The sequence below is a fragment of the Nocardioides cremeus genome (genome assembly GCF_030518195.1).
In the GTDB taxonomy this organism is placed as follows: domain Bacteria; phylum Actinomycetota; class Actinomycetes; order Propionibacteriales; family Nocardioidaceae; genus Nocardioides; species Nocardioides cremeus.
Map to the genome: position 1 here is coordinate 1 of NZ_JAULSC010000016.1, position 52,721 is coordinate 52,721.

Below are 52,721 nucleotides of genomic sequence, written 5' to 3' on the forward strand. Positions count from 1 at the left end.
GGAAACACCCGGTCCCATCCCGAACCCGGAAGTTAAGCCTTTCAGCGCCGATGGTACTGCAACCGAGAGGTTGTGGGAGAGTAGGACGCCGCCGGACAATTCTTCGCAGCAGCCCCACCGCCCCGCGGTGGGGCTGCTGTCATTTCCAGACAGTATCCGTGTCTCCTCCAGCCCACCGAGGACGTCTGCGGGACACACTGTCGGCATCCGGACGCGGTCGTGATCCGAGCCTGGAAGGCTGCCGGACTCCCGACGGAGCAGTAGCTGCGGTCGTATCCCGGGGTGCCCGGACGGCAGTACGACTGCTCGGCGGCCCAGGTCGAGCCGGCGAAGACCAGCACGGATGTCGCCAACAGGGCCACGCCCGCGACCGCGAGAGTGCCGGGGCGTTCGCGGAGGCGCCGTCGCAGCAGGGCTGCGACACCGGCGCCGACCAGCACCCACTGGGTGAGGCCGCCGACGTTGATCCAGCGACCGCTCGTGGCGCACGGTGCGCAGCCCGTGGGGGAGCAGCTGTAGTCGTTGGTGCAGGCGGTCATGGTCCCGAACCCCACCGCGAACCACCCCAGCGAGCCCAGGAGCAGGGACGTGGCGATGGCGACCGAGACCAGGAGCATGCCGGCGACGGTGGGCTTCGAGGTCATCACCGCAGTCTCGTCGGCCGGCCCTGCCGAGGGATGCGTACGGATGCTCAGGTCCTCCCAGCGAGCGTCCGGCCCGGTCGGTGCGCACAGGAGGGTCGCCGGCGCTGCTTCTCCACAGGGTCTGGGTCGGGGCTCCCATGCCGGGCGGGTGCTCGTCAGCCTGGGGACCAGGAGGTGGTGCGGATGCCCACGACGGAGCAGGCAGAGGATCGCGAGGCGATCAACGAGGTGCGGCTGCAGGGCCGGCTCGCGCAGGACCCGCAGCTGCGCGAGCTGCCCAGCGGCGACGAGCTGTGGACCTTCCGGGTCGTCGTCGGTCGCCCACCTCGGCCGGCGCAGACCGACGGTCGCGGTCCGCGAGGCACCGTGGACGCGATCGAGTGCGCGGTGTGGGACGCACGGGTGCGTCGCAGCGTGGAGCGCTGGCACGCCGGTGACGTGGTGGCGGTCGAGGGATCGGTGCGCCGACGGTTCTTCCGCAGCGGCGCCGGCACCGCCTCCAGGGTGGAGATCGAGGTCAGGTCCGGTCGTCGACTCCGTCGTGCACCGGGCGCATGAGCACGCCCACGCTGGGCTTGGGCTGGAACGACGTGGCCTTCTCGGGCAGCAACCGGCCGGTGCGCAGCACGCGCATCACCTCGTCGAGCTCGAGTGCCGGCAGCAGGACGGCCGTCCCGACGCCGTTGTCGGCCCCTGACAGCGCCTGGTCGGCGGTGTGCAGGTGGTCGATGCCCGGGCCGGGCAGCCCGGCGCCGGCCAGTGCCGGCACCAGGTCGTGGTGCAGCAGCTCGACGGGCAACCGGTCGTCCGGCACCTGGATCCAGGCGGCGTCGCGCTGGTCGGCCACCACGAGCACCTGCCGGTCGAGCGCCTCGAGCGCCTGGGCGCGACTGCCGGTGCGCACCTCGAGCCCGACGGCGCGGGCTCGTTCCACCACGCTCGCGACCCGGGCGCCGCGCAGCAGCCGGTGGATGGCACCCAGGAACAACGGGGTGTCGTCGTGGTCGATGAGCATCGCCAGCCCCCGGCCCCACGGCCCGTCCGCCCCGTGCTCGGCGCACAGCCGCAGGTAGGCGGCGTAGCGGTGGTGCCCGTCGGCGATCAGCGCCTGGGTGCCGGACAGACGCTCGGCGAGCTCCGCGGCGGTGTCGGGGTCGGTCACCGCCCAGGCCCGGTGCTGCTGGCCGCTGGGGTCGTCGACCTCGAGGTCCGGCTCGCCCGCGACGACCCGGTCGACCAGGGAGCGCAGCTGCGGGCTGGCCCGGTGCGCCAGCAGGATCGCCGCCGGCTGCAGCTGCATCTGGTGTATCCGCCGCTCCAGCTCGTCGACCTGCGCAGGGAGCACCCGCTCGTGGGGCAGCACGGCACGCGTCGTGCCCGGGCCCGCGGGGTGCGACAGGTCGAGCGCACCCACCACGCCCCGCACGGTCATCCCGCGCGCCGTGTACTCGTGCACCCAGACCGCGGGCACGTCCTCCTGGACCGCAAGGCCCTCGCGCAGCCAGCCGGCCAGGCGCCGCGGCACCCGCTCGTGCGGCGACGCGAAGGCCCGGGCCCCCGCCGCGCTGCCGACCCGGTCGGCCGCCAGGTGCAGCGCCCGGAAGGGGTGCAGCACCACGGGTCCGGCGAGGGCGGGCGGGCAGACCACAGCGCTCTCGTCCATCGGTGCATCGTAGGGTGCGGTCCGAACCACGACGGGGAGGGGACACGCGTGCTGCGTGGGACGAGCCAGGCACTGACCGATCACCACGACCTGGCGATGCTCGACCTCGACGGCGTCGTGTACGTCGACGGCGAGGCCGTGCCGCGTGCCGCCGAGGCGATCTCGAGCGCCCGTGAGGCGGGGTTGCGGGTCGCCTTCATCACCAACAACGCCTCGCGCACGCCCACGACCGTGGCCGAGCACCTCTGCCGGCTCGGGGTGCAGGCCGACGCCGCCGACGTCGTCACCTCGGCACAGGCCGCCGCCCGGGTCCTCATCAAGGAGCTCGGGGAGGGCGCCCGGGTCGTGCTCCTCGGCGCCGAGGGACTCCTGGAGGCAGTGCGCTCGGTGGGCCTCGAACCGGTCGGGGTCGAGGACGAGGCCGAGGCCGTCGTCACCGGCTACGGCCCCGACGTGCTGTGGCGCGACGTGATGCGCGCCGCCGTGCGGATCCGCGAGGGCCTGTGGTGGGTGGCCAGCAACACCGACCAGTCCATCCCCACGTCGTACGGCGTCGCGCCGGGGCACGGTGTGCTCGTCGAGACGCTGCAGCGCTTCAGCGGCGTGGACCCGGTCGTCGCCGGCAAGCCGGCCCGGCCGCTGCTCGACGAGACCGTGCGCCGGGTCGGGGGAGAGCGCCCGCTGATGGTGGGCGACCGGCTCGACACCGACATCGAGGGAGCCGTCGTCTCGGACATCGCGGCGCTGCTGGTGCTCACGGGCGTCACCGACCTCGCAGCCCTGCTGGCGGCGCGCCCGCAGGAGCGGCCGACGTACCTGCACCTCGATCTGCGCGGGCTCCTCGAGGCGCACCCCGAGGTGGTCGCCGACGGTGCCGGCGCGACCTGCGGAGGCTGGACCGCCCGGGTCGACGACGGCCTGCTGTCGGTGCACGGGGAGGGTGACGAGACCGACTGGTGGCGCGCCGTCGCCGTCGCCGGCTGGGCCCACCTCGACGCCACCGGTGACGCCGCGTCGACCGGCGACCTCGTCGGGCCGCCGACCCCGGTCGCGCGGTAGCCTCGCCGCCATGGACGAGCAGCACCCCGCGGCCCCCGAGGGGCCCCGCACCGGCGTCGCCACCGTCGACGCGGTGACGGCCTCGATCGAGGCACTGCACGACCGCCCGGTCGCCGAGCACGCGGCGGTCTTCGAGGCCGCCCACGACGCGCTGCGCCGGGCCCTCGACAGCGATCCCGACGCGGGTGCGACCACCCCGCTCGAGGACTGAGCCGGTGCCGCCTCGTCGCCTGCGCCTCGACGCCGAGCTGGTCCGCCGCGGTCTGGCGCGCTCGCGCGAGCACGCCTCCGAGCTGGTCGCCCAGGGCCGGGTGAAGGTCTCCGGCGCCGTGGCCTCCAAGCCCGCGACCGGCGTGACCACCGACGTGGCCATCCTGGTCACCGAGGTCGACGGGGTGCCCGACTTCGTCTCCCGCGGCGGGCACAAGCTCAGCGGGGCGCTGGCCGCCTTCGGCCCGCACGGCTTCTCGGTCTCCGGTCGGCGCTGCCTCGATGCCGGGGCGTCCACCGGCGGCTTCACCGACGTGCTGCTGCGCGCCGGTGCCGCGGAGGTGGTGGCCGTCGACGTCGGCTACGGCCAGCTGGCCTGGTCGCTGCGCCAGGACGAGCGGGTGCGCGTGCACGACCGGACGAACATCCGCGAGCTGACCCCGGAGCTGGTCGGTGGCCCGGTCGAGGTGGTGGTCGGCGACCTCTCCTTCATCTCCCTGGTGCTCGTGCTCGACGCGGTGCTCTCGGTCTGCGCCGACGACGCCGACCTGGCGCTGATGGTCAAGCCGCAGTTCGAGGTCGGCAAGGACCGTGTCGGCAAGGGCGGGGTGGTGCGCGACCTCGACCTGCGCGCCGAGGCGGTGACCACCGTGGCCGCCGCCGCCGCGCAGCGCGGCTGGGGAGCGGTGATGGCGACCACCAGCCCGCTGCCCGGCCCCTCGGGCAACGTGGAGTTCTTCCTGTGGCTGCGGCGCGGCCCCGCGCACATCGACGCCGACGACCTCGCCCGCCTCGTGCGGGGCGAGGACCCGGTGGGGGAGCCGGGTGAGAGGGTGGAGCGGTGATCCAGACCAGCCCCCCACCGTCGCCCGACGCCACTGCCGCCACCGACGGTGCCCGGCCGGTGCGCCGGGTGCTGATGCTGACCCACACCGGTCGCGAGGAGGCCCGCAGCGCCGCCCGCGAGGTCGCCGCCGCGCTGGCCGGGCACGGGATGGTCGTGCGGATGATCGCCCGCGAGGCCCTCGACCTGGCCATGACCGTCGACGTCGAGACCACCGAGGACGAGTCGGGCGCCAGCGCCGGCTGCGAGCTCACGCTGGTCATCGGTGGCGACGGCACCATCCTGCGCGCCGCCGAGATCACCCGCGACTCCGGCACCCCGGTGCTGGGCGTCAACCTCGGCCACGTCGGCTTCCTCGCCGAGGCCGAGCACGACGACCTCGCCTCGGTCATCGACGCGGTGGTCGCCCGCCGCTACACCGTCGAGGACCGGATGAGCATCGACGTGCGGGTGCTGCGCGACGGTGAGGTCGTCACCTCGACCTTCGCGCTCAACGAGGCGAGCGTCGAGAAGGCGGCCCGCGAGCGGATGCTCGAGGTCGTCGTCGAGGTCGACGGCCGCCCGCTCTCGCGCTGGGGCTGCGACGGCGTGGTCTGCGCCACCCCGACCGGTTCGACCGCCTACAACTTCTCCGCCGGCGGTCCCGTGGTCTGGCCCGGCGTCGAGGCGCTGCTGATGGTCCCCATCAGCGCCCACGCCCTCTTCGCACGCCCCCTGGTGGTGGCGCCCACCTCGGTGCTGGCCGTCGAGGTGCTGGCCCGCACCGACTCCGCCGGTGTGCTGTGGTGCGACGGCCGGCGCGCCGTCGACCTGCCGCCCGGCGCACGGATCGAGGTGCGCCGCGGCGAACGACCGGTCCGGCTGGCCCGGTTGCACGAGGCACCCTTCACCGACCGGCTGGTGGCCAAGTTCGGGCTGCCCGTCGAGGGCTGGCGCGGCTCGGCGGAACGACGACGCCGGGGGCAGCACGCATGATCGAGGAGATCCGCATCAGCTCGCTCGGCGTCATCGACGCCTCCACGCTCGAGCTGGGGCCTGGGCTGACGGTCATCACCGGCGAGACGGGCGCGGGCAAGACCATGATCGTCACCGCCCTGGGCCTGCTGCTCGGTGGGCGCAGCGACAGCGGCGCCGTGCGCGTGGGCGCCCGTGCCGCGCGGGTCGAGGGCGTGGTCGCCACCGGCGACCTCCCGGCCCTGGTCGCCGCGGTCGAGGAGGCCGGTGGGGAGGTCGAGGACCACCGCGTGGTGCTGGCCCGCAACGTCTCGGCCGAGGGCCGCTCCCGTGCCTTCGTCGGAGGCGCGGGCGTGCCGGTCTCGGCGCTGGCCGCGGTCGCCGAGCCCCTGGTCGCCGTGCACGGCCAGTCCGACCAGCACCGGCTGCTGCAGCCGCGGGCCCAGCGCTCCGCGCTCGACCGCTTCGGGGGCGCGCCGCTGGCCGCCCTGACCGAGTCGTGGACCGGCCTCTTCGACCGGCTGCGCGCCGTGGAGACCGAGCTCGAGGACGTCGTCACGCACGCCCGGGAGCGGGCGCGCGAGGCCGACCTGCTGCGCTTCGGGCTCGGGGAGGTCGAGGCGGTCTCGCCCGAGCCGGGCGAGGAGGAGCAGCTGGGCGCCGAGGAGACCCGGCTGGGCTTCGCCGACACCCTGCGCACCGCGGCCGAGCAGGCCCGCGAGGCGCTCTCCAGCGAGGACGGCGCTCCCGACGCGCTGGCCACCACCTCGGCCGCCCGCACCGCCCTGGAGGCGGTGCGCGAGCACGACCCCGAGGCCGGTGCGCTCGCCGACCGCCTCGCCGAGGTGACCTACCTGCTCTCCGACGTCGCCGCCGACGTCGCCGGCTACGCCAGCCGCATCGACGTCGACCCCGCCCGGCTCGCCGGCGTCTCCGAGCGACGTGCCGCCCTGACCGCGCTGACCCGCAAGTACGGCGACACCGTCGAGGAGGTGCTGGCCTGGGCCGAGCGTTCGGCCGCCCGCCTGCTCGAGCTCGACGGCACCGACGAGCGCATCGAGCAGCTGCGCGGCGAGCAGGCCGGGCTGCGCGAGCAGCTCTCCGAGGCCGCCGAGCGGCTCACCGCCGCCCGCAGGGCCGCCGCCGAGCAGCTGGCCGAGGAGGTCACCGCCGAGCTGGGGCTGCTCGCCATGCCGCATGCCCGGCTGGCCATCAGCGTCCACCAGCACGAGACAGGCGCCCCCGCCGAGGGAGACCCGCAGCCCGGGGCCCCGCTGCACGTCGGTGGCCGCTGGCTGCGCTACGCCCGCTCGGGCGTCGACGAGGTCGAGATGCTGCTGGCCGCCAACACCGGCAGCGAGCCCCGCCCCCTGCACAAGGGCGCCTCGGGCGGCGAGCTGTCGCGGGTGATGCTGGCCCTCGAGGTCGCCCTGGCCGGCACCAGCCCGGTGCCTACCTTCGTCTTCGACGAGGTCGACGCCGGCGTCGGTGGCGCCGCCGCCGTCGAGGTCGGGCGCCGCCTGGCCCAGCTGGCCCGCAACGCGCAGGTGCTGGTGGTGACCCACCTGCCCCAGGTGGCGGCGTACGCCGACCGGCACGTGGTGGTGCGCAAGTCGCAGGACGGCACCGTCACCAGCTCGGGGCTCACGCTCCTCGACGAGGCGGCCCGCGAGGTCGAGCTGTCGCGGATGATGGCGGGGATGGCCGGCTCCGACACGGCCGTCGCGCACGCCCGCGAGCTGCTCGAGGTGGCCCAGCCCGCGCGCGCCCTGGGGTAGCGACAGCGACCCGTGCCGGGTGTGCGCGGTCAGCGAGTGGTGACGACGACGGTGCCGACGGCCTTGTCGTGCCACCCCTGCCGGTGGGGGTCCTGGGCGAGAAGGACGGCGTTGATGATCTGCGGCACGTAGCAGAAGAGGTTGAAGACCCACAGCAGGCCCTGGCGCCCCAGCGCCCTGCTCCAGCCGGGGACCTCGGAGTCGTCGATGCGGACGACCTTGGTGCCGAGGAGCCGCTTGGCGAGGGTCTGCCCGGCGAGGGCTGTGGGGGCCACGTAGTAGGCAGCCCAGACGGTGAGGCCGAGCAGGGTCGCGACGACGAACGTGTCGGCCGGGAAGGTCACGACGAGGGCGAGGATGCCCACGACCACGGCGTCGATGACGAACCCGGCGATGCGGACCCCGGTGGAGGCGACCTCGTGGCTCGTCCCGGTCGGGGACCGGGGTGGGCCGACGGGGCCGCCGTAGCCCTGGAAGGGCTGGTTGAGCCTGGGCGGGTAGCCCTGGTCCCGGTAGCCGTCGGGGTCCTGGGGGAAGTGGTCAGAAGGATGGCTCACGGGCTCTTCCGTCGGTGGGGGCAGGACTGGTGGGCGGGACTGGGCGGGGTGACGACGAGGTGGACGCTAACGCAGGTCGGGACCACGACCTCTGAGACTCGGGTCACAGAGGTCGGCGACGACACGGCGCACACCTTCCATGGAGCGCCCTGGGGCGGTGCGACAGTGGAGGGACATGAAGCTCTCGACCCGCCGCCGTCCCGCCCCCGCGCTGCCCGGCCTGACCGCCACCGCACGCGTGGAGCGCCGCCCCCGCACCCTGCTGTCCCGCCTGCGCCCCGGCGACGTGGCGGTCGTCGACCACAGCGACCTGGACCGCGCGACCGCCCAGTCGCTCGTCGACGCCGGGGTCGTCGCGGTCGTCAACGCCGCCCCGATGCTCTCGGGCCGCTACCCCGCCCAGGGCCCCGGGCTGCTGGCCAGCCACGGCGTGCTGCTGCTCGACCGGGTCGGCGCAGCGGCCGGCGGGGTCGAGGACGGCAGCAGCGTGCGCCTCCACGACGGCGTGCTGCACCTCGACGACGGGCGTGCCCTCGAGGGGCGCCTGCTCGAGGCGGCCGACCTCGAGGAGGAGACCACCCGCGCCCGGCTGGGCCTGGCCTCCCAGCTCGAGACGCTGACCCACAACGCCGCCGAGCTGCTGCGCCGCGAGGAGGAGCTGCTGCTGCACGGGCGCGGCCTGCCCACGCTGGCGACCAGCTTCGAGGGACGCGCCGCGGTCGTCGCGGTCGAGGGCCCCGAGCTGGCTGCCGAGCTGGCGCTGGTGACGCCCTACGTGCGCGAGCAGCACCCCGTCGTGATCGCCGTGCACCACGCCGCCGACCGGCTCGTGGCCGCCGGCCTGCGCCCCGACGTCGTGGTCGTCGACGGGCGCAGCGACCTCGAGCCGCCGCGCGCCGCGACGCTCAACGCGGCCGCCGACGTCGTGGTGGTCGTGGCCCCCGGCGCGGGGCACGGCCTGACCGCGGCGGTCGAGCGGACGGGGGTGCGGGCCGCGACGCTGAGCACCACCGCCACCGCCGAGGACGCCGCCCTGCTGCTGGCCAAGGCGGGGGAGTCCACCCCGGTCATCGGGGTGGGGCTGCACGCCGACCTCGAGGACTTCCTCGACCGCGACCGCGGCGGCGTGGCCAGCACCTACCTGACCCGGCTGGCCCTGGGCCCGCGCCTGGTCGACGCCACGGCCGTGCCGTTGCTCTACACCGGGCGGGTCCGGCCCCGTCACCTCTACGTCGTGATGCTCGCCGGCCTGGTGGCGCTGCTCTGCGCCCTGGCCGTCACCCCCGTGGGCCAGGAGTGGGCCACGCTGTGGGGCGAGCGCCTCAGCGGCTGGGTCGACGCCCTGACCGACCGACTCCCTGAACTCTCGAGGTAGCCCCGTGATCACCTACCGCCACCACGTCGTCTCGCTCGTCGCCGTCTTCCTGGCCCTCGCGGTCGGGGTCGTGCTCGGCGGGGGGCCACTGGCCGACGCCGACGAGGGTGCCGGCGAGCAGGCCCCCACGGCCTCCGCCGACGCCGCCCAGGACGCCCGGGGCCAGTACGCCGACGCCTTCGCCGCCGCGAGCTCCTCCCGGCTGCTCGAGGACGGCCTGGAGGGCCGCTCGGTGGCGCTCGTCGGCGTCGGCGGCCCCGACGACGAGGTCCTCGGCGCGCTGACCGCCCACGTGGAGGAGGCCGGGGGCGAGGTGGCCGCGCGCTACGAGCTGCTCGACCGGCTGGTCGGCGGCTCGTCGACCTCGCTGGTCGACACCCTGGGCCAGCGCCTGGCCGAGGAGGTCGACGACGGGGCGATCGACCCCGACGCGCCGGCGTACGACCGGCTGGGCCAGCTGCTGGGGCTCGCGCTCGCCACCTCGGCCCCCGACGGCACCCCGGCGGGCGGCAACGCCCGCACGGTGCGCCAGGGCCTCGCCGGGGCCGACCTGCTGGCCACCAGCGACGCCGACGCCGCCCGGGCGCCGCTGGTGCTGCTGGTGCTGGGCGAGGACACCGACCCCGACGTGCTGACCGGGCTGGCCTCCGGGCTGGCCACCGTCGCCGGCGGCACCGTGCTGGCCGCAGGCTCGGAGTCGGCCCAGGACGGCACCCTGGGCGCGGTCCGCGAGGCCGGCACCCCCGGCGGCGTGGTCACCGTCGACGGGGTCGAGAGCCCCGCGGGCCAGGTCACCGCCGCGCTCGCGCTGCTGGTCGCCGGCAGCGGTGCCGGGGGCGACTACGGGCCCGCGGGCCCCGACGGCGCCGTCCCGCTCACCTGACCCAGGCACCTGACCCGCGCGTCGGTTCGAGGTCACCGGGCCGCTGGGATAGCATGGAGTTCCGTGAGGAACTCAGGCCCGACCAAGCACGTGTTCGTGACCGGAGGCGTCGCCTCCTCGCTCGGGAAGGGACTCACGGCCTCCAGCCTGGGTCGGCTGCTGCGCTCGCGCGGCCTCCGGGTGACGATGCAGAAGCTCGATCCGTACCTCAACGTCGACCCCGGGACGATGAACCCGTTCCAGCACGGCGAGGTCTTCGTGACCGACGACGGCGCCGAGACCGACCTCGACATCGGGCACTACGAGCGCTTCCTCGACACCGACCTGTCGCAGATCGCCAACGTCACCACCGGGCAGGTCTACTCGCAGGTCATCGCCAAGGAGCGCCGCGGCGACTACCTCGGTGACACGGTGCAGGTGATCCCGCACATCACCAACGAGATCAAGGACCGCGTGCTCGCCATGGGCGGCGAGGACATCGACGTGGTGATCACCGAGGTCGGCGGCACCGTCGGCGACATCGAGTCGCTGCCCTTCCTCGAGGCCGCCCGCCAGGTGCGCCACGACGTGGGCCGCGACAACTGCTTCTTCATCCACGTCTCGCTGGTGCCCTACATCGGGCCCTCCGGCGAGCTGAAGACCAAGCCCACCCAGCACTCGGTGGCCGCGCTGCGCCAGGTCGGCATCCAGCCCGACGCGATCGTGTGCCGCGCCGACCGCGAGCTGCCGGCCTCGATCAAGAGCAAGATCGCGCTGATGTGCGACGTCGACGACGAGGCCGTCGTCACCGCCGCCGACGCGCCGTCGATCTACGACATCCCCAAGGTGCTGCACCGCGAGGGCCTCGACGCCTACCTGGTGCGCCGCCTCGACCTGCCCTTCCGAGACGTCGACTGGACCCTGTGGGACGACCTTCTCGAGCGGGTGCACCACCCCGAGGAGGAGGTCACCGTCGGCCTCGTCGGCAAGTACGTCGACCTGCCCGACGCCTACCTCTCGGTCGCCGAGGCCCTGCGCGCCGGCGGCTTCGCCCACAGCGCCAAGGTCCACCTGCGCTGGATCCCCTCCGACGAGTGCCAGACCCCGGCCGGGGCCGCCAAGCACCTCAGCGACGTCGACGCCGTCTGCGTGCCCGGCGGCTTCGGCATCCGTGGCCTCGACGGCAAGCTCGGCGCCCTGACCTACACCCGCACCCACGGCATCCCCACCCTCGGGCTGTGCCTGGGCCTGCAGTGCATGGTCATCGAGTACTCCCGCGAGGTGCTGGGGCTGGAGAAGGCCGGCTCGACCGAGTTCGACCCGCACACCCCCGAGCCGGTCATCGCGACGATGGCCGAGCAGGTCGCGATCGTCGACGGCGAGGGCGACCTCGGCGGCACGATGCGCCTGGGGCTCTACCCGGCCGCGCTCAAGGAGGGCTCCGTGGTGCGCGCGGCGTACGGCGAGGCGCAGGTCCACGAGCGGCACCGCCACCGCTACGAGGTCAACAACGCCTACCGCGAGGACCTCGAGGCGGCCGGCCTGGTCTTCTCGGGCACCTCGCCCGACAACAACCTGGTCGAGTTCGTCGAGCTGCCCCGCGAGGTGCACCCCTACTACGTCTCCACCCAGGCGCACCCCGAGTACCGCTCGCGCCCGACCCGCCCGCACCCGCTCTTCGCGGGGCTGGTGGGCGCCGCGATCACCCGCCAGCGCGAGCTGCGCTTCCCGATCGACGAGAAGGGCCTGCGCCGCAAGCCCGCCGACGACTGAGACGCGTGCTGCCCGGTAGCGTCGAGACCATGGACCACCCGCCGCTGCGAGACGAGCCCACGACCTGGCCGGTGGCCGAGTCCGCCGACCTGCACCGCGACGGCTGGGTGGTGGCGCTGCGCGAGGACCGGATCCGTCGTCCGGGCCACCCCGACGAGGAGCCCTTCCGACGGGTGGTGCTCGAGCACCCCGGCGCGGCCGTGGTGCTCGCGGTCGACGAGCAGGAGCGCGTGCTGTGCCTGTGGCAGTACCGCCACGCCGCCGAGCACCGCTTCGTGGAGATCCCCGCCGGGCTGATGGACGGCGACGACGAGGACCCGCTCGACGTCGCGCGCCGCGAGCTGGCCGAGGAGGCCGGGCTGGCCGCGGGGGAGTGGACGCACCTGGTCTCGACGTACGCCTCGCCCGGCATCTCCGCCGAGCTGGCGCACATCTACCTGGCGCGCGACCTGAGCGACGTGGGCCGCGGCGACTTCGAGCCCCAGCACGAGGAGGCCGAGATGGAGGCCGCCTGGGTGCCCTTCGACGACCTGCGCGCCGGCGTGCTGGAGGGGCGGTTGTGTGACGCACCTCTCGTGATCGCGATACTGGTCGCGCACGCTCGCGGACTCGCGGGAGCCGCCCGGCACGACGGGGTGCCGGCGGGAGTGCAGGAAGAAGGTGCAGCCACGTGAAGGTCGGCGTCCCCAAGGAAGTCAAGAACCACGAGTACCGGGTGGCGATCACGCCCCTGGGGGTCAACGAGCTGGTCGCGGCCGGCCACCAGGTCGTCATCGAGGCCGGTGCCGGGCTGGGCTCGCAGGTCACCGACGAGGAGTACGTCGCCGCGGGCGCCGAGATGCTCCCCGACGCCGACGCGGTGTGGGGCAGCGCCGACATGATCCTGAAGGTCAAGGAGCCCGTCGCCGAGGAGTACCACCGGATGCGCGAGGGGCAGGTCCTCTTCACCTACCTGCACCTGGCGGCCGACAAGGCGCTGACCGAGGAGCTGCTCTCGCGCAAGGTCACCGCGATCGCCTACGAGACCGTGCAGCAGGACAACGGCGCGCTGCCGCTGCTCTACCCGATGTCGGAGGTCGCCGGCTGCCTGGCGCCCCAGGTCGGCGCCCACTCGCTGCTCAAGGCCCAGGGCGGGCGCGGCGTGCTGCTCGGCGGCGTCGGTGGCGTGGCCAACGCCAAGGTCGTCATCATCGGAGCCGGCGTCTCGGGCCAGAACGCCGCCAACATCGCGCTGGGCATGGGCGCCGACGTCACCCTGCTCGACACCGACCTCGAGAAGCTGCGGATGTCGTTCTGGCGCTACAACAACAAGGTGCACGGGCTGGCCTCCTCCAAGCTGGCCATCGAGCAGCACGTGACCGAGGCCGACATGGTCATCGGCGCGGTGCTGATCCCCGGCGCGGCCGCGCCCAAGCTGGTCAGCAACGAGCTGGTCTCGCGGATGAAGCCCGGCTCGGTGCTCGTCGACATCGCCGTCGACCAGGGCGGCTGCTTCGAGGACACCCGGGCCACCACCCACGCCGACCCGACGTTCATGGTCCACGACTCGGTCTTCTACTGCGTGGCCAACATGCCCGGCGCGGTGCCGACCACGTCGACGTACGCCCTGACCAACGCCACCATGCCGTACGCCGTCGCGCTGGCCGCCAAGGGCTGGCGACAGGCGCTGCGCGACGACCGGTGCCTGGCCAAGGGGCTCAACACCCACGACGGCCAGCTCACCAACGAGCCCGTCGGCGCGGCGACCGGCATCGAGTCCGTGACCCTGGAGCAGGTGCTCTCCTGAGCGTGCCCGCCCTCGACGCGCCCACCGCGGCCGCCACCGACCAGCCGGCGGCCGCGGTGCGCACCTACCTCGACCACCTCTCGGTGGAGCGGGGCCTGGCGGCGAACACGCTCGCCTCCTACCGCCGCGACCTGCGCCGCTACCTGGCGCACCTCGCGGCGACGGGGGTCGAGCGGCTCGACGACGTCACCGAGGCCGGCGTGAGCACGTTTCTGGTGCACCTGCGCGAGGGCGACGCCGACCACCCGCCGCTGAGCGCGACCTCGGCGGCGCGCACCGTGGTGGCGGTGCGCGGCTTCCACCGCTTCGCCCTGGCCGACGGGCTGGCCGCCCACGACCCGGCCAGCGGGGTCAAGCCCCCGACGCCGGCCAAGCGGCTGCCCAAGGCGCTGCCGCTGGCCGACGTCGAGGCGATCCTCGAGGCGGCCGGAGCGCCGGGCACGTCGCTGGCGCTGCGCGACCGGGCGCTGCTCGAGCTGCTCTACGGCACGGGTGCCCGGATCTCCGAGGCGGTCGGCCTCGACGTCGACGACCTCGACCTGGCTCCGCACGAGGGGGACCCGCACGACGGGGGACAGCAGGAGGCAGCGGGCGACGCCTTCGAGGGCACCGTCCTGCTGCGCGGCAAGGGCGGCAAGCAGCGCGTGGTGCCGGTCGGCTCCTACGCCATCGAGGCGGTGCGCGCCTACCTGGTGCGCGCGCGCCCCGAGCTGGCCGGTCTCGGCGGCCCCGCCGGCACCGGCGGTGCGCTCTTCCTCAACGCCCGCGGCGGCCGGCTCTCGCGCCAGTCGGCCTGGACCGTGCTGACCCGCGCGGCCGAGCGTGCCGGCGTCACCCGCGACGTCTCCCCGCACACGCTGCGCCACTCCTTCGCCACCCACCTGCTCGACGGCGGCGCCGACGTGCGCGTCGTCCAGGAGCTGCTGGGCCACGCGTCGGTGACCACCACCCAGGTCTACACCCTGGTGACCGTCGACAACCTGCGTGAGGTCTTCGCGACCGCGCACCCGAGAGCCCGAGGCTGATGACCCAGCAGGACACCCGCCCGACCGACCACCTGCAGGGCTTCGACTGGCCGGGGGCCGGCTCCGACGCCGACGCGGTCTACGAGGCCGTGGCGGCGTACGCCGCGAGCAAGGGCCTCGACCTCTACCCGCACCAGGACGAGGCGGTGCTCGAGCTGCTGGCCGGCACCAACGTGGTGCTCGCGACCCCGACCGGCTCGGGCAAGTCGCTGGTGGCCCTGGCCGCCCACGCGACCGCGCTCGCCGACGACCGGGTGTCCTTCTACACCGCACCGATCAAAGCGCTGGTCAGCGAGAAGTTCTTCGACCTGTGCACGGTCTTCGGCGCCGACAACGTCGGGATGCTGACCGGTGACGCCGCGGTCAACGCCGACGCGCCGATCATCTGCTGCACCGCCGAGGTCCTGGCCAACCTGGCGCTGCGCGAGGGTCGCGCCACCGACGTCGGGCTGGTGGTGATGGACGAGTTCCACTACTACGGCGAGGCCGACCGCGGCTGGGCCTGGCAGGTGCCGCTGCTCGAGCTGCCCCAGGCCCAGTTCCTGCTGATGTCGGCCACGCTGGGCGACGTCAGCGCGCTGGCCACTGACCTGACGCGGCGCAACGGGCGCGAGACCGCGGTCGTCGACGACGCCGAGCGCCCGGTGCCGCTGTCGTTCACCTGGTCGCTCGACCCGCTGCCCGAGCGGCTCGAGGAGATCGTGACCACGGGCCAGGCGCCGGTCTACGTCGTGCACTTCACCCAGGCGGCGGCCGTCGAGCACGCCACCTCGCTGCTCAACGCCGGCTGGATCCCCAAGCCCGAGGGGATGACCGAGCGGCTGGCCGGCACCCGCTTCGGCGCCGGCTTCGGCAAGACCCTGGCCAAGCTGCTCAAGCGCGGCGTCGGCGTGCACCACGCCGGCATGCTCCCGCGCTACCGCCGCCTGGTCGAGCAGTTGGCCCAGGCCGGCGAGCTGTCGGTCATCTGCGGCACCGACACCCTGGGGGTCGGCATCAACGTGCCGATCCGCACCGTGCTCTTCACCGGCCTGGCGAAGTTCGACGGCACCCGCCAGCGGGTGCTGCGCACCCGCGAGTTCCTGCAGATCGCCGGTCGCGCCGGCCGGGCCGGCTTCGACACCGCCGGCTACGTGGTGGTCCAGGCGCCCGAGCACACCATCGAGAACGAGAAGGCCAAGGCCAAGGCGGCGGCCAAGAACGCCACGATGAGCGCCGAGAAGCAGGCCAAGCGCAAGTCGAAGGCACAGCTGAGGAAGCCGCCCGAGGGCACCGTGGTGTGGACCGAGCAGACCTTCGACAAGCTCGTGGCCGGCGAGCCCGAGCCGCTAACCTCGCGGATGAAGGTCGACAACTCGATGCTCCTCAACGTGGTCTCCCGCGAGGAGGACGCCTTCCCGGTGCTGCGCAGGCTGCTCACCGACAACCACGAGGACCCGCGCCAGCAGCGCCGGCTGGCGCGTCGCGCGCTGCGCCTGGCCCGCTCGCTCGTGGCCTCCGGGGTGCTGGTGCGCCTCGAGGAGCCCGACGAGCACGGGCGCCGCTACCGGCTCACCCACGACCTGCCGCCCGACTTCGCGCTCAACCAGCCGCTGGCCCACTTCGCGCTCGAGGCGTTCGACGTGCTCACCCCCGCCGAGGAGTCCGGCGACCCGCTCACCCATGCCCTCGACGTCGTCTCGGTCGTCGAGTCGGTCCTCGACTCGCCGCGCCAGGTGCTGATGGCCCAGCAGTGGGCCGCGCGGGGGGAGGCCGTCAACGAGATGAAGGCCGACGGCATCGATTACGAGGAGCGGATGGCGCTGCTCGAGGAGATCACCTGGCCGCAGCCGCTCGCCGAGCTGCTCGGGGCGGCGTACGAGGTCTACCGCGGGGCGCACCCGTGGCTGCCCGAGGACGCCCTGGACCCCAAGTCGGTGGTGCGGCAGATGTACGAGCAGGGGATGAGCTTCACCGACCTGGTCGGGCGCTACCAGCTCGCGCGCTCCGAGGGCCTGGTGCTGCGCTACCTCACCGACGCCTACCGCACGCTGCGCCAGAGCGTGCCCGAGCAGCACCGCTCCGAGGAGCTGGAGGGGCTCGTGGAGTGGCTGGGCGAGACGGTGCGCCAGACCGACTCCTCGCTGCTCGACGAGTGGGAGGCCCTCACCGACCCGGCCGCCGCGCTGGCGCGCCTGGGCGACGAGCTGACCCACCACGCGCCGCCGCCGCCCCCGCGGCCGCTGTCGCAGCAGGGTCGTCCCTTCGACGTGATGGTGCGCAACGCGATGTTCCGCCGCGTCGAGCTCGTCGCCCGCGACGACCTCGACGGCCTGATGGCCCTGGAGCGTGCCGCCGCCGACCGCACCGAGCCCGCCCGCGAGGTGGTGATGGGCCGCTCGGCCTGGGACGCGGCGATCGAGGACTACTACGCCGAGCACGACAGCGTCGACCTCGGTCCCGACGCGCGGGGGCCGCGCCTGCTGGTCACCACCGCCACCACCGGCGTGCCGCCCGGCCTCGACGGCGACGCGCAGCCGGCCCGGCTCCTCGAGGTCCGCCAGACGGTGCACGACCCCGCGGGCCACCACGACTGGGTGGTCGACGCGGTGGTCGACCTCGACGCCACCGACGAGCTGGGCGAGCTGGTGATGCCGACCGTGGCCTTCCACCGGCTCGGCTGAGGGGGCCGCGTGAGCCGCCTGATCAGGCCGCCCAGCTCGGTCCTGCTCCTGGTGGGGCGCGAGGACTTCACCCCGCCGACCTCCTTCGGCGGGGCGCCCTGCGTGGCGACCCCCGACTGCCTCGCGGTCGCGGTGCGCGACGTCGACGACGGCCCGACCCTGGCCGAGCTCACCGACGATCCGCGGGCCACGGGCCTGCAGGACCTGATGACGCTCGGTGACGTCGAGCTCGAGTCGGAGGGGCTGCTGGTGCTGCGCGACGTCTACAGCCGCGAGTACGGCACGGTCGGGGTCGAGGTCGGCTCCGTCCGGGTGCGCGTGCTGGCCGACGACGACTTCGAGCCCGGCCACGTGGTGTTCCTGGTCGGCGCGACGCCACAGGGGTGAGCGGCCCCGACCTAGCATCGGGCGCATGAGCGACGTCACCGTGACCGACCAGTCCGAGCAGCAGCGCTACGTGGCCCACGTCGACGGCGTCGAGGCCGGGGCGGCGCAGTACGAGCTCGCCGAGGACCCGGCCCGCATCGTCTTCACCCACACGGCGGTCGGCGACGATTTCGAGGGCGAGGGGGTCGGCTCCGCGCTGGCGCGCACCGCCCTCGACGACGTGCGCGCGGCGGGGGAGCGCAGCGTCGTGGCCCGGTGCTCCTTCATCGCCGGCTGGATCGACAAGCACCCCGACTACCAGGACCTGCTGGCCGGCTGACGCCGCGAGATTCATCCACAGATTTCTCCACAGGTGGGGGATCACCTGTGCAGCCCCACCGGGGGCTCCTGCACAGATCGCGGCACCGGACCGGACCTCGACGGCGAACCTCGCCAGATGCTTGTGGGCGGCCCGGCCCGGTCCTAGGCTCGCCCGCAACCCGGGCCCGGCCGACCGGGTCGACAAGTCGTCGTGCCGTCGTGGACGGGGCCGGTGGAGGAGCAGCAGATGAGCGATGGTGGGATGTCCCCGGGGACCGGAGCAGGTCACGCCGGCGCCAGCGCACCCGAGGTGCCACCACTGGTCCGGGCCCCTGCCCAGCCGTCCGCCCCCGATCTCGGAGACGATCTGTCCGTGAGCGACCCCCTGCCCTTCGAGCGCCCGGCGCGCCGTGACGCCGGCACCCCGGCCCTCGGCCCCACCGGCCGGCCGATGCCGGACTTCCCCGAGCCCGGCCCCGTCGCCGAGCACGGCAAGGCCCGGGTCGTGGCGATGTGCAACCAGAAGGGCGGCGTCGGCAAGACGACCACCACCATCAACCTGGGCGCGTCGCTGGCCGAGTACGGCCGCAAGGTGCTGCTGGTCGACTTCGACCCGCAGGGCTCGCTGTCGGTCGGTCTCGGCCTCAACCCGCACGAGATGGACCTGTCGGTCTACAACCTGCTGATGGAGCGCGACGTCACCCTCGACGACGTCGTCGTGCCCTCCGGCGTGCCCGGCATGGACCTGCTGCCCTCCAACATCGACCTCTCGGCCGCCGAGGTGCAGCTGGTCCACGAGGTCGCCCGCGAGCAGACCCTGCAGCGCGTGCTCGCCCCGGCGCTCGACCAGTACGACGTCGTGCTCATCGACTGCCAGCCCTCGCTGGGCCTGCTCACCGTCAACGCGCTGACCGCCTCCCACGGCGTGGTCGTGCCCCTGGAGTGCGAGTACTTCGCGCTGCGCGGAGTGGCGCTGCTCAAGACGACCATCGACAAGGTCCGTGAGCGGCTCAACCCGGGCCTCGAGATCGACGGTGTGCTCGGCACCATGTTCGACGGTCGCACCCTGCACTCGCGCGAGGTCATGGACCGCCTGGTGCAGGCCTGGGGCGACAAGGTCTTCCACACCGTCATCCGCCGGACCGTGAAGTTCTCCGACTCCACCGTCGCCGGCGAGCCGATCACCAGCTACGCCTCGTCCTCCGCGGGCGCGGAGTCCTACCGGCAGCTGTCGCGGGAGGTGCTGGCCCGTTGGCTCGACGGGTGAGCATGCCGGCCGCCGACGACCTGTTCCGCCCCACGGCCCCGAAGCAGGCCGAGCGGCGGGAGGAGCCGCAGCCCGAGCAGGCCAAGCCTGCCCGGCGGTCCCGCCCTAGCGGGCGGGTGCGCCACGACGAGAAGATGACGGTCTACATCACCTCCGAGGAGCTGCTGGCCGTCGAGCAGGCGCGCCTGGCGCTGCGCAGCGCGCACGGCCTGGCCGTCGACCGCGGCCGGCTGGTGCGTGAGGCGCTGGCCATGACGCTGGCCGACTTCGATGCCCATGGCGAGGACAGTGCGCTGGTGCGCCGCCTCGCCGAGGAGTGAGCGGCACCATGAGCACCGGGGTGAGCACCGGGGTGGGCGCCGTCGAGACCGACGGTGACGCCGCGAGCCCCGCGTTCGCCGTGCACCTCGAGAACTTCGAGGGCCCCTTCGACCTGCTGCTCAACCTGATCGCCAAGCACAAGCTCGACATCACCGAGGTGTCGCTCTCGAAGGTCACCGACGAGTTCATCGCCCACGTCAAGGCGCTGCGCACTGCGCCGGCCACGGCGTCGTCGACCGGGCGCGACGCCGCCCTCGACCTGGAGCAGACCACGTCGTTCCTGCTGGTCGCCTCCACCCTGCTCGACCTCAAGGCGGCCCGGCTTCTGCCGCAGGGCGACGTCGAGGACGAGGAGGACCTGGCCCTGCTCGAGGCCCGTGACCTGCTCTTCGCCCGCCTGATCCAGTACCGCGCCTACAAGCTGGTCGCCGGCGTCGTCGAGCGCCGGCTGCTCGACGAGGCGCGCCGCTACCCCCGCGCCGTCGGCCTCGAGGACCGCTTCGCCGCGCTGCTGCCCGAGGTCCTCATCGGGATCGGCCTCGAGCAGTTCGCGGCGCTGGCCGCGAAGGCGATGGCGCCCAAGCCGGTCGTCGAGGTCTCGCTGCAGCACATCCACGCCGCCCGGGTCTCGGTGCGCGAGCAGGCCGCGATCGTGGTCGAGCGGCTGCGTCGCGCCGGCACCACCACCTTCGCCGCGCTGTGCCGCGACTCCCCGGACACCCTGACCACCGTGGCCCGCTTCCTCTCGCTGCTCGAGCTCTTCCGCGAGGGCGTCGTGGTCTTCGACCAGGTGACACCGCTGGGCGTGCTCACGCTGCGCTGGACCGGCGACGACGACGTCGACGCCGACACCCTGGTCACCGACGAGTTCGAGGGCGCCCCGCCCGCTCCCACCGACACCCCCGAGGAGGGCCTCGCGTGAGCGACCCCCTGATCGAGACCCCCCAGCCGCTGGCACTGCGCCCCGCGCTGGAGGCGGTGCTGATGGTCGCCGACCAGCCGCTCGACACCGTCACCCTGGCCACGGCCGTGGGGCACCCCGTCGAGGACGTCGTCGGCGCCCTGCAGACGCTCGCCGAGCAGTACGACGAGCAGGACCGCGGCTTCGAGCTGCGCCACGTGGCCGGCGGCTGGCGCTACTACACCCGCGAGGCATACGCCCCCGCGGTGGAGCGCTTCGTGCTCGAGGGCCAGCAGGCCCGGCTGACCCAAGCCGCGCTCGAGACGCTCGCGGTGGTGGCCTACCAGCAGCCGGTCTCCCGGGCCCGGGTCTCGGCGGTGCGTGGCGTCAACGTCGACGGCGTCATGCGCACCCTCCTGACGCGTGGCCTGGTCGAGGAGGTCGGTCAGGACGCCGGCACCGGGGCCCACCTCTACCGCACCACCGGCTACTTCCTCGAGCGGATCGGGATCAGCTCGCTCGACGAGCTTCCCGAGCTGGCGCCGTACCTGCCCGAGATGGCCGACCTCGAGGACGAGCTCGAGCGCGTGGGAGGGTTCACCGCAGCGCCCGACGACCACGTCGCCGCCCCGACCGAGGAGACCCCGTGACCCGCCCGCCGCACGACCGCCCCGCCCCGCTCGGCGAGGACGACGGTCGCGAGATCCCGCTCGACGACGACGGACAGGTCCGGCTGCAGAAGCTGCTGGCCCAGTCGGGCGTGGCCTCGCGGCGCAAGTGCGAGGAGCTGATGCTCGCCGGGCTCGTCGAGGTCGACGGCGAGGTGGTCACCAGGCTGGGCACCAAGGTCGACCCGCGCACCGCGGTGGTGCGCGTCGAGGGCCACCGGCTGCCGCCGATGAGCCCCCACGTCTACCTGGTGCTCAACAAGCCGCGCGGGGTGGTCTCGACGATGTCGGACCCCGAGGGTCGCCGCACCCTGGGCGACGTCGTGGCCGACCGGCCCGAGCGGCTCTTCCACGTCGGGCGGCTCGACACCGACACCTCCGGGCTGATCCTGCTCACCAACGACGGCGACTTCGCCCACCGCATGGCCCACCCGTCGTACGAGGTGGACAAGACCTACGTCGCCGAGGTCGAGGGCCAGGTGCACCGCGGCACCATCAAGAAGCTGCTGGCGGGGGTGGAGCTCGAGGACGGCCCGGTGACGGTGAGCCGCGCGCGGTTGGTCGAGGGCAGCCACGGCCGCACCGACCGTGAGCGCAGCATCGTCGAGCTGGTCATCCACGAGGGCCGCAACCGCATCGTGCGCCGCCTGCTCGACCACGTCGGTCACCCGGTGCTGCGACTGACCCGCACCGAGCTGGGCCCGGTGCGCCTGGGCGGCCTGCAGCCGGGCGAGATGCGCGAGCTGACCCGCACCGAGCTGGGCAGCCTGCTGGACCGCGCGCAGCTGTGAGCCCCCGGCCCCGATAGCCTGGGGCCTCGACAGGTTGGCTGGACGAGGCAGGACGAGGAGCAGACGTGGCGGTGCGAGCGGTCCGGGGCGCGACCCAGCTCGAGGAGGACACGCGCGAGCACATGCTCGAGCGGGTCGCGGAGATGGTGCTCGACGTGATGGCCTCCAACGGCCTCGAGGTCGACGACTTCATCTCGGTGATCTTCACCGCCACCTCCGACCTGGTCGCGGAGTTCCCGGCGTACGCCGCCCGGCGCCTCGGCTTCGGCGAGGTGCCGCTCATCTGTGCCCGTGAGCTCGAGATCGAGCGGTCGATGCCCCGCGTGGTGCGGATGATGGCGCACGTCGAGACCGACCTGCCGCGCGCCGAGATCACGCACAGCTACCTGCACGGCGCCGCGGCGCTGCGCAGCGACCTGACCCGCGTGCGCTCGGTGCCCGACACCGATGGCTGAGACCGGACGGCTCGTCGGCCCGGTCGAGGTCGTCGGCACCGGTCTGGTCGGCACGTCCGTGGCGCTGGCCTGCCGCCGCGCCGGACTCGAGGTGCTGCTCAGCGACCGCAGCGACGAGCACGTGCGCACCGCGAGCGGGCTGGGCGCCGGCCGCGCCCGCCGACCCGACGACCGGCCCCAGCTCGTGGTCGTCGCGGTGCCGCCCGACGCGCTCGGGCCCGTGATCACGGCGGCGCTCCAGGCCTCCGAGGCCGTCGTCACCGACGTCGGCAGCATCAAGGCACGACCGCTGGCGCACGTGCTCGCGGACCCCTCGGCGGCCGGGCACGCCGCTCGCTACGTCGGCAGCCACCCGATGGCCGGCAGCGAGCACTCCGGCCCGCTGGCCGCGACCGCGACCCTCTTCGAGGGCCGGCCCTGGGCGATCACCCCGCACCCGGGCGCCGACGTGGCCGCCGTCGAGCTGGTCGAGGACCTGGTGCGCGTCGTGGGCGCCGTGGTCGCGTGGCTGACCCCGGAGGAGCACGACCGGGCGGTCGCCCGGATCTCGCACGTGCCGCACCTGGTGTCCTCGCTGGTGGCCGCCCGGCTCGCCGGTGCCCCCGACAACCACCTCTCGCTGTCGGGGCAGGGCGTGCGCGACGTGACCCGGGTCGCCGCCGGCGACCCACGGCTCTACGGCCAGATCGTGTCCGGCAACGCCGCGGCCGTCGGCGAGCTACTCGTCGAGCTGCGCCGCGACCTCGACGCGATGATCGAGGCCATCGGCGCCGACCAGCGCGGCGACCTCGAGCAGCTGCTCGAGGTCGGCGTGGCCGGCACCCGCGCCATCCCGGGCAAGCACGGCGCGCCCGCGACGGCCACGGTCTCGGTCTTCGTCACCGTGCCCGACCACCCCGGCGAGCTGGCCCGGCTGCTGGCCGACGCGGTGGCCAGCGAGGTCAACGTCGAGGACATCCGCATCGACCACGACACCAGCCGACCCACCGGCCTGGTCGAGCTGGTCGTCGACGAGCGCAGCGGCGAGCGGCTCCTGGTGTCGCTGGAATCCCGCGGCTGGGTGACGCACCGGTAGGCTGCGGGCCCGTGATCACCAAGCCGACCGACCCCGACCCGACGCACGGGACCGGCATCGTGGTGGCCGTCGACGGCACCTCGGGCTCCGGCAAGTCCAGCACGTGCCGCGGCGTCGCCTCCCGACTGGGCCTGCGCTACCTCGACACCGGTGCGATGTACCGCGCGATGACCTGGTGGATGCTCGAGCACGGCGTCGACGTGCACGACGCCGAGGCCGTGGCCGCCCGTTGCGCCGAGCCCGTCATCGACTCCGGCACCGATCCCTCCGGTCCCACGATCCACGTCGACGGCTACGACGTGGGCGTCGCGATCCGCACCGAGCAGGTCACCGGCTCGGTCTCGCCCGTCTCCACCGTGCCTGCAGTGCGCACCCGGCTGGTCGAGCTGCAGCGCGCCGAGATCGCGACCGCCGCCGAGGGACGCGGCATCGTGGTCGAGGGCCGCGACATCGGCTCGGTCGTCGCCCCCGACGCGCCTGTCAAGCTCTACCTCACCGCCGACCCGGCGGCGCGTGCCGCCCGACGGGCCGCCGAGGAGGGTGGTTCCGACGTCGCCGCGGTGGAGAAGTCGCTGCGCGGTCGCGACGAGATCGACTCCGGGCGCGCGGTCTCGCCGCTGACGATGGTCGAGGGCGCCGTGCACCTCGACACCACGGCGTACACGCTCGAGGAGGTCGTGGACCTGGTCGTCGGCCTCGTCGAGGCGGTGGAGACCCCCGCGTGAGCGCCGCGCCGCCGCCGCGGCTGCGCACCACGCACGCCGACCTGCCCCGCACGACGGGGGAGCCGCACCCGCCGCGCTTCCTGCTGCACTCGCTGCGACCGCTGTCGCGCTGGCTGGTCAGGCGCCGCTACCGCGTCGAGGTGCTGGGCGTCGAGAACGTGCCGGCGAGCGGGCCCGTGGTGCTGGCGGCCAACCACACCGGGGTGATCGACGGGCCGTTGCTCGCGATCTTCTCGCCGCGCCCCGTGCACGCGCTGACCAAGCGCGAGATGTTCAGCGGGCGGCTCGGGCGCTTCCTGCACCTGTCGGGGCAGGTGCCGCTCGACCGGTTCCGCACCGACGTGGCCGCGGCGCGCAGCTGCCTGCGGGTGCTGCGCGACGACGGCGTGATCGGGATCTTCCCCGAGGGCCGGCGCGGGCCGGGCGACCTGCAGCGCTTCCACCGGGGGGCGGCCTACTTCGCCCTGGCCGCGGGTGCGACGGTGGTGCCGGTCTCCTTCTTCGGCACCCGCGAGCCGGGTGGGCGCAGCAGCTCGCTGCCGCGCCGGGGCGCGCCGATGCACGTCGTCTTCGGTCGACCCGTCACCATCGACGCAGTGGCCTTCCCGCGCACGAAGGAACAAGTGGAGACCACCTCGCAGTTGTTGTGGACGCACATGACGCGCGAGCTGGACGCTGCGCGGGCCCGTACGGGCCGCGAGCTGCCGGGCCCCCTGCCCACAGGAGACCTCGAACCCGACCCCGCCACCGGGGTCACCGATCTAGGAGCACCATGACCGAGCACGCCGACGGCATCCCCACCGAGGGGCCGCTCGTCGACGGCCCCCTGCCCGTCCTGGCCATCATCGGCCGGCCCAACGTGGGCAAGTCGACGCTGGTGAACCGCTTCATCGGCCGTCGCGAGGCGGTCGTCGAGGACGTCCCGGGCGTCACCCGCGACCGGGTGTCGTACGACGCGCACTGGAACGGGCGCGCCTTCACCGTCGTCGACACCGGCGGCTGGGACCCCGACGCGCGCGGCCTCGCCGAGCGGATCGCCGCCCAGGCCGAGATCGCGATCTCCCTGGCCGACGCGGTGCTCTTCGTGGTCGACGCGACCGTGGGCATCACCGACGCCGACGAGGCCGTGGTGCGGATCCTGCGCAAGGCCGGCAAGCCGGTCGTGCTGGCGGCCAACAAGGTCGACGACGAGCGCACCGAGGCCGAGGCGTACGGGCTGTGGAACCTGGGTCTCGGCGAGCCGTTCCCGGTCTCGGCGCTGCACGGACGAGGATCGGGCGACCTGCTCGACGCCGTGCTGGCCGCCCTGCCCGAGCCGCCGCCCGAGCGCGACGCCGAGGTGGGCGGGCCGCGGCGGATCGCGATCGTCGGCAAGCCCAACGTCGGCAAGTCCTCGCTGCTCAACCGGCTGGCGGGGGAGGAGCGGGTGGTCGTCGACAACGTCGCCGGCACCACCGTCGACCCGGTGGACGAGCTGGTCTCTCTGGGTGGGCGCGAGTGGCGCTTCATCGACACCGCAGGCATCCGCAAGCGGGTCAAGGAGGTCTCGGGCCACGAGTACTACGCCTCGCTGCGCACCTCGATCGCCATCGACCGCGCCGAGGTCGCCGTGCTGGTGCTCGACGGCGGGCTGTCGATCTCCGAGCAGGACGTGCGGATCCTCCAGACCGTCCGCGAGGCCGGCCGGGCGCTGGTCATCGCGTTCAACAAGTGGGACCTCGTCGACGAGGAGCGCCGCTACTACCTCGAGCGCGAGATCGAGCGCGAGCTCGTGCAGGTGCAGTGGGCCCCGCGCATCAACGTCACCGCCCGCACCGGCTGGCACGTCGACCGGCTCGTGCCGGCGCTCGACAAGGCGCTGGAGGGGTGGGAGACCCGGGTGTCGACCGGTGCGCTCAACGCGTTCCTGGGCCGCCTGGTCGCCGAGCACCCGCACCCGGTGCGCAGCGGCAAGCAGCCCAAGATCATGTTCGGCACCCAGCCCTCGACCGCGCCGCCGACCTTCGTCCTGTTCACCTCCGGCAAGCTCGACGACGGCTACGAGCGCTACATCGAGCGGCGCCTGCGCGAGGAGTTCGGCTTCGTCGGCACGCCCATCGTGATCAACCAGCGGGTGCGCGAGAAGCGCAAGCGCTGAGCCCCGGTCCCGCCCGGGGTGCCGATGTCGGACCTCGGGTGGGGCTGTTGTAGTGTTCACGCGTCGCGAGGCGCTGCTGTGCAGCGGATCGCGCAGTTCGGGCTGTGGCGCAGCTTGGTAGCGCACTTGACTGGGGGTCAAGGGGTCGCAGGTTCAAATCCTGTCAGCCCGACCGAAGTAACAGCAGGTCAGAGGCGGTTCCCGCGAAGAGCGGGGACCGCCTCTTCCTCATTCTCACCCCCTTGTGCGTGCACTGTGCGTGCACGGACCCGCCGAGCCGGCACCAGCGAGGCCGCTGCGTTGGCCGCCTCGTGCTCGGTGGACTCGAGCAGGTGGCTGTAGATGTCGGCCGTCACGGACACGCTCGAGTGGCCCAGTCGCTTCGAGACGACGGCCAGGGGAGTGCCGGCCGCGAGCTGTAGCGACGCCTGCTGGTGGCGCAGCCCGTGGAACGTCATCGGCGGGAGCCCGGCGCCGGCCCGGAGCCGGTCGAAGAGCCGGGTCACGTACTGCAGCTTGAGCGGGCGTCCGTCCTCCATGGTGAACACTCGGCCGCTGTCGGCGTACGCCGCCGCCCACGCGGCGCTCTCTGCGCCCTGGGCGATCTGCCAGGCCACCAGGGCCCCGATCGCCCGGTCATCCAGTGCCACGCGGCGGCGGCCGGCGTCCGTCTTCGTGGTGTCGCGGCGCACGCGCAGCTCACGGCGGGCCAGGTCGACGTCGGTCCAGGCGAGGGCCACGAGCTCGGCGCGACGCAGGCCCGTGAAGACGGCGACCTCGAAGAGCGCGCCGAGGCGGTGCTCGGCGGCGTGGTCGAGGAAGGCGCCGACCTGCTCGGCTTCCCAGGGCGTGAAGTCCTTGCCGCCGGCTGCCGGCAGCTCGAGGAGTCGCGCAGGGGTCTCGTCGATGATCTCGTCACGCACGGCTGAGGTGAGGCAGCCCTGGATGACGGCGACGATCCTGCGCACCGTCACCGCACCGCGGCCGGCGGCCGTCAGGTCGTCGATGAAGGCCTGCACGTGGCCGCGGCGGATGTCGCGCAGGCGCATGCTCCCGAGTCGCGACGGCGTGATGTCCTGCTCGGCGTACCGGCGGTAGTTCTCGAGCGTCGTGGGGGCCAGGGGCTTGCCACCCTTGGCGCCGACCCGGGACCGGCGCTCCAGCCACTTCTCGAGGTACTCGGCGAGGGTGTCGCGGTTCGGTGCCAGCCACTTGCCCTGGTCGAGCTTCACCGCGGCGGCGTTGCGGGCTTGCTGGGCCTCGCGCTTCGTCGGGTAGGTGCCGCCGTTGACCTGGCGGCGCTTCTTCGTCATCGGGTCGAAGCCGGCGGAGAGCCGGAAGGACCAGCGCCCGTGCTTCGGGTCCTCGAGCATCGACGGGCAGGCACGTGCACGCTGGGCGTCGGTCGCCTGGTCAGGCAGCGTGCCGTACGTCTTGCCGGCGTCGTCTCGACAGCCGCAGCGGCGGAACATAGTGCTCACAAGTCGTCCTCTCTGGCCGGGACCAAGTTCTGCTCGCGGCAGTTGTCGAGCCATCGGTAGGCGGTGGGTCTGCTCATGTGCACCCGGGCGGCGGTACGGTTCACGACGCCCGCTGAGTCCTGCATGAGCTCTTCGAGGTAGATGCGGGCGAAGGTACGGAGGTCCTCCTCGGTGGCGGACCGGGCGCCCCGCCCGCGGGACTGCTGCTCCAGGTCGCTGCTGGCTCCCTCGACAGCCTCCAGCCACTCGCGGAGGTTCAACGCGGCAGCGCCTTCCTCCGCAAGTTCGAGGGCCGCCGTCGGATCGCCCCTGGCGTCGTAGAGCGGACCAGTGTGGGATCGCAGCCACACGGCCTCATCAGCTGTCGACTCGAGTTCCTCGGCTAGCTTCGCGACCTTCTCGAGGACGGCGCGCGCGATCGCGGGCAGACGCAGCGACCGCAGGTGCCGGCTGGTGACCTCGCGATGGTCGTCGATGCGGATCGCGAAGACTGCCGGCCGGTCTGGACCGAGCATGCGGACCTTCACTTCGATGTCGTGCTCGAGGTTGGCGCCGCGGACGGTGAACCAAGAGTCCATGCCAGATATCGACGCGGGCACCTCGACCTCGTAGCTGCTCTCCATGCAGCCGGACGCTACGCCGCGTTCCCAGAAAACGCAACACAATGTGCACATCGGGCCGGACTGTCTCAAACTGTGCACTTGAGACGAGACGGGAAAACGTGCACCGGGCGTCGCATTTCACGCCGCGGCGGGTCAGGGTTGGCGCTATGACCACAGCGATGGAGGGCCTCCTGGCCGAGGTGCGGCGCGCCAGGGAGCTGACAACGGGACCGACCGCACGCGAGATCCGCCGGGCAGCGGGCCTCACCCAAGAGCGCCTCGCTGCCGCGCTCGGGGTAGACCGCACCACGCTGGCCCGATGGGAGGCGGGCACCTCACGCCCGCGTCCCGCCGAGCTGGCTACTTGGGTCGACCTGCTCGATGCCCTTCGACAGGAGGTCGCGTGATGTCCAACCTGGCACTCGCCGGTGAAGCCGGGCACGTCCCCACCCGGGGGCTCGCCGACCACGCGGTCAGTGACGAAATGGCGTGGGGGCCTCCCACAGAACTTGCCGGCAAGCTGACGGTCTCAATCCCTGAGGCCGGCCGGTACCTCGGGATAGGTCGCGGTGCCGCCTACGCCGCGGCCCGACGCGGCGAGCTGCCGACGCTACGGCTCGGCCAGCGGCTCGTCGTCCCCGTGCCCAAGCTCCTCGAGCTCGTCGGCTTCGACCCCGACCAGCCGCACGATCCGCCGAAGCCAGCTGCCTGACTCACGCCCCCCGCGGCCGGCGTCCTCGACCTTGCGGCCGACCACGGACAGCACGACGGGCGCCGCCACCCCGCGGCGCCCGCCCACCCGATCCGAACCCCTCCAGCACGAGGAGCTCCGCAACCATCATGCCCGCCAAGGTCAGAACCAGTCCATCACCACGAGTCGCCAGCACCATCCGTCTCGACCTCACCACGACCGACGAGCAGACCGCCGCCCACCAGGCCGCCGAGCTCGCCCAAGCCTGGCCAGGGACCCGGGTCGAGATCATCGTCGGCGACCAGCCGCTCGCCTCTTGGTTCAGAGTGCTGCAGCTACTCGCAGATTCCGCCGCGCGGGCCCGCCTGGCACTCGACGTAGTGGGGACACCCGGCGCCACCACCAGCTGGACGTGCGAGCTTCGCACCCTGATCACCGCACGCGTCGCATGAGTACGCCCGCCCGCCGACGCATCCGCGAACTCGAGCAGCAGCTCGCCGAGGCGCGCGCCCAGTACTACGGGCCCGCCGACACCCAGCAGCGCACCGCCCAGCTCGCCGCTCGCCTGCTCCAAGACGCCTGGTCGGAGGCCTGGGCCGCCACATGGATGCGCCGGGCGCTGCTCTTCGAGTGGGCTGCCCCCCGCGAGACCGACTACACCGGACGCGCCACCGAGGCCGAGCTCGACGCGCGCGCTGCTCGCACGATCAGCGCCGCCGTCGCCTGCCGCAGCCGCGCCACCGGTGCAGACGGGGCCGCCACCTGGCACCTGGCCGCAGCCACCGCATCGCTGACCATCACCCCCGACGAGCAGCACCGCCTCGACCAGGCCCACCAGCGCCTCGAGGACGAGCAGGGACGAGGCACCGCAGCGTGACCCATACCGACGCCATGCCCACCTGGGACGACATTCCGATGGCAGCCGAGCCTCCCGACGCCGAAGGCAGCATCCCCGACGACGTGCGCGCCCAGCTCGACGCCGAAGCTGAGGAGTCCGACCGCCAGTCCTGGCTCCAGACGCAGATCGCCAGAAAGGCCGACGACCTCCGCATCCTCGAGGCCGCACGCGCCCGGGTGCAGGCAGAGAAGGCCACCGACACCAACTTCGCCGACCTCTACCTCGACCGCCTCGCCCTCGACACCCTCGAGACCCCCGAGCCCCTCATCGAGCGCGTCATCCCCAGACACTCCTACGGCATCCTCCGCGGCCGCGACCAGTCGCTGAAGAGCTTCGTCGCGATCGACTGGGCTTGCTCCCTGGCCACCGGCAAGACCTGGCAGGGCCACGACACCCCCGACCCCGTCCGCGTGCTCTACATCGCCGGGGAGGGCGCCCACGGGCTCCGCTCCCGCATCGACGCCTGGGAGTACGCCTGGCAGCGCAGCGTCCCCGCCAACATGCTCACCGTCCGCGCCACCGCCCTCAACCTCCACCAGCCCGGCCCCGCCTTCCCCCACCTCCTCGAGCACGTCACCGAAGGCGGCTACGGCCTGGTCATCGTCGACACCCTGCGCCGCGTCTCCGGCGCCGCCGACGGCAACAGCAGCGAGATGGGCCTGGTCATCGACAACCTCGACAAGATCAAGCAGGCCACCGACCGCGGCAGCGTCCTCACCGTCGCCCACACCGACAAGGGCGACCACGACACCCGCGGCTACTCCGGCATCGAAGACGACGCCGACTTCGTCTGGTCCGCCAAGCGCGACGACATGACCCTCGCCCTCGAGCTCACCAAGATGAAAGACGGAGCAGACGGCCGCATCCTCCACCTCACCGCCACCCGCACCCTCGGCTCCCTCACCCTCAGCCACAGCACCCGCGGCACCACCCCCACCGTCAGCAACGAGCACCAGCTCACCGTCCTCGACGCCCTGCGCTACACCTTCCGCGACGGCGCCCGACCCGCCGACCTCCGCGAAGCCACCGGCATGGCCAAAGCCACCCTCGCCCGCGCACTCGCCGCCCTCGAAGACCTCGGCCAGATCACCAACACCGGCACCAAGAAGGCCGGCTACTGGGAAATCCCACCCATCGCCAAAGACGGATCACCCACCCCAGAACCCAGTGAGACACCGACCCCGGAGGACCACCATGAATGAGACGCCCCGTCTCACCCCGTCTCAACACCCCACCCCCCCTCTGACCTGCGGTGTCTCACACCGTCTCAACCCGTCTCAACCGTCGTCTCACTACCGTCTCACCCGTCTCACGACCCTTAGGAGTGAGACGGTGAGACACCGAGACGAGACACCCTCACGAGACACCCCCAACACCACCACTCGAGGCGCGGTCCGTGAGGGGGCGTCGACCTCGCGATTTGCAGGCTCCCCGCACGCGTGGTCGAGCCAGGCTGAAGGACAGCGATGGGGCGCCGGGCGGGCGGGCGTGGCGAGCTCGAGCCGGTGCACGCACGCTGCACGCACGTGGCCTGTCGGCGCAGGTCAGGTGGGTGGCCTCTTGATGCCGAGAGAGGGGCGCGCCGCCAGCGTGGCCGGGTGGTCGCGATGATGTCGGGGGAGTCGACCCCGTCGATGCCTGGACCGCGGGTGCGCTCGGGCGACCAGTGGCCGCGGCACCGGGCACGTGCGCGGCAGGCGCGGCAGCGACGCGCAGCGGTGGCTCGCGAGGCGACCCGTGCTCGCCGGCGGGCCCAGCGGATGGCGGGTGGTCGGTGATGACCGGTTCACGGCGGAAGGCGCCGCACTGTCCAGCCTGTCGGGTGGCGTCGGACCTGGCCGAGCACCGGGAGGCGGCCGCTGTCGAGTGGTCTGCGCGGCGAAGCACGCTCAGCTTCGCGATCGTGCTCGCCCGGTGGGCGTGCCCGGCGTACCAGCCGGCGGGAGCGACGAGCGCTGCGTCAGGTGAGGCGGCTGTCGAAGGCGCAGGAGTCGACGCCCATGCGGAGCAGGTGGGCGTGCTCGACGCAGAGCGGGGTCTCGAGGATCAGGGTGCGGTTGCCCTCGGGGACGCCGACGAGGAGCGGCAGCCGCACGGTGGCGGCGCCGATGACGTCCGCGACGTCGAGGCAGGTCGCGATCGAGCAGGGCGTGCCTTCGAGGTCGGGGTTGAGGGACTGGCTCATGCCTCGAGTGTGGCAGTCGCTGGGGGTGGTGTCGGTGGCTGAGGAGTGGGTGCCCGCGTTCCCCGGTCAGCGGCCGCCGTTCGCGCCGGGCAACACCCTGTCGCCGACGACGCACGGCGCGTACTCGCCCCGGAAGGTGGAGCCGCTGGCCCGGGAGTTCGTCGAGCTGCTGCTCGCCGACGAGCACACGCCGGCGCACGTGAAGGCTGCGGCGTATCGCGCCGAGCTGTGGGCGCTCGGTCGGGCTGAGGCGCAGGTGCAGCTGCTGAGCGAGTACCTGGCTGCCCGGGCTGAGGCTGCCGGCGACGGGATCGGGGACCTGACCAGTGAGTCGGTGCGCTCGGCGTACCTGCTGCTGCATCGGGCGGAGTCGCGGGCGGCGTCGTCGAGGTCGCGGCTGGGGCTGACGCCGGTCAGTGCTGCGCGGCTGGGGAAGCACGTGGCGCAGGGTGCTGCGGCGCAGGCCGATGTGGCGACGGCGATGGCGATGCTGCACCGCCTCGAGCAGGAGGGGCGGCTGCCGGCCGGGGCGTCGGGTGATGGCGGCTCGGCGTCCGTGGGTGCGGTCAGTGTTGAGGCGACGGAGCTGGAGGGAGAGGGCGATGGGTGATCTGACGTTGGAGCAGCTCGATGCTGCGAGGCGTGACCCGGTGGTGTTCTCGCGGGTGATCTTGGGGGAGCCACTGTGGGATCACCAGCTCGAGGTGGCGACGTCGCAGGCGCGGTACCGGGTGCTGTGCGCTGGCCGCCGTGCGGGCAAGACGCGGGTGTTCGGGGTGCTGGCGTTGCACCGGATGTTCGCGGTGCCGGGGTCGCGGGTGCTGCTGGTGTCGGCGGGTCGTACGTCGGTGGTCCGGACGCACAAGGAGATCGCGGGCATGGCTCGGGGGCCGGTGTCGGGGACGTCGATCGAGGACGACCAGGTGATGACGTTGACGCTGTCGAATGGGTCGGTGCTGGAGTCGGTGACGCAGTCGGTGAACGCGGTTCGTTCGGCGGACGTGGACCTGCTGATCATCGACGAGGCGGGGTTCGTGGAGCAGTCGGTGTGGGAGTCGGCGGAGCCCACGATCGGTGCGCGTCCGGGGTCGCGGGTGTTGGTGGCGTCGTCGCCGTGGCGTGGGCCGGGGCATTTCTTCCACGATCTGTGGCGGCAGGGGATGGAGGCGCCGGATGCGGAGGTGTCGTCGTGGCATTGGCCTTCGACGGTGTCGCCGTTCGTGGATGCGCACTGGTTGGAGGGGGTGCGGGAGCGCAACGCGCCTGACTATTTCGCCCGGGAGTACCTGGCGGAGTGGACGGGGGCGACCGGGTCGTACTTCGACTCGGATGAGATTGACGCCGTGACGGTCGACGAGCCGCTGCTGGACCCGGGGGAGCCGGGGGCGTTGGCGGGGGTGGGGTCGGTGTCGGGTGGCGTGGACTGGGGCATGCAGCGTGACGCGCACGCCTTGGTGGTGGTGGCTGCTCTGCCGGAGCCTGATGAGCGGGGTCGGACGCGGTACGCGGTGCGGTTCATCGAGGAGCGGTACCGGACGAGCTACGAGGCGTGGATCGAGCGGTTGGTCGAGCTCGGGGGTCGGGGCGGGTTCGCGTTCGCTCGGCTGTGTTCGGAGACCAACGGCGTGGGGCAGATGTCGACGCAGGTGCTGGCGCGGCGGCTGTGGGAGGACACGGGGCGTGACGTGGTGGAGCCGTTGTCGACGACGGCGAAGCTGAAGCAGGACCTGTTTGGGTTCGCACGTCTGCTGATCCAGCAGAAGCGGCTGCTGTTGCCGCGGCATCCGAGCCTGCTGCAGCAGTTGCGGGCGTTGGAGTTCGAGACGACGGACTCGGGGGTGATGCGGATCGCCGTGCCGGACCGGATCGGGCATGACGACGTGGCCATGGCCTTCGCGATGGCGCTGCAGCCGCTGATGGCCGGAGAGCTGGTGCCCGTGCCCGAGGCACGGGTCGTGACCATGGAGGACATCCTCGAGGACGACCTGACGACCGGTCTCGAGGCGTACCAGCAGTTCCGGGACTCGCATCTCGACAGCCAGATGTTCGGGTTCCCGTCGCTGACGGACTGGCGGCTGCCGTGATGTGGGCAGGCTCAGCCGAGTTGCTTGGCTACCGCGCTGATGCCGGTGGTGATCGCGGACGCTCCTTCGCTGCCCATGCCGCCGAGGAAGCCGGCGACCAGGAGGTGTGCGGACGACCACCAGCGCTTGGCGGTGGGCTGGTCGCCTTCCGCGGAGGCGCGACCTCCTTCCATCACCATCGCCCCTCCGAGTTCGAGGACGACGGCGCGGACGCTCTCGGCGCCGTAGGTGTCGAGAGCCTCGAGGAGGAACCGGGCGCGGTCGATGAGAGCTCGCAGGTAGCTGCGGGCGCTGGGGGGCATGGTCTGGGACGCCTCGAGGAGTTCAGCGGCCTCGTCCAGGACGTCGCTCAATGCGCGGCGGTCGGCCTCTGTGATGTCGAGCGAACGCCCCTGGGCGTCGATGAGGAGAGCGAGCGCCTTGAGCATCTTTCGGTGCTCGGGCGGGCAGATGGCTCGCTCCGTGGCGTGAGTGCTGCCCCAGGGGGTGCTCGCCATCCCGACGCCGGCATACCAGTGCGGTACGGATGGCACGAAGATGTCGACGGGGTCGCCTTGTGCGGCCATGTCGCGGATCGCGTCGTCGACGTTGCGCACCAGCGTGAGCGCCTCGATGTGTTCGCGCCAGGCGTCGATGTCGTGGGCGTTGTCGAAGCCGAAGGCAGTCTGAGCCTTGTGGTTCGGGGGAACGGCGTAGCTGTCGATGAGTTCGACGAGCAGGGTAGCGGCGTTGGAGGACATCGGGGCTCCGTCTCGGGGTGGTCGCGTTGAGCGCAACGCTAGGGGTGGCCGGGGGCTCTGTGTCGGCGAATCGTCAGGCCTGGCCGACTGGTGGGGTGCCGGCGGAGGCTGTGGCGGGGTGGCTGGACCTGCAGCGCGCGATTCGGCGACTGGGGCGGCAGGTGCCGTGTGTGGAGGACCCGGGGGCGTGGTCGGCGTCGCGGAAGTCGGCGGCGGAGGCTGCGCGGCAGGACGAGGCGCGGGAGGCGTGCGGTTGGTGTCCGGTGCTGGAGCTGTGTCGGTCGTACGCCGTGGCTGCTCGTGAGCCGGTCGGGGTGTGGGGCGGGTTGAACGAGCAGGAGCGGCGGGAGGTGGGTCGGTGACTGCGGCGATGGCGTGGGTGCGGGAGGCGACGGCGGCTGGTGCGTTGCTGGTGCCGGCGGATGCGCCGTGGACGCAGGCGGCTGTGGTCCAGCTGGGCCAGTGGGAACGGCTCGGGCTGGCCGGTCGCTGCGAGCACCTCGAGGACGGGCCCGAGGTTGAGGGCCGGCTGGTGCTCGTCGATGGCGATGGGTGCCCGACGGTGGGGCTGGTGCCGACTGGTGGGGCGCAGTCGTTCGTGCTGCAGTGCCCGGCCTGTCATCCGGGGGGCCTGCCGGTGGGGTGCCAGGTGTGTGGGCGGGCGTTGGCGCCGAAGGTGCGGCTGGTGGTGGCGCGGCCGTTGCCGGGCAGTCCGCTGGTGCTGACGGGTCGGGTGTGCGTGGACTGTCGGCGCGGATGGACGGACGGTGCCCGGTGAGCGCGTACGAACGGCGCCCGTACCTCCCCGCCGTGGTCGGTCCGCGGGCCTGTCTTGTGATCCGTCGGCAGGTCGGCGAGCTGCTGGAGCGCCACGCCGCGGCCATGGCTGCGAGCCCGGTCGAGACGAACCGCGAGGCGGCCGACGAGCTGGTCCGCGCATTGGCCTCGATGCGGGAGGCCGAGCTGCAGTGGCGGGCTCGTGTGCGCGGCGCCGGTTCCGATAGCGGAACAACGGAACTTCCGCCGGTCGACGCCGGGGCAGAGTCAGCGATGTCTCCTCCTGTGGTGGTCCCGGTGATGTCAGTCCGGGAGGTGGCCGAGAGGCAACGGGTCTCCCCGACCTACGTGACGAGGTTGTGCAGGACGGGGGTGCTCTCGGCCACCAGGGCGGGGCGTGTGTGGCTCATCGACGCCAGGTCGGTGGCCGACTTTGAGGCCAAGAGGAGGCCGGTCGCATGACCAGCAAGACACCGTGGAACCGGGAACGAGAGCCGCAGCGTACCGACGCCAGTGGCAAGGCCGTCGACGAGAGCGGGCGACCTGCCCGCAGCGCGTTCGGTCGCGAGATCACGTGGACGGACATCGACGAGGCGATGAAGCCGCGCCCGGGTCACGTGCTGGACGAGGCGTTGGCCGGCGGCACGAGCCCGACCGAGCAGGACTTCCGGGATGTGGGGCTCAGCGAGTCCGACGCGAAGGCTGCCGCCACGGGCCTGTCGGGTGGTCGGTTCCTGTCGTTCGAGGACGCGTGTCTGTCCACCGCGATCTTCGGGCCGTCGAAGGCTGTGGGCCTCGACGAGACCAAGATGCGTGAGCGGGCCCGCCGGTTCGCCACGATCACGGGCGCCTGAGCCGGTGCGCTGGCCGCCGCTGGGCCGCCGCCGCGACCCGGACGCCCCGCGCACGGTGCGCGTGTCGTCCAAGCGCCTGATCGAGCTGCAGCGCGGCGCCCTGCGCGCAGCCGAGCTCGACGCCGAGCTGTCCGTCCGCCGCGTCGAGCAGGCCGACCTGGAGCGACGTGCCCGGGCTGAGGCGCTGGTCTCGTCCGCGACGGCCACGGGCCCGGTGCGGGCCTCGCACCCGCTGCTGCGCGCGCTGCTCGAGGACCTGCCCTACAGCGACGACCTGAGCCTGCACGAGCCGGCGTTCCGAGCGCTGCTGGAGTCCCGGCTGTGGGATGCCCGGCTCGGCGAGGCGATCACCACCACCGACACCCAGGAGAGCCGATGAGCACCACGACCGAGACCACCGACGACACCGGCACGACCATGCTGGACGCCGCGGTTGACCAGGCCCGCGCCGACGTCGAGGAGCAGCGCAGCCGACTGGCGCAGTGGGAGGCTAAGGCGGCCGCTGCGCAGCACGAGCTGGAGTCCATGCAGGACCGCGCCGGTGTCGAGCTGCTCGAGGACCCCGACGCCGAGGAGCACATCGCCACCACCATCGCGAAGCTCCAGGCACGCATCACCCTGGCCAGGAAGGCGATCACCGCGCAGCGGCCTCGGATCGTGCACGCCGAGTCGGCCTACCTGGCCGCGGAGGCCGACCGGCTCGAGGCGCCGCTGGTCGAGGTCCAGGCACGGATCGAGGCGCACGAGGCGAAGACGGCCAAGCTGCTGGCTCAGCTCGAGGCCCACGACGGGCCGTACGTCACCGAGAAGCGACTGGTGCAGGAGCAGCGCTCGCAGAACGTGGTGTGGGCCGAGGGGCCGCCGGTGATGCGACCCCCGAAGAGTGAGCGGATGCGCGCCGAGGCGCTGGCCGGGCGCCGGCAGGTGCAGGTACTGCGTGAGCTGGCCGCCGGCCGGGACCCCCGCCCGATGATCAACGGCTGGATCGGTGTCTCGAAGGCCGACGTCTACCCCGAGTGCGTGCAGGGCCCCGATGCGCTGGTGCACACCCCGGCCTATCTGGACTCGGTGACGGCGCTGCGTGAGCGCATCGAGGAGCTGGAGCAGGCCCGCGACGTCGAGCTGCCTGGACGCCTGGCCGAGCACGAGCGGACGGCGGCGATCGAGGACCCCCAGTCCCAGGACACCTACGTCGGCGCGCAGCTGCGCCACCGGCTCGCCAGCATCGACGGCGAGCTCGTGCAGGCCCGCGCGGACCTCGCCGCGCTGACCGGCTCCGAGGCCTGAGCCACCCGCGCAGCAGCGCCTGAGAGGAGCCCTCGATGACCAGCACCGTCCGGTCCGTGACCGTCCGCATGGAGGCGGACGTCGCGAAGTACATCGCCGACATGAAGGCTGCGGGTCGGGCGACCGACCAGGCGTTCCGCCAGGTCGACCTCAAGCAGGTCGACACCCGACTGAAGTCGATCGACGCCTCGACCAAGTCGATGGCCACCTCCATGCGCAACGGCAGCGTGCAGGTCCGCACGCTCGACACCGACGTCCGCACCCTGGGCCGCGGGCTCACCGACGTGGAGAAGATCAGCACCCGCACCTCCGCGTCGATCGACCAGCTGTCCGGTCGGCTGCGGATCGGCCTGGACCTGCTGGCGATGTTCGGGCCCGCCTCGGTCCCGATCGGTGCCGTGGCCGTGCCGGCGCTCGCCGGGCTGACCTCCCAGCTGGGGTTCAGCGTCCTCGCCGCCGGCGGCGCCGTCCTGGCCTTCCAGGGCGTCGGTGACGCGCTCGAGGCCATCGAGAAGGCCCGCCTCGACCCCACCGTGGAGAACCTCGAGGCCGCCCGCGACGCGATGCGCGACCTGGGCCCCGACGCTGGCAGCTTCGTGGGGCACCTGCAGGAGCTGAGCGACGAGGTCACCGAGCTGCGCCTCGCCGGCGCCGCCGGGCTGATGCCCGGGCTCGACACCGTCCTGAGCGCCTTCGAGACCCGGCTCCCCGAGCTCAAGGCCATCATCAGCGAGGTCACCGACGCCACCGGTGACGCCCTGGCCGGCGGCGCAGCCTCCGTCGCCGGGGAGCGGTGGGACGACTTCTTCGGGTTCCTCGAGGACAACGCCCGCGAGAACATCGACGGGCTCGCCGACTCCGTCGGCAACCTCGGCCACGGCCTCTCCGAACTGTGGATGGCGTTCTCCCCGCTCGAGAGCGACTTCATCGACTGGACCCGCGACGCCACCGAGTCCTTCGACGACTGGGCGACCCGCCTGGACCAGACCGAGGGGTTCGAGGACTTCCTCGACTACGTCGCCGCGACCGGCCCCCAGGTCGCTGACACCCTGGGGGCCCTGGGCAGCGCCGCCGTCGACCTCGTGCAGGCCGCGGCCCCGCTCGGTGGCCCCTCGCTGCAGGCCATCGAGGGCATCGCGGAGGCGTTCTCGCTGATCGCGGACTCCGACGCCGGCACCGTGCTCCTCGCTGCCGCCGCCGGGATGGCGACCTTCAACCGGGCCAACGCGATCTGGATGAAGACCAAGGGGTCCACCCCGATCCAGGCCAACATCGTCACCCCCATCCGGGACATGCGCGCCGCCGCCCCCGGCATCGGCCAGGTCGGCACCTACTTCGCGTCCATGGGTCAGAGCGCCCAGTTCGCCTCGAAGCAGACCCTCGCCGCGCGTGCCGCTGTGGGCGGCTTCGCGCGCACCGCAGCCCCCACCCTCTTCAAGTCCGCGGCCCTCGGCGGCGGCCTGGCGCTGGCCATGTCCGGGGTCAGCGACTCCATGGGCCTGTCCAACGCCACCAGCCTGGCCCTCATGGGCTCCATCGCCGGCCCCTGGGGTGCCGCGATCGGTGGCGGCATCGGCCTGGCGATGGACTTCGCTGCCGCGCAGGAGCGGATGGCCGAGGAGACCCGGGCCACTGACGAGGCCATCGAATCGCAGTCGGTCACTGCGATGCGAGCTCGTTGGCGCGAGCTGCGTGAAGAGGTCTCGGAGATGGCCGACATCAAGCCGTGGGAGTTCTGGAAGTCGATCCCCGCTGCGATGGGCAACGAGCCCAACGAGAAGGTCGAGCAGCTCAACAGGCTCTCGGCCGCACTCCGGGGCGTCGAGATGGACACCGACTGGGAGGCCGACGCGCGCCGCGCCGGTGGCGGCATCGAGGACTTCCTCCTCGGTCCGCTCGGTGAGTCCGCGGACGCCTTCCGCCTCGCGTCCCTGGGCGCCGGTGACTTCTCCGCGCAGCTGCAGCGTCTCAGCGACGTGCTCGGCAACCGGGGGAAGTGGCGTGCGTTCCAGGCCGCGATCGACGACGCCCGGGCCTCGCTCGAGGAGAACGGCCGGACCCTGGACCGCACCACCGAGAAGGGCCGCGCGAACGAGGCCGCTCTCGACGGGATCGCTGCGACCGCGCTGGCCGCGTCGGAGTCGCTGAAGGGCATGAAGCGGGTCGAGTTCCTGGCGGGGGCGCGCAAGCAGTTCATCGACGTAGCCAAGGGCATGGGGATGGCCGCAGACGACGCGCAGGCGCTGGCCGACAAGCTCGGGCTGATCGGGAACCAGAAGCCGAAGGTGAAGGTCGACGCCGACACCAAGAACGCCGACCGGAAGCTCGACAAGACCAAGAACAAGGCCGACCGCCTCGGCTGGCTGGTTCCGCAGCCACGCGTCGACGCGAAGACCGACGAGGCCGACGGCGCCTTCGCTGACCTGTACCGGGCCGGGATGCGAGTCGACGGGATGCGCCCCAACCCGAAGGTCACCGTCGACGCCGCCGGAGCCTACGGACCCATCGCGGGCGTGCAGAGCGCCCTGAACAACCTGCGCGACAAGACGGTCTACATCCGCACCGTCAGCCTCCGCACCGGCCCGGGCGGCCAGGGCAACGGCTACGCACCCTCCGCCCGTGGCAACCTGTTCCCCTCGGTCACCGCCTACGCCATGGGCGGCATCGACCGGCCGGACCGCCACCTTCCCGAGGTCGCCACCGGCGGCCCCGTCCGAGTCTGGGCCGAGCCCGAGACCGGCGGCGAGGCCTACATCCCCCTGGCCAACGACGACCGCCGCTCCCGCGCCAAGAGCATCGCCGAGGAAGTCGTGGGCCAGTTCGGCGGCCAGGTCTCCTGGTACGCCCGCGGCGGCGTCTACCGCTCCAGCGGCGAGATCGCCGCCACCAGCGGCGGACGCTCGGTCGGGGCCTTGCGACAGGCACTGCAGGGGATGTCCATCGGTGGCCACCTCAGCCTCGACGCCGACGGCCGCGGCGGCACCCTCGACGCTCGCATCGAACGGGTCTCGTCCGGCGTCGTACGCCGCGAGCTCGACGCCGACGCAGCGTTCGACGACATGGTCACCGGGCGCTGAGCAGAACGCAGGCCCTCAGCGCCGCCTCCGGCGCACGAGCAACCAGACGACCACCACGCACACCATAGTGCCGGCCACGGGCATGACCACACGCCAGGCGGCCGGCAGACCGGGCCACGCCGGCACGAGGATGCCGCCGAGCAAGCCCAGGAACGCGACGACGAAGGTTCCTACCTGCAGCCCGCGGCTGTGGCGGTGCTCCTCGAGTAGCTGACTGGTGTGGTCCGCAGATCGGCGCATCGCTGACAGCATCTGCTCGTGCCGCTCTGCCTCAAGGGTTGCTCGCTGTAGCCCGTACTCGGCGAGGGCGGCTTCGGCTTCCTCTTGTTCCCGTGCGAGTTCTTCGCGCTGCTCGACCAGCTCTCGCTGCCAGTCGGCATACCCCTCCATCGCAGAGAGCGGCTGGCGGTGCTTCACCAAGTCGTCGATCTGTGGCGTCCGCTGATCTCCAGACACGAGGTTCCGCTGGGTCAGGCCCGGCATGCCGAGACCGAGGCGGAGGTCGAGACGGGGGTTCGCCGCTTGGTCGATTTGTTCGCTGATGGCTCGGTAGCTTGCGGTCTGGTCGGTGATCTGACGCAAGATCTCGGCGGCGGGTTTCGCTTCTCCCCGGATCGCAGCCAGCCGTCGCGCAGCCAATGGGGGGATCGCGATGCCCTCTTGGTCGTCGTCGAAAATGACCTGTTGGGCTGCGGGCTCGTCCTTGCCGGCGACGGCGCCAGGTTCCTCGGTCATGGGGCAAGAGTAGGGCTCACCGGCGACACCTACCTGCAGATAGATGGCTGAGGAACTTCCACGTTTCAGGACGTCGCAGACCCGCACGGGACTAGGGTCCGGGCCATGCGCTTTACCTTCCTGGTCCCGCTGCTATCTGTCACCCTGGCTGCTTGCGGTGGCGGAGGCGGCGAGGCGCAAGATGAGTCAGCGTCGACGCCCCCCGCCTCGGCGACCCCAACCCCGTCCGTCACTGCCAGCGAGTCGCCGACAGCCTCAGAGTCGGTAGACCCCTACGCACCGAACATCGGGAACCGAGCCCTCAAGGTTGGGCAGGCCCGTGAGGGCGAAGGAGTCGTCACGCGGGTGACGGAGTACCGCGGGGCTATGCAGCATCCCAGCAACCCCTACATCGTGCCTGGCAAGGGGAATCGCTGGGTCGGCGCCAAGGTAGAACAGTGCGTGCGCAAGTCCTACGGACAACCCTCCGAGGTCGTCTCGATCTACTTCGCCGTGGGGGACAGGAGCGGCGGGCTCTACGAGGCCGAGTCGTCCTCATGGGACGACTGGCCGCCGCTGCCTCAGTACCCGATGATCGAGCGCCAGGTGCAGCCTGGCGACTGCGCTGTCGGATGGATGCTCTTTCAGGTGCCGGCGGCCACGAAGGTCGAGACGGTCCAGTTCGGCGACTTCTACGGGGACGGGTCCGTCATCGCAGAGTGGCAGGTGTAGCGACAACGGCACCGCTGATGCTGCTGGTCGCGTCGACGACCTGGGCGAACCGGACCGGGGTCATGCCGAGGCGTTCGAGGGCGTGGGTGTCGCGGGCGGCGGGGTAGCGGTAGTGCTTCGCTGCGAGCGTCAGCGCGGCCTTCTCGTTGTCGGTCATGGCCGGCACGGTGCCAGGGGCCACCGACAGCCTCTACGGCATCATCGTGACCATGAGCGACGGGGATCAGGACTGGTGGCGGACGCCGGTGGAGTACGGCGGGATGCAGCCGTTGTCGCCGCTTCGGATGAAGGAGCTGGCCGGCGGGGTGCTCGGGCGGCCGGCGTTGACGTCGGCGGGTGAGCGGGACATGGCGCGGGCGGTGCTGTGGCTCCTCGACGAGCTCGAGCAGGAGCGTGGTCACCCTGTGCCGGCTCCGAGGGGCTCGATCAGCATCGGGCCGCAGGTGTAGCTAGCCGGGCCGGGGTGGCTCGGCCCGTGGTCACTGTGACCGGTGTGGCTTCTGTGTCGGTAGGTTTCGCCACGGAGCGTCCCCGGCCCTACTCCCACATCCCCCCAGGGGTCGGGGGCGTTCCTTCTGCGTATCGCGTAGACGCCTTCTCCACGGCACAGGCGTCCGGCGGCTGGCAGGATGTTGCGATGACGCACTCATCGCTGTCGGAACGGATCGCCCGGATCGCCCGCAAGCTCCAGGACGCACACGATCCGCTGGAGACCATGCAGACCGCCGTAGACCTGGCGGCGGCAGAGGTCGATGGGTGCGACGGTGCGGCGCTCTCGATCGTGCACCGGCGCCGCCGGGTCGACACTCCTGCCGCCACTAGCGAGACGGCCCGCATCGCGGACCAGTTGCAGTACGAGCTGGGAGAGGGCCCGTGTCTGGACGCGATCTGGGAGGAGCGGCTCGTGCACAGCAGCGACCTGGCCACCGACCCACGCTGGCCGACGTGGGGACCGAAGGTCGCAGCAGAGACCGGTGCGCGCAGCATCATGTGCTTCCAGCTGTTCACCGAGGCCGACACCGTGGGGGCGTTGAACCTGTACTCGGAGCGGCGTGGCTCGTTCGACGCCGAGGACCGCGACTCCGGGGTCGCGCTGGCGGCGCACGTCGCGGTCGCTGTGCGCGCCGCTCAGCAGGTCCAGACGATGAGCGAGGGCCTTGAGTCGCGGACGGTGATCGGTCAGGCGCAGGGGATCTTGATGGAGCGGTTCGAGATCGACGAGGAGCACGCGTTCGCGTTGCTGTCGCGGTTGTCCCAGGACACCAACACCCGGCTCCGGTCGCTGGCCGACGAGATCGTCCGGACACGCCAGGTCCCCTCAGGCGACCCTGCCTGAGTAGGCACGGTGAGCACAGCGACCTCGATGTTGAGGGGCTGGTCGTGGTGCACCGGGAAGAAGGCAGACGGCGTAGCAGTATTTTCCGTCAGCGTCTCGAGTATCGAGTGTCTGTGGCCTGTGGTATAGGCCGCACCGGCTGACGCCCTCCAGGACTTGTCAACAACCTGCCCACATGTAATTCTCTACTCATTGCTCCCCACCGTTCTCCGGAACTGGTGGGGCTTTTACTTTGAGGCTGCCTTGGTTGAAGCACACGTAGTGGTGGACTACCAGAACATCCACTTGACCGCTCACGACCGGTTCTGCCCGGGCGGGGAGGCCAGGCACCTGTGCCTGATCCACCCGCTGCACTACGCCCTGCAGATCGTCGATCAGCGCAACCTGATCCTACGGCTCATGGCCGAGAAGTCTGGGAAGCCGTTTGTCCCCTGCACGCTCGGGACGGTGACCAGCTTCCGAGGTCAGCCCTCGAACCGCAGGGACCCAAACGGTTACCGCCGGAGTCAGGCGCAGCAATCGCACTGGACGAGGGACCCTCGTGCGCGAGTCCGGTACCGGGCGCTCAAGTACTACTCGCGCTCCGACGGTGGCTACGACATCAAAGAGAAGGGTGTCGACGTCCTAGTTGCGCTCGAGCTCGTGCAGCGTGCTGCGGCGGCGGAAGCGGAGCAGGCTGTCGTGATCCTGGCCGCCCATGACACCGACCAAGAGCCGGCCCTGGAACTGGCCAACCGCCTGGCCCCGGGTCGCATTGAGACCTCTGGTTGGCAGGACGAGAAGCGTCTCAAGATCCCCGGCGTCCAGATGTGGCACACCTACCTGGATCAGAACCGCTTCGAGCGGTGCATCGACCGCAAGGACTACACGTAGAGACAACCAAGACGCCCCGGCGTCCGCCCTTGTGAGGCGGACGCCGGGGCGTCGGTCGTGCGAGGCGTCAGACGTCGTACGTCGCGCCCCACACCTCCCACGGGGTCCGGTGCAGCACGTGCACGGCGAGCAGGTCGGCCGCACGCTCGGTCACTGATCCCTCGGCCCTGGCGCGCTTGATCGCCCGGTCCTCCCGGCTGTCACGCTGCACACCCAGAGCCACCGGGCCCCCGTACAGGTCCAGCAGAGCCAACAGCGGGCCGGCGGGGAGCCGACCAGGACGCGGGGGCGCCGTCACGGCGGTCATGACTCCGACTCCTGGTCGACGGCCGCGACGAGGGCCGCCAGCCTGGCGTGCCCTTCGGGGGTGGCGGTGGCGGCCAGGAAGGCCGCGAGCGCCTCGGGGGTCGCCTCGACGGTCACGGCCGACTGTCCCGGCCGGTCGCTTTCGAGCGCGATCAGGACGCCCTGGCCGCGGTCCTGCACGGGCCAGGCGTGCCAGCCGTCGCCGGGGGTGCCGGTGAGCTGCACGAGGTCGCCGGCGTGGAACTGGGCGTGGTCGCCGGGCTCGGTGTTGGTGCACCAGGTGTGGTCGGCGCAGGTGGTGGTGAGGGTGGTGGTCATGGGGGTGCCTTCCGGTTGAGACTCTGACCGCGTTCGGCATGGGCGCCGAGCGCGGGGTGGTGCTACATGCCGCGTCGGCGGCTGTGGTGCAGAGCGGGTCCTCCTTCCTGCGGGTCACGGGCGGCGAGGCCGCGCTGGCCGCGGATCAGGTCCTCGAGCTCGTCGACGCTGCGGCGGCAGGTCGGCGTCCACGCCGCCTCGGCCTGCTCACGAGGGGTCATCTGCTCGATGGCCTCGTCCGAGGCGACCAGTACGTCGGCCGCGGCCTCGATGCACTCCTGCTCGCGATGGGCCATCTCTTGGGTCAGGGGGCCGTGACCCCGGTGAACCTTCCCGAGGTGGTCAACGGACCAGTAGGCAGGGCCGCACGCCACGGGGGCAGTGTCCATATCGCGCATCCTCGCCGTCACCGCCGACGGTGGCGGGACCGGACACCGTCGAGGGCGGCGTGCACGAACGATGTGACCCCGTCGGCACTGCCCCGGTCGATGCCGTGGTGCGCGGCGACGGCGTACAGCTCGAGAGCCAGGGCCACGGCAGCGTCGACCAGGGCCGGCGGCATGGGCGTGGCGGCGTACAACGCCGAGCGCCGCACCGACGCCTCGATGACGTCGCGGTCGGCGGCGGTCAGGGCGTGGCGCTGACCGGGGGAGTGGAGCATGGCGACAGGGTCCTTTCGTGCGTGCACTTGTGTGTGCACACCGCTTGGCATGAGGCGAAACGGAACGTCATGGGGACCGGCCGGGCTGGCGATGCTTGCGCCTGGGCGACACCCATCGGCACCAGCCGAAACAGAGCGTCACGGGGGGCCGATCCCTGGGGGTCAAGGGGTCGCAGGTTCAAATCCTGTCAGCCCGACCGAACGACAACCGCCTCTGACCTGCTGAGACGCAGGTCAGAGGCGGTTCTCTTTTCTCCACGGCGGGGGTCTCGGCGCGGGTAGAGCCTGCGGCCTGCCCGTCGTACCCAGGAGCCCCCCCCCCCCCCATGCCTGATCAGCCCGACAGTGCCCCCGAGACCTTCGACGAGGCTGTCGCGCGCCACGTCGCGGGCTTCCGTGCCCGACGAGAGGGCTGGTCGACCACGGTGACCAGCCCCGTCGTCGACCGAGCCGCCCGCGAGGCGCGCGAGCGCACCGAGACGGTGATGAAGGTCGGGTTCCTGTGCTCCGCCTTCACCCCCGTCTTCGTGCTGCTGCCCTACTCGGGCATCTCGGTGGTGGTGGCGTGGGTGCTGGCCGGGCTCTGGTTCTTCGTGTGCTTCGTCGTCTTCGTCGTCCCCGCCTTCACGGCCACGACCAGCGAGGACGAGCCGTCGTGGGTCGACGTGCCCGACGACGCGGCCAGCGCCTACGAGGAGTTCCCGCGTGCCTTGTCCCGGCTGCGCGCCGGTGAGGCCGCCCCGGACGTCGTCGCGGCCGTCGAGGCGCAGCGACCGGTGCTCGACGCGACCCTGGTGCAGCTGGGCCGCCTGAGCAGCGAGAACGACCCGGGCTCGCCGCAGAGCGCCGCGCTGCGCGAGCGGATCGTGACCATCGTCGGCCAGGTCAAGGCGCTGGTCGACCTCGATGCGCGCCGCCAGGACCTGGCGCACGCCGCGCTGCTCGTCGACGGCTGCAGGACCCGTCGACGACACGTCTCGCCGAGGCGGCGCAGCTGGTCGTGGACGAGACCCGGTCCCTCGAGACCACCCTTGCCGCGCGCTCCAGCGAGGTCTGAGGGGAAGCTGCTGGCGGAGATGCTGGCGCCTGTGCGGGGAGCTTGAGCCGGAGCCCTCGACACAACGCGGCTGGTCCCGCGGCTCGACCGTGACTGTCGGTGGTCGCCTCTAGGGTCGAAGACATGACCATCAGCGACGAGCTGCCCGCCACGGCGGGCGAGTGTGTCGCGATGCTGGAGGAGCTCGAGGCGCTGAAGTCCCACCTCGCAGCCCGCCAGGCCAGGCTGACCGCGCACCTCGACGACCTGCAGCCCGACGCCTCAGACCGTTCGGTCGGTGCGCAGGTCGCGCTCGCGCGTCACGAGTCACCGCACCGTGGTGGCCGGTTGCTGGCGATGGCCTGCACCCTGGCCGACGACCTGCCTCACGTCCTGGCGGCTCTCGACGACGGGCTGATCAACGAGCACCGCGCCGAGATCCTCACCAGCGAGGCCGACCACGTCCACTCCGCCCTGCGCCCGGACTACGACACCGCCCTCGGTGAGCTCCTGGCCACCGGCGCCCCATTGGGGGATCGGGCGCTGCGCCTGGCCGCGCAACGCATCGCGATGCGCCTCGACGACCACGCCGCCACCCGCCGCCGCGAGCGCGCCCACCGCAACCGCCACCTCACCAGCTGGCGCCGAGACGACGGCACCACCCAGATCACCGCGATCGTCTCCGACGTCCACGCGTCCGCGATCATGCAGTCCCTGCACCAACGCGCAGCCCAGCTCAAGACCCAACCCGACGAAGAGCGCTCGACCGCCCAGATCGTGGCCGACCTGTTCGTCTCCCGCCTCACCGGCCAAACCACCGCCACCGCCACCCCGGTCGCGGTCAACCTCGTCGTCTCCGCCGAGACCCTCCTCGGCGAGGGGCCCGACGCCGACGAGCCCGCGGAGGTGGTGCCGATGTACGGCGGCGCCGGCGGACCCATCCCCGCCTCCGTCGCCCGCAAGCTCATCACCTGCGCCCCCGAGATGGGCACCCGCATCCGGCGCCTCTTCGCCGACACCGACCAGCTCGTCGCCATGGAATCCACCTCGCGGACCTTCGACGGACTGCTGCGCCAGTTCATTACTCTGCGCGACCGCACGTGTCGCACCCCGTGGTGCAACGCCGCCCTCGCCCAGCACGACCACATCACCCCCGACCACGCCGGCGGCCCCACCAGCACCCCCAACGGCCAAGGTCTCTGCACCGCCTGCAACCAGCTCAAGGAAGAACCCGGCTGGCACCACCGCGTCCTGCACCACTACGACCTCGACCCCCACGAAGTCCAGATCACCTCACCCGCCGGACAGACCATTCACTCCCGCGCCCCCGACCCTCCCGGCCTCATCCCACCCGAACCCACCTGGGTAGAGCAGTCACCCGGCCACTGGGTCCTCAGCGCCTGATCTCATGCGACCGGGTGAGTGCGTGTTGATCCGCCGCGCAGCTGGGTAAGGGGACGGCACACCTACGAGAGGAGAGATCGATGACGGACCGGAACGTGTCGTCGTCCCGCCACCAGGACCCCCGTCTCGGCGAGAGCGGCCCGAGCAGTGGTGACGTGCTGGCCCGGCGCCTGACCCAGGTGGTGGCGGGGGTGTTCATCGTCGTCGGGATCCTGGGCTTCATCCCGGGGGTCACGACCGACTACGACTCCCTCCAGCTCGCCGGCCACGAGAGCGAGGCCATGCTGCTGGGCATCTTCCAGGTCTCGGTGCTGCACAACGTCGTGCACCTGCTCTTCGGCGTAGTCGGCCTCCTGATGTCGGCGCGGGGGGTGATGGCGGCGGCGTACCTGATCGGCGGCGGCGCGGTCTACCTCGTGCTGTGGGTCTACGGACTCGTCGTCGGCCAGGAGGACCAGGCGAACTTCGTGCCGCTCAACACGGCCGACAACTGGCTCCACCTGGGCCTGGGCGTCGGGATGATCGCGCTCGGCCTGGTGGCTCTGCGTGCCGTGCGGGGCGCGATCGGCTCGCAGACGCCGATGTGAGCGCCCGTCCTCGGCCGGTGCCGGTGGCGATCCTCAGCGCAGCAGCGAGGGCGCGGCCGGCACCGGCCCGGGACCCCTCGTCCCGGGGCCGTCCTGGGTGCCGCTGTCGGACTGCAGGAGCCCGATGACCAGGAAGGTGCCGCCGACGATGACGACGAAGGTGACGATCACCAGGGCGATGACCTGGGGACGGGACATGTCGGTTCCTTTCTCGCGGAAGAGACCCTGAGGAGCAGGCGCCGGGCGTGGCCGGCCCGCAACGCCGTACCCCTTGGCTCGACCCAGCATGCCCGGCAGCCGCGGACGGGTGGGGACAGCCACGGCCTCGGGTGTGAGGGTGGGGGCATGGAGCAGCCCCACCCCCGCAGCCACGAGGAGTCCGTCCGGGTCGAGGCCCCACCGGAGGCGGTCTACGACCTCGTCTCCGACATCACGCGCACGGGGGAGTGGAGCCCCGTGTGCACCGCCTGCTGGTGGGACGACGAGGACCGGGCGGGCCGGGTCGGCGCCTGGTTCACCGGGCGCAACCAGACCCCGGAGCGCACCTGGGAGACCCGGTCGGTGGTGGTGGCCGCCGAGCGTGGCCGCGAGTTCGCCTGGCTGGTCGGCGACGGGTTCGTGCGCTGGGGCTTCCGGCTCGAGCCCGACGGCGACGCCACCACGCTGACCGAGTCGTGGGAGTTCCTGCCGGCCGGGATCGCGATGTTCGAGCAGAAGTTCGGCGACGACGCCTCCGCCCAGATCGCCGATCGCACCCAGCAGGCGCTGGACGGCATCCCGCGCACCCTCGCCGCGCTCAAGCGGATCGCGGAGGGCTGACGCCGCGGGTCCCTCAGGCCAGCACCCACGCGGCAACGAAGCCTCCGATCAGCAGCACCAGGGCGATGGCGGTGGCAGGCACGGCGCCCCGGCGGAAGCCCGGCACCCGCACGCTGCCGTAGGCGAGCCCGCCGAGTCCGGCCAGGAGGACCGCCAGCACCAACCATGGGAAGGTGCGCTCGGGCTCCAGGGCCTCGGAGTCCAGCAGCGAGATGAACGTGGCCAGGATGCCGGCGCCCAGCCAGGGCACCACCAGCAGCCCGAGGCCGCAGACCCAGCCGAGCGCCACGGTTGAGCTCTCGTCGGCCGTCCTCGTCCCTGGTCGTCTCGAGGTCATCGCTGGGACTCCCGTCTCTTCGGTGGACCACCAGCCTGCGGCCCGGGAGCGCGCGGAGGTAGGGACGGCGGTCGGGTCGCCCGGGGCCTTCGGCCCTACCCGCCCAGGTCGCCACCACCTGTAGTGGGCAGGGACGAGGGGAGTGGGCTGATGAGGCGACCACCTGGACAGGGAACCGAGCACAGCGCGACGCACGAGTCGGCGGCGCTGTGACCTGGGACGTGGTCGCCGGGGTCGACGGCTCAGGACGCAGCCTGCGTGCGGTGATGTGGGCCGCCCACGACGCCGCGCTGCGCGGGCGCTCGCTTCGGCTCGTGCACGCCCTACCCCGTTGGGAGGGGGACTTCCCGTTCTTCCCGCCCGGTCGGTTCGAGGAGGCCGAGCGGCACGGCCGGGCCGCGGTCGAGGACGCAGCCGCACTGGTCCGCGAGACCTACCCCCACCTCGAGATCGCGTCCGACCTCGTGAAGGGCACGCCCGCCCAGGTGCTCCTCGCGGAGGGCCGCGAGGCCCACAGCGTGGTGCTGGGTGCCCAGGGCGAGAACGTCGGGAACATGCTGATGGGCTCCACCACGATGCAGGTCGTGGGGCATGCGACCTGCCCGGTCGCGGTCGTCGCGCACGCCTCGGTCGGGCACCACCGGGTGGTCGTCGGCACCGACGGATCCGCCACGTCGGTCCGAGCCCTCGAGCACGCGTTCCGGGAGGCGTCGCTGCGCCGAGCCCGGCTGCGCGTGGTCAGCGCGATCGGCCTGCCGCAGGGCTGGCCACGCCATCTGCTCCGACCGCTCCCGCCCGACGACGAGGAGGTCGCCGCCCGGCGCCAGGGCGTGGAGATGCAGATCGCCGCTCTGCGACAACAGCACCCCGACGTCACCGTCGAGGTCCACGTGCACCGGCGCGACCCGGTCGCGGTGCTCGCCGACGCCTCGCACAAGGCCGACCTCATGGTGGTCGGCTCCCGCGGCCGCGGCGGCTTCCACGGACTGGCGGTGGGCTCGGTGACCCACGCCCTCCTGCACTTCGTCGGCTGCCCCACGGTGGTCATCCGTCCCGAGCCGGAGGTGTGACGTGTCGGGGCAAGCCCAGATGCCCGCCGTCCCCGCCACAGCAAGGTGCAGTGTGCGCTGCGGCACATCCACCACCGGCGGGGAATGAACTCGCCGCGCACCGGGTTCGGCCCCGCGTGCGAGGACCGGTGAACGAGGGCGAGCTGCTGACGCGGCGCATCGTCATCGACCTCGAGCGCCGCCAGTGCGCCGACTGTCGCAGCTGACTGAGCCCCCACCCTCCTTCGGTCCCCTGGTCGACGGCGCACGCCGCCGGCCGCTGCGAAAGGCACTGCGCCGTGAGCTCCACCCTGCCCGCTCCTGCCCCCACCCCCACCCGCAGACTGCGGATGCCCTCCTTCGGCGTCCAGGTCCTGATCGGGCTCGTCCTGGGCGTCGCCCTCGGCATGCTCGCCCGGTCGATGGGCCCCGACGGCGTCGACGCCGCCGGCGCGGTCGACCCCAACTGGCTGACCCTGACCCTCACCACGATCGGCAGCACCTTCGTCACGCTGCTCAAGGCGGTCGTGCCGGCACTGGTCTTCCTGGCGATCGTCGCCTCGATCGCCAACCTCCGCGACGTCGCCGGCGCCGCCCGCCTGGCCTGGAAGACACTGGCCTGGTTCGCCGGCACCGCGCTGGTCGCCGTCTCGATCGGCATCACGCTCGGGCTGGTGCTCCAGCCGGGCTCACGCACCAGCGTGCCGGCCGACGCGGCCGCCGCCCCCGAGAGCAGCGGCTCCTGGCTCGACTTCCTCAACGGGCTCGTGCCCGCCAACGTGCTGGGTCTCCAGGCGTCCGCCGGCGACGACGGCAGCGTCGCGCTGTCCTTCAACGTCCTGCAGATCCTGGTGCTGGCCATCGCCGTCGGCATCGCCACGCTCAAGGTCGGCGAGGCCGCCGAGCCGTTCATGGTCGTGGTGCGCTCCGCGCTGGCCGTGGTGCAGAAGGTGCTCTGGTGGATCATCCTGCTCGCGCCGATCGCCACGGTCGGCCTGCTCGGCAAGGCGGTCGCGACGTACGGCTGGGACGCGTTGGGCTCGCTGGGCGTCTTCACCGGCGCCATCTACGCGGGGCTCCTGCTGGTGCTGCTCGTGGTCTACCCGGTGCTGCTGCGCGTCAACGGGCTCTCGGTGCGCCAGTTTTTCTCCGGCGCGTGGCCGGCCATCTCGCTGGCCTTCGTCTCCCGCTCCTCGGTCGGCACGATGCCGGTCACCGAGTCGGTCACCGAGCGCAACCTGGGCGTCCCGCGCGCCTACTCCTCCTTCGCGGTGCCGCTCGGGGCGACCACCAAGATGGACGGCTGCGCCTCGATCTACCCGGCGATCTCCGCGATCTTCGTGGCGCAGTTCTTCGGCGTCGACCTCGCGATCACCGACTACCTGCTGATCGTGGTGGTCTCGGTCATCGGCTCGGCCGCGACGGCCGGCGTCACGGGCGCCACCGTGATGCTCACGCTGACCCTGTCGACCCTGGGCCTGCCGCTCGAGGGAGTCGGCCTGCTGCTGGCCATCGACCCGATCCTCGACATGGGCCGCACCGCGGTCAACGTCACCGGCCAGGCACTGGTGCCGACCCTGGTGGCCAAGCGTGAGGGCATCCTCGACCAGCAGGTGTACGACGCCCCGCGCAGCGGCGGCTGGGTCCGCGACG

Annotated in this window: 63 protein-coding genes, 1 tRNA gene and 1 rRNA gene (1 of these 65 running past the window's edge); 51 read left to right on the forward strand and 14 right to left on the reverse strand. The window is 72.5% G+C overall.

The window, feature by feature from the left end; genetic code table 11:
- Positions 1 to 97 (forward strand): 5S ribosomal RNA (rrf, locus tag QWJ41_RS14645); the annotation flags it as partial.
- 730 nt (positions 98 to 827) lie between these two features.
- Positions 828 to 1,202 carry a single-stranded DNA-binding protein gene (locus QWJ41_RS14650; RefSeq protein WP_302709148.1) on the forward strand — a complete coding sequence of 125 codons (375 nt, stop codon included), beginning with the start codon at positions 828 to 830 and terminating at the stop codon, positions 1,200 to 1,202.
- Here the strand turns inward: QWJ41_RS14650 and QWJ41_RS14655 are convergent.
- Positions 1,162 to 2,307, reverse strand: coding sequence for a DUF1015 family protein (locus QWJ41_RS14655; protein WP_302709149.1), 1,146 nt, complete (start codon positions 2,305 to 2,307; stop codon positions 1,162 to 1,164). The two genes, QWJ41_RS14650 and QWJ41_RS14655, sit on opposite strands and share 41 nt — an antisense overlap.
- Positions 2,308 to 2,355: 48 nt before the next feature.
- Here QWJ41_RS14655 and QWJ41_RS14660 point away from each other — a divergent pair, with 48 nt between their 5' ends.
- The 5 genes from QWJ41_RS14660 to recN all read left to right on the forward strand — a co-directional run bounded on the left by QWJ41_RS14660 (position 2,356) and on the right by recN (position 7,152).
- On the forward strand, positions 2,356 to 3,366 hold the full coding sequence (locus tag QWJ41_RS14660) for an HAD hydrolase-like protein (protein ID WP_302709150.1): 1,011 nt from the start codon (positions 2,356 to 2,358) through the stop codon (positions 3,364 to 3,366).
- Between the two features lie 10 nt (positions 3,367 to 3,376).
- Positions 3,377 to 3,577, forward strand: a complete 201-nt coding sequence (locus QWJ41_RS14665) for a hypothetical protein (RefSeq protein WP_302709151.1) — start codon at positions 3,377 to 3,379, stop codon at positions 3,575 to 3,577.
- A gap of 4 nt (positions 3,578 to 3,581) precedes the next feature.
- On the forward strand, positions 3,582 to 4,421 hold the full coding sequence (locus QWJ41_RS14670; RefSeq protein WP_302709152.1) for a TlyA family RNA methyltransferase: 840 nt from the start codon (positions 3,582 to 3,584) through the stop codon (positions 4,419 to 4,421).
- A gap of 74 nt (positions 4,422 to 4,495) precedes the next feature.
- Positions 4,496 to 5,395 carry an NAD kinase gene (locus QWJ41_RS14675; protein ID WP_302709250.1) on the forward strand — a complete coding sequence of 300 codons (900 nt, stop codon included), beginning with the start codon at positions 4,496 to 4,498 and terminating at the stop codon, positions 5,393 to 5,395.
- Entirely contained in the window at positions 5,392 to 7,152 is a 1,761-nt protein-coding gene (gene recN / locus QWJ41_RS14680) for a DNA repair protein RecN (protein ID WP_302709153.1), read from the forward strand. Before QWJ41_RS14675 ends, recN begins: the two co-directional genes overlap by 4 nt.
- 29 nt (positions 7,153 to 7,181) lie before the next feature.
- Here the strand turns inward: recN and QWJ41_RS14685 are convergent, their stop codons facing one another.
- On the reverse strand, positions 7,182 to 7,709 hold the full coding sequence (locus QWJ41_RS14685) for an RDD family protein (protein WP_302709154.1): 528 nt from the start codon (positions 7,707 to 7,709) through the stop codon (positions 7,182 to 7,184).
- A 175-nt stretch (positions 7,710 to 7,884) separates the two neighbouring features.
- Here QWJ41_RS14685 and steA point away from each other — a divergent pair, with 175 nt between their 5' ends.
- The 20 genes from steA (at position 7,885) to QWJ41_RS14785 (ending at position 26,392) form a co-directional block, all read left to right on the forward strand.
- Entirely contained in the window at positions 7,885 to 9,084 is a 1,200-nt protein-coding gene (gene steA / locus QWJ41_RS14690) for a putative cytokinetic ring protein SteA (RefSeq protein WP_302709155.1), read from the forward strand.
- A gap of 4 nt (positions 9,085 to 9,088) precedes the next feature.
- Complete coding sequence (locus QWJ41_RS14695; protein WP_302709156.1) at positions 9,089 to 9,967, forward strand: copper transporter; 879 nt, start codon at positions 9,089 to 9,091, stop codon at positions 9,965 to 9,967.
- Positions 9,968 to 10,030: 63 nt separating this feature from the next.
- On the forward strand, positions 10,031 to 11,719 hold the full coding sequence (gene pyrG / locus QWJ41_RS14700) for a CTP synthase (protein WP_302709157.1): 1,689 nt from the start codon (positions 10,031 to 10,033) through the stop codon (positions 11,717 to 11,719).
- A 29-nt stretch (positions 11,720 to 11,748) separates the two neighbouring features.
- Positions 11,749 to 12,393 carry an NUDIX domain-containing protein gene (locus QWJ41_RS14705; RefSeq protein ID WP_302709158.1) on the forward strand — a complete coding sequence of 215 codons (645 nt, stop codon included), beginning with the start codon at positions 11,749 to 11,751 and terminating at the stop codon, positions 12,391 to 12,393.
- Positions 12,390 to 13,505: an alanine dehydrogenase gene (gene ald, locus QWJ41_RS14710; RefSeq protein ID WP_302709159.1), complete on the forward strand. Its 1,116-nt coding sequence runs from the start codon at positions 12,390 to 12,392 to the stop codon at positions 13,503 to 13,505. The genes QWJ41_RS14705 and ald overlap by 4 nt, the downstream gene beginning before the upstream one ends.
- Positions 13,506 to 13,507: 2 nt before the next feature.
- Positions 13,508 to 14,530: a site-specific tyrosine recombinase XerD gene (locus tag QWJ41_RS14715; RefSeq protein ID WP_302709160.1), complete on the forward strand. Its 1,023-nt coding sequence runs from the start codon at positions 13,508 to 13,510 to the stop codon at positions 14,528 to 14,530.
- Positions 14,530 to 17,193, forward strand: a complete 2,664-nt coding sequence (locus QWJ41_RS14720) for a DEAD/DEAH box helicase (RefSeq protein WP_302709161.1) — start codon at positions 14,530 to 14,532, stop codon at positions 17,191 to 17,193. The genes QWJ41_RS14715 and QWJ41_RS14720 overlap by 1 nt, the downstream gene beginning before the upstream one ends.
- A 9-nt stretch (positions 17,194 to 17,202) precedes the next feature.
- Entirely contained in the window at positions 17,203 to 17,580 is a 378-nt protein-coding gene (locus tag QWJ41_RS14725; protein ID WP_302709162.1) for a hypothetical protein, read from the forward strand.
- 25 nt (positions 17,581 to 17,605) lie between these two features.
- Positions 17,606 to 17,899, forward strand: a complete 294-nt coding sequence (locus QWJ41_RS14730; protein ID WP_302709163.1) for a GNAT family N-acetyltransferase — start codon at positions 17,606 to 17,608, stop codon at positions 17,897 to 17,899.
- Positions 17,900 to 18,247: 348 nt separating this feature from the next.
- On the forward strand, positions 18,248 to 19,147 hold the full coding sequence (locus QWJ41_RS14735; protein WP_439117335.1) for a ParA family protein: 900 nt from the start codon (positions 18,248 to 18,250) through the stop codon (positions 19,145 to 19,147).
- Positions 19,148 to 19,149: 2 nt separating this feature from the next.
- The gene (locus tag QWJ41_RS14740; protein WP_439117336.1) at positions 19,150 to 19,467 is read left to right on the forward strand and encodes a hypothetical protein; all 318 of its coding nucleotides are present in this window, start codon (positions 19,150 to 19,152) and stop codon (positions 19,465 to 19,467) included.
- 8 nt (positions 19,468 to 19,475) lie between these two features.
- Entirely contained in the window at positions 19,476 to 20,390 is a 915-nt protein-coding gene (locus tag QWJ41_RS14745; protein WP_302709165.1) for a segregation and condensation protein A, read from the forward strand.
- Positions 20,387 to 21,019: an SMC-Scp complex subunit ScpB gene (scpB, locus tag QWJ41_RS14750; protein ID WP_302709166.1), complete on the forward strand. Its 633-nt coding sequence runs from the start codon at positions 20,387 to 20,389 to the stop codon at positions 21,017 to 21,019. The genes QWJ41_RS14745 and scpB overlap by 4 nt, the downstream gene beginning before the upstream one ends.
- Before the next feature lie 53 nt (positions 21,020 to 21,072).
- Positions 21,073 to 21,828: a pseudouridine synthase gene (locus QWJ41_RS14755; RefSeq protein WP_302709252.1), complete on the forward strand. Its 756-nt coding sequence runs from the start codon at positions 21,073 to 21,075 to the stop codon at positions 21,826 to 21,828.
- A gap of 65 nt (positions 21,829 to 21,893) precedes the next feature.
- Entirely contained in the window at positions 21,894 to 22,283 is a 390-nt protein-coding gene (gene aroH / locus QWJ41_RS14760) for a chorismate mutase (RefSeq protein ID WP_302709167.1), read from the forward strand.
- Complete coding sequence (locus QWJ41_RS14765; RefSeq protein WP_302709168.1) at positions 22,276 to 23,358, forward strand: prephenate dehydrogenase; 1,083 nt, start codon at positions 22,276 to 22,278, stop codon at positions 23,356 to 23,358. Before aroH ends, QWJ41_RS14765 begins: the two co-directional genes overlap by 8 nt.
- An 11-nt stretch (positions 23,359 to 23,369) precedes the next feature.
- Positions 23,370 to 24,083 carry a (d)CMP kinase gene (gene cmk, locus QWJ41_RS14770; protein WP_302709169.1) on the forward strand — a complete coding sequence of 238 codons (714 nt, stop codon included), beginning with the start codon at positions 23,370 to 23,372 and terminating at the stop codon, positions 24,081 to 24,083.
- Positions 24,080 to 24,859 carry a lysophospholipid acyltransferase family protein gene (locus QWJ41_RS14775; RefSeq protein ID WP_302709170.1) on the forward strand — a complete coding sequence of 260 codons (780 nt, stop codon included), beginning with the start codon at positions 24,080 to 24,082 and terminating at the stop codon, positions 24,857 to 24,859. The genes cmk and QWJ41_RS14775 overlap by 4 nt, the downstream gene beginning before the upstream one ends.
- The gene (gene der / locus QWJ41_RS14780) at positions 24,856 to 26,220 is read left to right on the forward strand and encodes a ribosome biogenesis GTPase Der (RefSeq protein WP_302709171.1); all 1,365 of its coding nucleotides are present in this window, start codon (positions 24,856 to 24,858) and stop codon (positions 26,218 to 26,220) included. Before QWJ41_RS14775 ends, der begins: the two co-directional genes overlap by 4 nt.
- Before the next feature lie 98 nt (positions 26,221 to 26,318).
- Positions 26,319 to 26,392: transfer RNA gene (locus QWJ41_RS14785), tRNA-Pro, on the forward strand.
- 16 nt (positions 26,393 to 26,408) lie between these two features.
- On the opposite strand, the gene QWJ41_RS14790 is transcribed toward QWJ41_RS14785, so the two are convergent.
- Complete coding sequence (locus tag QWJ41_RS14790; protein WP_302709253.1) at positions 26,409 to 27,692, reverse strand: tyrosine-type recombinase/integrase; 1,284 nt, start codon at positions 27,690 to 27,692, stop codon at positions 26,409 to 26,411.
- Between the two features lie 5 nt (positions 27,693 to 27,697).
- The gene (locus QWJ41_RS14795; protein ID WP_302709172.1) at positions 27,698 to 28,324 is read right to left on the reverse strand and encodes a hypothetical protein; all 627 of its coding nucleotides are present in this window, start codon (positions 28,322 to 28,324) and stop codon (positions 27,698 to 27,700) included.
- A gap of 146 nt (positions 28,325 to 28,470) precedes the next feature.
- Here QWJ41_RS14795 and QWJ41_RS14800 point away from each other — a divergent pair, with 146 nt between their 5' ends.
- The 5 genes from QWJ41_RS14800 (at position 28,471) to QWJ41_RS14820 (ending at position 31,094) form a co-directional block, all read left to right on the forward strand.
- Entirely contained in the window at positions 28,471 to 28,710 is a 240-nt protein-coding gene (locus QWJ41_RS14800; RefSeq protein ID WP_302709173.1) for a helix-turn-helix domain-containing protein, read from the forward strand.
- The gene (locus QWJ41_RS14805) at positions 28,707 to 29,015 is read left to right on the forward strand and encodes a helix-turn-helix domain-containing protein (protein ID WP_302709174.1); all 309 of its coding nucleotides are present in this window, start codon (positions 28,707 to 28,709) and stop codon (positions 29,013 to 29,015) included. Before QWJ41_RS14800 ends, QWJ41_RS14805 begins: the two co-directional genes overlap by 4 nt.
- A gap of 128 nt (positions 29,016 to 29,143) precedes the next feature.
- Complete coding sequence (locus QWJ41_RS14810) at positions 29,144 to 29,446, forward strand: hypothetical protein (protein ID WP_302709175.1); 303 nt, start codon at positions 29,144 to 29,146, stop codon at positions 29,444 to 29,446.
- Positions 29,443 to 29,871: a hypothetical protein gene (locus QWJ41_RS14815; RefSeq protein WP_302709176.1), complete on the forward strand. Its 429-nt coding sequence runs from the start codon at positions 29,443 to 29,445 to the stop codon at positions 29,869 to 29,871. The genes QWJ41_RS14810 and QWJ41_RS14815 overlap by 4 nt, the downstream gene beginning before the upstream one ends.
- Positions 29,872 to 29,909: 38 nt before the next feature.
- Positions 29,910 to 31,094: an AAA family ATPase gene (locus QWJ41_RS14820; RefSeq protein ID WP_302709177.1), complete on the forward strand. Its 1,185-nt coding sequence runs from the start codon at positions 29,910 to 29,912 to the stop codon at positions 31,092 to 31,094.
- A 758-nt stretch (positions 31,095 to 31,852) separates the two neighbouring features.
- On the opposite strand, the gene QWJ41_RS14825 is transcribed toward QWJ41_RS14820, so the two are convergent.
- Positions 31,853 to 32,077, reverse strand: a complete 225-nt coding sequence (locus QWJ41_RS14825; protein ID WP_302709178.1) for a hypothetical protein — start codon at positions 32,075 to 32,077, stop codon at positions 31,853 to 31,855.
- Here QWJ41_RS14825 and QWJ41_RS14830 point away from each other — a divergent pair.
- Both QWJ41_RS14830 and QWJ41_RS14835 read left to right on the forward strand, forming a co-directional pair.
- Positions 32,076 to 32,687 carry a hypothetical protein gene (locus QWJ41_RS14830; protein ID WP_302709179.1) on the forward strand — a complete coding sequence of 204 codons (612 nt, stop codon included), beginning with the start codon at positions 32,076 to 32,078 and terminating at the stop codon, positions 32,685 to 32,687. The two genes, QWJ41_RS14825 and QWJ41_RS14830, sit on opposite strands and share 2 nt — an antisense overlap.
- Positions 32,680 to 34,161 carry a terminase large subunit domain-containing protein gene (locus QWJ41_RS14835; RefSeq protein WP_302709180.1) on the forward strand — a complete coding sequence of 494 codons (1,482 nt, stop codon included), beginning with the start codon at positions 32,680 to 32,682 and terminating at the stop codon, positions 34,159 to 34,161. The genes QWJ41_RS14830 and QWJ41_RS14835 overlap by 8 nt, the downstream gene beginning before the upstream one ends.
- Before the next feature lie 11 nt (positions 34,162 to 34,172).
- Here the strand turns inward: QWJ41_RS14835 and QWJ41_RS14840 are convergent, their stop codons facing one another.
- The gene (locus QWJ41_RS14840) at positions 34,173 to 34,901 is read right to left on the reverse strand and encodes a hypothetical protein (protein ID WP_302709181.1); all 729 of its coding nucleotides are present in this window, start codon (positions 34,899 to 34,901) and stop codon (positions 34,173 to 34,175) included.
- 170 nt (positions 34,902 to 35,071) lie between these two features.
- Between QWJ41_RS14840 and QWJ41_RS14845 the strand changes: the two genes are divergently transcribed.
- From QWJ41_RS14845 to QWJ41_RS14870, 7 genes are all read left to right on the forward strand, one after another.
- Complete coding sequence (locus QWJ41_RS14845; protein WP_302709182.1) at positions 35,072 to 35,263, forward strand: WhiB family transcriptional regulator; 192 nt, start codon at positions 35,072 to 35,074, stop codon at positions 35,261 to 35,263.
- A complete protein-coding gene (locus tag QWJ41_RS14850) occupies positions 35,260 to 35,679 on the forward strand; it encodes a hypothetical protein (RefSeq protein ID WP_302709183.1) in 420 nt (139 codons plus the stop codon). Before QWJ41_RS14845 ends, QWJ41_RS14850 begins: the two co-directional genes overlap by 4 nt.
- A gap of 299 nt (positions 35,680 to 35,978) precedes the next feature.
- Complete coding sequence (locus QWJ41_RS22055) at positions 35,979 to 36,140, forward strand: helix-turn-helix domain-containing protein (protein ID WP_369292733.1); 162 nt, start codon at positions 35,979 to 35,981, stop codon at positions 36,138 to 36,140.
- Positions 36,137 to 36,532: a hypothetical protein gene (locus tag QWJ41_RS14855; RefSeq protein ID WP_302709184.1), complete on the forward strand. Its 396-nt coding sequence runs from the start codon at positions 36,137 to 36,139 to the stop codon at positions 36,530 to 36,532. Before QWJ41_RS22055 ends, QWJ41_RS14855 begins: the two co-directional genes overlap by 4 nt.
- Before the next feature lie 4 nt (positions 36,533 to 36,536).
- Positions 36,537 to 36,911, forward strand: coding sequence for a hypothetical protein (locus QWJ41_RS14860; protein ID WP_302709185.1), 375 nt, complete (start codon positions 36,537 to 36,539; stop codon positions 36,909 to 36,911).
- Positions 36,908 to 37,819: a hypothetical protein gene (locus tag QWJ41_RS14865; RefSeq protein WP_302709186.1), complete on the forward strand. Its 912-nt coding sequence runs from the start codon at positions 36,908 to 36,910 to the stop codon at positions 37,817 to 37,819. The genes QWJ41_RS14860 and QWJ41_RS14865 overlap by 4 nt, the downstream gene beginning before the upstream one ends.
- Positions 37,820 to 37,854: 35 nt before the next feature.
- Positions 37,855 to 40,896 (forward strand): hypothetical protein, encoded by a 3,042-nt coding sequence (locus tag QWJ41_RS14870; protein ID WP_302709187.1) that lies wholly within the window; start codon positions 37,855 to 37,857, stop codon positions 40,894 to 40,896.
- A 15-nt stretch (positions 40,897 to 40,911) separates the two neighbouring features.
- Here QWJ41_RS14870 and QWJ41_RS14875 read toward each other — a convergent pair whose 3' ends face one another.
- Positions 40,912 to 41,631: a hypothetical protein gene (locus QWJ41_RS14875; RefSeq protein WP_302709188.1), complete on the reverse strand. Its 720-nt coding sequence runs from the start codon at positions 41,629 to 41,631 to the stop codon at positions 40,912 to 40,914.
- 366 nt (positions 41,632 to 41,997) lie between these two features.
- On the opposite strand from QWJ41_RS14875, the gene QWJ41_RS14880 reads away from it, so the two are divergent.
- Entirely contained in the window at positions 41,998 to 42,342 is a 345-nt protein-coding gene (locus QWJ41_RS14880; protein ID WP_302709189.1) for a hypothetical protein, read from the forward strand.
- On the opposite strand, the gene QWJ41_RS14885 is transcribed toward QWJ41_RS14880, so the two are convergent.
- Positions 42,320 to 42,499 (reverse strand): DUF3263 domain-containing protein, encoded by a 180-nt coding sequence (locus QWJ41_RS14885; protein ID WP_302709190.1) that lies wholly within the window; start codon positions 42,497 to 42,499, stop codon positions 42,320 to 42,322. The two genes, QWJ41_RS14880 and QWJ41_RS14885, sit on opposite strands and share 23 nt — an antisense overlap.
- 52 nt (positions 42,500 to 42,551) lie before the next feature.
- Between QWJ41_RS14885 and QWJ41_RS14890 the strand changes: the two genes are divergently transcribed.
- The 3 genes from QWJ41_RS14890 to QWJ41_RS14900 all read left to right on the forward strand — a co-directional run bounded on the left by QWJ41_RS14890 (position 42,552) and on the right by QWJ41_RS14900 (position 44,551).
- Positions 42,552 to 42,791, forward strand: coding sequence for a hypothetical protein (locus QWJ41_RS14890; protein ID WP_302709191.1), 240 nt, complete (start codon positions 42,552 to 42,554; stop codon positions 42,789 to 42,791).
- A gap of 188 nt (positions 42,792 to 42,979) precedes the next feature.
- Positions 42,980 to 43,678 carry a GAF and ANTAR domain-containing protein gene (locus QWJ41_RS14895; protein ID WP_302709192.1) on the forward strand — a complete coding sequence of 233 codons (699 nt, stop codon included), beginning with the start codon at positions 42,980 to 42,982 and terminating at the stop codon, positions 43,676 to 43,678.
- A gap of 264 nt (positions 43,679 to 43,942) precedes the next feature.
- Positions 43,943 to 44,551 (forward strand): hypothetical protein, encoded by a 609-nt coding sequence (locus QWJ41_RS14900; protein WP_302709193.1) that lies wholly within the window; start codon positions 43,943 to 43,945, stop codon positions 44,549 to 44,551.
- A gap of 67 nt (positions 44,552 to 44,618) precedes the next feature.
- Here QWJ41_RS14900 and QWJ41_RS14905 read toward each other — a convergent pair whose 3' ends face one another.
- From QWJ41_RS14905 to QWJ41_RS14920, 4 genes are all read right to left on the reverse strand, one after another.
- Positions 44,619 to 44,858, reverse strand: a complete 240-nt coding sequence (locus QWJ41_RS14905) for a hypothetical protein (protein WP_302709194.1) — start codon at positions 44,856 to 44,858, stop codon at positions 44,619 to 44,621.
- Entirely contained in the window at positions 44,855 to 45,175 is a 321-nt protein-coding gene (locus tag QWJ41_RS14910; protein WP_302709195.1) for a hypothetical protein, read from the reverse strand. Before QWJ41_RS14910 ends, QWJ41_RS14905 begins: the two co-directional genes overlap by 4 nt.
- A 62-nt stretch (positions 45,176 to 45,237) precedes the next feature.
- Positions 45,238 to 45,471 (reverse strand): hypothetical protein, encoded by a 234-nt coding sequence (locus QWJ41_RS14915; protein ID WP_302709196.1) that lies wholly within the window; start codon positions 45,469 to 45,471, stop codon positions 45,238 to 45,240.
- A gap of 110 nt (positions 45,472 to 45,581) precedes the next feature.
- Positions 45,582 to 45,836 (reverse strand): hypothetical protein, encoded by a 255-nt coding sequence (locus tag QWJ41_RS14920; RefSeq protein WP_302709197.1) that lies wholly within the window; start codon positions 45,834 to 45,836, stop codon positions 45,582 to 45,584.
- 326 nt (positions 45,837 to 46,162) lie between these two features.
- On the opposite strand from QWJ41_RS14920, the gene QWJ41_RS14925 reads away from it, so the two are divergent.
- The 3 genes from QWJ41_RS14925 (at position 46,163) to QWJ41_RS14935 (ending at position 48,863) form a co-directional block, all read left to right on the forward strand.
- Positions 46,163 to 46,939 carry a hypothetical protein gene (locus QWJ41_RS14925; protein WP_302709198.1) on the forward strand — a complete coding sequence of 259 codons (777 nt, stop codon included), beginning with the start codon at positions 46,163 to 46,165 and terminating at the stop codon, positions 46,937 to 46,939.
- 77 nt (positions 46,940 to 47,016) lie between these two features.
- The gene (locus QWJ41_RS14930; protein WP_302709199.1) at positions 47,017 to 48,276 is read left to right on the forward strand and encodes an HNH endonuclease; all 1,260 of its coding nucleotides are present in this window, start codon (positions 47,017 to 47,019) and stop codon (positions 48,274 to 48,276) included.
- An 80-nt stretch (positions 48,277 to 48,356) separates the two neighbouring features.
- Positions 48,357 to 48,863, forward strand: coding sequence for a DUF4383 domain-containing protein (locus QWJ41_RS14935; RefSeq protein ID WP_302709200.1), 507 nt, complete (start codon positions 48,357 to 48,359; stop codon positions 48,861 to 48,863).
- Positions 48,864 to 48,896: 33 nt separating this feature from the next.
- On the opposite strand, the gene QWJ41_RS14940 is transcribed toward QWJ41_RS14935, so the two are convergent.
- Complete coding sequence (locus QWJ41_RS14940) at positions 48,897 to 49,061, reverse strand: hypothetical protein (RefSeq protein WP_302709201.1); 165 nt, start codon at positions 49,059 to 49,061, stop codon at positions 48,897 to 48,899.
- Positions 49,062 to 49,208: 147 nt separating this feature from the next.
- On the opposite strand from QWJ41_RS14940, the gene QWJ41_RS14945 reads away from it, so the two are divergent.
- The gene (locus QWJ41_RS14945; protein WP_302709202.1) at positions 49,209 to 49,682 is read left to right on the forward strand and encodes an SRPBCC family protein; all 474 of its coding nucleotides are present in this window, start codon (positions 49,209 to 49,211) and stop codon (positions 49,680 to 49,682) included.
- A 13-nt stretch (positions 49,683 to 49,695) separates the two neighbouring features.
- On the opposite strand, the gene QWJ41_RS14950 is transcribed toward QWJ41_RS14945, so the two are convergent.
- A complete protein-coding gene (locus QWJ41_RS14950) occupies positions 49,696 to 49,971 on the reverse strand; it encodes a hypothetical protein (RefSeq protein WP_302709203.1) in 276 nt (91 codons plus the stop codon).
- A gap of 257 nt (positions 49,972 to 50,228) precedes the next feature.
- On the opposite strand from QWJ41_RS14950, the gene QWJ41_RS14955 reads away from it, so the two are divergent.
- The gene (locus tag QWJ41_RS14955; RefSeq protein WP_302709204.1) at positions 50,229 to 51,089 is read left to right on the forward strand and encodes a universal stress protein; all 861 of its coding nucleotides are present in this window, start codon (positions 50,229 to 50,231) and stop codon (positions 51,087 to 51,089) included.
- A 278-nt stretch (positions 51,090 to 51,367) separates the two neighbouring features.
- Positions 51,368 to 52,721, forward strand: the 5' portion of a protein-coding gene (locus tag QWJ41_RS14960) for a dicarboxylate/amino acid:cation symporter (protein ID WP_302709205.1). Its footprint extends 74 nt past the window's final position; only the first 1,354 of its 1,428 coding nucleotides appear in the window; its start codon is at positions 51,368 to 51,370; its stop codon lies off the right edge, out of view.

What these genes read in the sequence shown, in the direction of transcription:
- QWJ41_RS14885 (WP_302709190.1), bottom strand. Translation starts at nt 42,499, where the DNA reads ATGACCGACAACGAGAAGGCCGCGCTGACGCTCGCAGCGAAGCACTAC.
- QWJ41_RS22055 (WP_369292733.1), top strand. Translation starts at nt 35,979, where the DNA reads ATGTCAGTCCGGGAGGTGGCCGAGAGGCAACGGGTCTCCCCGACCTAC.
- QWJ41_RS14940 (WP_302709201.1), bottom strand. Translation starts at nt 49,061, where the DNA reads ATGTCCCGTCCCCAGGTCATCGCCCTGGTGATCGTCACCTTCGTCGTC.
- QWJ41_RS14930 (WP_302709199.1), top strand. Translation starts at nt 47,017, where the DNA reads ATGACCATCAGCGACGAGCTGCCCGCCACGGCGGGCGAGTGTGTCGCG.
- QWJ41_RS14815 (WP_302709176.1), top strand. Translation starts at nt 29,443, where the DNA reads ATGAGTACGCCCGCCCGCCGACGCATCCGCGAACTCGAGCAGCAGCTC.
- QWJ41_RS14745 (WP_302709165.1), top strand. Translation starts at nt 19,476, where the DNA reads ATGAGCACCGGGGTGAGCACCGGGGTGGGCGCCGTCGAGACCGACGGT.
- QWJ41_RS14895 (WP_302709192.1), top strand. Translation starts at nt 42,980, where the DNA reads ATGACGCACTCATCGCTGTCGGAACGGATCGCCCGGATCGCCCGCAAG.
- QWJ41_RS14855 (WP_302709184.1), top strand. Translation starts at nt 36,137, where the DNA reads ATGACCAGCAAGACACCGTGGAACCGGGAACGAGAGCCGCAGCGTACC.
- QWJ41_RS14665 (WP_302709151.1), top strand. Translation starts at nt 3,377, where the DNA reads ATGGACGAGCAGCACCCCGCGGCCCCCGAGGGGCCCCGCACCGGCGTC.
- QWJ41_RS14740 (WP_439117336.1), top strand. Translation starts at nt 19,150, where the DNA reads ATGCCGGCCGCCGACGACCTGTTCCGCCCCACGGCCCCGAAGCAGGCC.
- QWJ41_RS14865 (WP_302709186.1), top strand. Translation starts at nt 36,908, where the DNA reads ATGAGCACCACGACCGAGACCACCGACGACACCGGCACGACCATGCTG.
- der (WP_302709171.1), top strand. Translation starts at nt 24,856, where the DNA reads ATGACCGAGCACGCCGACGGCATCCCCACCGAGGGGCCGCTCGTCGAC.
- QWJ41_RS14675 (WP_302709250.1), top strand. Translation starts at nt 4,496, where the DNA reads ATGCTGACCCACACCGGTCGCGAGGAGGCCCGCAGCGCCGCCCGCGAG.
- QWJ41_RS14795 (WP_302709172.1), bottom strand. Translation starts at nt 28,324, where the DNA reads ATGGAGAGCAGCTACGAGGTCGAGGTGCCCGCGTCGATATCTGGCATG.
- QWJ41_RS14880 (WP_302709189.1), top strand. Translation starts at nt 41,998, where the DNA reads ATGCAGCATCCCAGCAACCCCTACATCGTGCCTGGCAAGGGGAATCGC.
- QWJ41_RS14840 (WP_302709181.1), bottom strand. Translation starts at nt 34,901, where the DNA reads ATGTCCTCCAACGCCGCTACCCTGCTCGTCGAACTCATCGACAGCTAC.
- QWJ41_RS14890 (WP_302709191.1), top strand. Translation starts at nt 42,552, where the DNA reads ATGAGCGACGGGGATCAGGACTGGTGGCGGACGCCGGTGGAGTACGGC.
- QWJ41_RS14825 (WP_302709178.1), bottom strand. Translation starts at nt 32,077, where the DNA reads ATGAGCCAGTCCCTCAACCCCGACCTCGAAGGCACGCCCTGCTCGATC.
- QWJ41_RS14820 (WP_302709177.1), top strand. Translation starts at nt 29,910, where the DNA reads ATGGCAGCCGAGCCTCCCGACGCCGAAGGCAGCATCCCCGACGACGTG.
- QWJ41_RS14920 (WP_302709197.1), bottom strand. Translation starts at nt 45,836, where the DNA reads ATGCTCCACTCCCCCGGTCAGCGCCACGCCCTGACCGCCGCCGACCGC.
- QWJ41_RS14910 (WP_302709195.1), bottom strand. Translation starts at nt 45,175, where the DNA reads ATGACCACCACCCTCACCACCACCTGCGCCGACCACACCTGGTGCACC.
- QWJ41_RS14835 (WP_302709180.1), top strand. Translation starts at nt 32,680, where the DNA reads ATGGGTGATCTGACGTTGGAGCAGCTCGATGCTGCGAGGCGTGACCCG.
- QWJ41_RS14915 (WP_302709196.1), bottom strand. Translation starts at nt 45,471, where the DNA reads ATGGCCCATCGCGAGCAGGAGTGCATCGAGGCCGCGGCCGACGTACTG.
- QWJ41_RS14810 (WP_302709175.1), top strand. Translation starts at nt 29,144, where the DNA reads ATGCCCGCCAAGGTCAGAACCAGTCCATCACCACGAGTCGCCAGCACC.
- QWJ41_RS14945 (WP_302709202.1), top strand. Translation starts at nt 49,209, where the DNA reads ATGGAGCAGCCCCACCCCCGCAGCCACGAGGAGTCCGTCCGGGTCGAG.
- recN (WP_302709153.1), top strand. Translation starts at nt 5,392, where the DNA reads ATGATCGAGGAGATCCGCATCAGCTCGCTCGGCGTCATCGACGCCTCC.
- QWJ41_RS14720 (WP_302709161.1), top strand. Translation starts at nt 14,530, where the DNA reads ATGACCCAGCAGGACACCCGCCCGACCGACCACCTGCAGGGCTTCGAC.
- steA (WP_302709155.1), top strand. Translation starts at nt 7,885, where the DNA reads ATGAAGCTCTCGACCCGCCGCCGTCCCGCCCCCGCGCTGCCCGGCCTG.
- QWJ41_RS14875 (WP_302709188.1), bottom strand. Translation starts at nt 41,631, where the DNA reads ATGACCGAGGAACCTGGCGCCGTCGCCGGCAAGGACGAGCCCGCAGCC.
- QWJ41_RS14870 (WP_302709187.1), top strand. Translation starts at nt 37,855, where the DNA reads ATGACCAGCACCGTCCGGTCCGTGACCGTCCGCATGGAGGCGGACGTC.
- QWJ41_RS14705 (WP_302709158.1), top strand. Translation starts at nt 11,749, where the DNA reads ATGGACCACCCGCCGCTGCGAGACGAGCCCACGACCTGGCCGGTGGCC.
- QWJ41_RS14790 (WP_302709253.1), bottom strand. Translation starts at nt 27,692, where the DNA reads ATGTTCCGCCGCTGCGGCTGTCGAGACGACGCCGGCAAGACGTACGGC.
- QWJ41_RS14830 (WP_302709179.1), top strand. Translation starts at nt 32,076, where the DNA reads ATGCCTCGAGTGTGGCAGTCGCTGGGGGTGGTGTCGGTGGCTGAGGAG.
- QWJ41_RS14905 (WP_302709194.1), bottom strand. Translation starts at nt 44,858, where the DNA reads ATGACCGCCGTGACGGCGCCCCCGCGTCCTGGTCGGCTCCCCGCCGGC.
- QWJ41_RS14800 (WP_302709173.1), top strand. Translation starts at nt 28,471, where the DNA reads ATGACCACAGCGATGGAGGGCCTCCTGGCCGAGGTGCGGCGCGCCAGG.
- QWJ41_RS14650 (WP_302709148.1), top strand. Translation starts at nt 828, where the DNA reads ATGCCCACGACGGAGCAGGCAGAGGATCGCGAGGCGATCAACGAGGTG.
- QWJ41_RS14935 (WP_302709200.1), top strand. Translation starts at nt 48,357, where the DNA reads ATGACGGACCGGAACGTGTCGTCGTCCCGCCACCAGGACCCCCGTCTC.
- QWJ41_RS14655 (WP_302709149.1), bottom strand. Translation starts at nt 2,307, where the DNA reads ATGGACGAGAGCGCTGTGGTCTGCCCGCCCGCCCTCGCCGGACCCGTG.
- QWJ41_RS14925 (WP_302709198.1), top strand. Translation starts at nt 46,163, where the DNA reads ATGCCTGATCAGCCCGACAGTGCCCCCGAGACCTTCGACGAGGCTGTC.
- QWJ41_RS14765 (WP_302709168.1), top strand. Translation starts at nt 22,276, where the DNA reads ATGGCTGAGACCGGACGGCTCGTCGGCCCGGTCGAGGTCGTCGGCACC.
- QWJ41_RS14730 (WP_302709163.1), top strand. Translation starts at nt 17,606, where the DNA reads ATGAGCGACGTCACCGTGACCGACCAGTCCGAGCAGCAGCGCTACGTG.